General features: G+C 68.9%; 57 protein-coding genes (1 of these 57 only partly in view). 23 read left to right on the top strand and 34 right to left on the bottom strand.

Going from position 1 to position 55,224, the window contains the following annotated elements:
* Together hutU and hutI are read left to right on the top strand one after the other, a co-directional pair.
* Positions 1-1,173 carry the 3' portion of a urocanate hydratase gene (gene hutU / locus RWQ91_RS16235; protein WP_314508121.1) on the top strand. Its footprint begins 486 nt before the window's first position, so only the last 1,173 of its 1,659 coding nucleotides appear in the window; its start codon lies off the left edge, out of view; the stop codon is at positions 1,171-1,173.
* The gene (gene hutI / locus RWQ91_RS16230; RefSeq protein ID WP_314508120.1) at positions 1,170-2,468 is read left to right on the top strand and encodes an imidazolonepropionase; all 1,299 of its coding nucleotides are present in this window, start codon (positions 1,170-1,172) and stop codon (positions 2,466-2,468) included. Before hutU ends, hutI begins: the two co-directional genes overlap by 4 nt.
* Before the next feature lie 44 nt (positions 2,469-2,512).
* Here hutI and RWQ91_RS16225 read toward each other — a convergent pair whose 3' ends face one another.
* The 4 genes from RWQ91_RS16225 to RWQ91_RS16210 form a co-directional block, all read right to left on the bottom strand.
* Positions 2,513-2,986 carry a histidine phosphatase family protein gene (locus RWQ91_RS16225; protein ID WP_314508119.1) on the bottom strand — a complete coding sequence of 158 codons (474 nt, stop codon included), beginning with the start codon at positions 2,984-2,986 and terminating at the stop codon, positions 2,513-2,515.
* Positions 2,983-3,870: an arginase family protein gene (locus RWQ91_RS16220; RefSeq protein ID WP_314508118.1), complete on the bottom strand. Its 888-nt coding sequence runs from the start codon at positions 3,868-3,870 to the stop codon at positions 2,983-2,985. Before RWQ91_RS16220 ends, RWQ91_RS16225 begins: the two co-directional genes overlap by 4 nt.
* Positions 3,871-3,893: 23 nt before the next feature.
* Complete coding sequence (locus RWQ91_RS16215) at positions 3,894-4,238, bottom strand: gamma-glutamylcyclotransferase family protein (RefSeq protein WP_314508117.1); 345 nt, start codon at positions 4,236-4,238, stop codon at positions 3,894-3,896.
* 90 nt (positions 4,239-4,328) lie between these two features.
* Positions 4,329-5,600: a DUF445 domain-containing protein gene (locus tag RWQ91_RS16210; RefSeq protein ID WP_314508116.1), complete on the bottom strand. Its 1,272-nt coding sequence runs from the start codon at positions 5,598-5,600 to the stop codon at positions 4,329-4,331.
* A 218-nt stretch (positions 5,601-5,818) separates the two neighbouring features.
* Here RWQ91_RS16210 and RWQ91_RS16205 point away from each other — a divergent pair, with 218 nt between their 5' ends.
* A complete protein-coding gene (locus RWQ91_RS16205) occupies positions 5,819-6,691 on the top strand; it encodes a type IV toxin-antitoxin system AbiEi family antitoxin domain-containing protein (protein ID WP_314508115.1) in 873 nt (290 codons plus the stop codon).
* Between the two features lie 118 nt (positions 6,692-6,809).
* Here RWQ91_RS16205 and RWQ91_RS16200 read toward each other — a convergent pair whose 3' ends face one another.
* Positions 6,810-7,985 (bottom strand): acyl-CoA dehydrogenase family protein, encoded by a 1,176-nt coding sequence (locus RWQ91_RS16200; RefSeq protein ID WP_314508114.1) that lies wholly within the window; start codon positions 7,983-7,985, stop codon positions 6,810-6,812.
* Positions 7,986-8,036: 51 nt separating this feature from the next.
* On the opposite strand from RWQ91_RS16200, the gene RWQ91_RS16195 reads away from it, so the two are divergent.
* Positions 8,037-9,035 carry a TIGR00341 family protein gene (locus tag RWQ91_RS16195; RefSeq protein ID WP_314508113.1) on the top strand — a complete coding sequence of 333 codons (999 nt, stop codon included), beginning with the start codon at positions 8,037-8,039 and terminating at the stop codon, positions 9,033-9,035.
* Between the two features lie 18 nt (positions 9,036-9,053).
* On the opposite strand, the gene RWQ91_RS16190 is transcribed toward RWQ91_RS16195, so the two are convergent.
* Positions 9,054-9,812, bottom strand: coding sequence for an alpha/beta hydrolase (locus tag RWQ91_RS16190; RefSeq protein WP_314508112.1), 759 nt, complete (start codon positions 9,810-9,812; stop codon positions 9,054-9,056).
* A 55-nt stretch (positions 9,813-9,867) separates the two neighbouring features.
* On the opposite strand from RWQ91_RS16190, the gene RWQ91_RS16185 reads away from it, so the two are divergent.
* Positions 9,868-10,272, top strand: a complete 405-nt coding sequence (locus RWQ91_RS16185; protein WP_314508111.1) for a pilus assembly protein CpaE — start codon at positions 9,868-9,870, stop codon at positions 10,270-10,272.
* Between the two features lie 22 nt (positions 10,273-10,294).
* Here RWQ91_RS16185 and RWQ91_RS16180 read toward each other — a convergent pair whose 3' ends face one another.
* A complete protein-coding gene (locus RWQ91_RS16180) occupies positions 10,295-11,179 on the bottom strand; it encodes an intradiol ring-cleavage dioxygenase (protein ID WP_314508110.1) in 885 nt (294 codons plus the stop codon).
* 55 nt (positions 11,180-11,234) lie between these two features.
* Positions 11,235-12,440: an MFS transporter gene (locus RWQ91_RS16175; RefSeq protein ID WP_314508109.1), complete on the bottom strand. Its 1,206-nt coding sequence runs from the start codon at positions 12,438-12,440 to the stop codon at positions 11,235-11,237.
* Between the two features lie 385 nt (positions 12,441-12,825).
* Here RWQ91_RS16175 and nrdH point away from each other — a divergent pair, with 385 nt between their 5' ends.
* The 5 genes from nrdH to nrdF are packed head-to-tail and all read left to right on the top strand — an operon-like array spanning position 12,826 to position 17,451.
* Positions 12,826-13,059, top strand: a complete 234-nt coding sequence (gene nrdH / locus RWQ91_RS16170; RefSeq protein WP_091709149.1) for a glutaredoxin-like protein NrdH — start codon at positions 12,826-12,828, stop codon at positions 13,057-13,059.
* Positions 13,060-13,064: 5 nt separating this feature from the next.
* Positions 13,065-13,499 (top strand): class Ib ribonucleoside-diphosphate reductase assembly flavoprotein NrdI, encoded by a 435-nt coding sequence (gene nrdI / locus RWQ91_RS16165; RefSeq protein ID WP_314508106.1) that lies wholly within the window; start codon positions 13,065-13,067, stop codon positions 13,497-13,499.
* Complete coding sequence (nrdE, locus tag RWQ91_RS16160) at positions 13,481-15,637, top strand: class 1b ribonucleoside-diphosphate reductase subunit alpha (RefSeq protein WP_314508105.1); 2,157 nt, start codon at positions 13,481-13,483, stop codon at positions 15,635-15,637. Before nrdI ends, nrdE begins: the two co-directional genes overlap by 19 nt.
* A gap of 30 nt (positions 15,638-15,667) precedes the next feature.
* Complete coding sequence (locus tag RWQ91_RS16155) at positions 15,668-16,480, top strand: NUMOD3 domain-containing DNA-binding protein (RefSeq protein WP_314508104.1); 813 nt, start codon at positions 15,668-15,670, stop codon at positions 16,478-16,480.
* Complete coding sequence (gene nrdF, locus RWQ91_RS16150) at positions 16,477-17,451, top strand: class 1b ribonucleoside-diphosphate reductase subunit beta (RefSeq protein WP_314508103.1); 975 nt, start codon at positions 16,477-16,479, stop codon at positions 17,449-17,451. Before RWQ91_RS16155 ends, nrdF begins: the two co-directional genes overlap by 4 nt.
* A gap of 107 nt (positions 17,452-17,558) precedes the next feature.
* Here the strand turns inward: nrdF and RWQ91_RS16145 are convergent, their stop codons facing one another.
* The 3 genes from RWQ91_RS16145 to RWQ91_RS16135 are packed head-to-tail and all read right to left on the bottom strand — an operon-like array spanning position 17,559 to position 20,180.
* A complete protein-coding gene (locus RWQ91_RS16145; RefSeq protein ID WP_399546665.1) occupies positions 17,559-18,143 on the bottom strand; it encodes a flavin reductase family protein in 585 nt (194 codons plus the stop codon).
* On the bottom strand, positions 18,130-19,167 hold the full coding sequence (locus RWQ91_RS16140; protein WP_314508133.1) for a methionine synthase: 1,038 nt from the start codon (positions 19,165-19,167) through the stop codon (positions 18,130-18,132). The genes RWQ91_RS16145 and RWQ91_RS16140 overlap by 14 nt, the downstream gene beginning before the upstream one ends.
* Before the next feature lie 20 nt (positions 19,168-19,187).
* Complete coding sequence (locus RWQ91_RS16135; protein ID WP_314508102.1) at positions 19,188-20,180, bottom strand: DUF1852 domain-containing protein; 993 nt, start codon at positions 20,178-20,180, stop codon at positions 19,188-19,190.
* A gap of 124 nt (positions 20,181-20,304) precedes the next feature.
* Between RWQ91_RS16135 and RWQ91_RS16130 the strand changes: the two genes are divergently transcribed.
* Positions 20,305-21,246 carry a LysR family transcriptional regulator gene (locus tag RWQ91_RS16130; protein ID WP_314508101.1) on the top strand — a complete coding sequence of 314 codons (942 nt, stop codon included), beginning with the start codon at positions 20,305-20,307 and terminating at the stop codon, positions 21,244-21,246.
* Between the two features lie 67 nt (positions 21,247-21,313).
* Here the strand turns inward: RWQ91_RS16130 and RWQ91_RS16125 are convergent, their stop codons facing one another.
* A complete protein-coding gene (locus RWQ91_RS16125) occupies positions 21,314-22,495 on the bottom strand; it encodes an endonuclease/exonuclease/phosphatase family protein (protein WP_314508100.1) in 1,182 nt (393 codons plus the stop codon).
* 176 nt (positions 22,496-22,671) lie between these two features.
* Between RWQ91_RS16125 and RWQ91_RS16120 the strand changes: the two genes are divergently transcribed.
* Positions 22,672-24,222 (top strand): amino acid permease, encoded by a 1,551-nt coding sequence (locus RWQ91_RS16120; protein ID WP_314508099.1) that lies wholly within the window; start codon positions 22,672-22,674, stop codon positions 24,220-24,222.
* A 46-nt stretch (positions 24,223-24,268) separates the two neighbouring features.
* On the top strand, positions 24,269-24,841 hold the full coding sequence (locus tag RWQ91_RS16115) for a YdeI/OmpD-associated family protein (protein ID WP_314508098.1): 573 nt from the start codon (positions 24,269-24,271) through the stop codon (positions 24,839-24,841).
* Here the strand turns inward: RWQ91_RS16115 and RWQ91_RS16110 are convergent.
* Positions 24,835-25,155, bottom strand: coding sequence for a hypothetical protein (locus RWQ91_RS16110; RefSeq protein ID WP_314508097.1), 321 nt, complete (start codon positions 25,153-25,155; stop codon positions 24,835-24,837). The two genes, RWQ91_RS16115 and RWQ91_RS16110, sit on opposite strands and share 7 nt — an antisense overlap.
* A 246-nt stretch (positions 25,156-25,401) precedes the next feature.
* Between RWQ91_RS16110 and RWQ91_RS16105 the strand changes: the two genes are divergently transcribed.
* A complete protein-coding gene (locus RWQ91_RS16105) occupies positions 25,402-26,136 on the top strand; it encodes a hypothetical protein (protein WP_314508095.1) in 735 nt (244 codons plus the stop codon).
* 4 nt (positions 26,137-26,140) lie between these two features.
* Here the strand turns inward: RWQ91_RS16105 and RWQ91_RS16100 are convergent, their stop codons facing one another.
* Together RWQ91_RS16100 and RWQ91_RS16095 are read right to left on the bottom strand one after the other, a co-directional pair.
* Positions 26,141-26,509 carry a UBP-type zinc finger domain-containing protein gene (locus RWQ91_RS16100; RefSeq protein ID WP_399546661.1) on the bottom strand — a complete coding sequence of 123 codons (369 nt, stop codon included), beginning with the start codon at positions 26,507-26,509 and terminating at the stop codon, positions 26,141-26,143.
* A gap of 79 nt (positions 26,510-26,588) precedes the next feature.
* Positions 26,589-29,510: an aminotransferase gene (locus RWQ91_RS16095; RefSeq protein ID WP_314508094.1), complete on the bottom strand. Its 2,922-nt coding sequence runs from the start codon at positions 29,508-29,510 to the stop codon at positions 26,589-26,591.
* A gap of 143 nt (positions 29,511-29,653) precedes the next feature.
* Here RWQ91_RS16095 and RWQ91_RS16090 point away from each other — a divergent pair, with 143 nt between their 5' ends.
* Positions 29,654-32,200 carry an ATP-dependent Clp protease ATP-binding subunit gene (locus tag RWQ91_RS16090; protein WP_314508092.1) on the top strand — a complete coding sequence of 849 codons (2,547 nt, stop codon included), beginning with the start codon at positions 29,654-29,656 and terminating at the stop codon, positions 32,198-32,200.
* 45 nt (positions 32,201-32,245) lie between these two features.
* Here the strand turns inward: RWQ91_RS16090 and RWQ91_RS16085 are convergent, their stop codons facing one another.
* The 6 genes from RWQ91_RS16085 to RWQ91_RS16060 all read right to left on the bottom strand — a co-directional run bounded on the left by RWQ91_RS16085 (position 32,246) and on the right by RWQ91_RS16060 (position 35,641).
* Positions 32,246-33,013, bottom strand: coding sequence for an EI24 domain-containing protein (locus RWQ91_RS16085; protein ID WP_314508090.1), 768 nt, complete (start codon positions 33,011-33,013; stop codon positions 32,246-32,248).
* A gap of 30 nt (positions 33,014-33,043) precedes the next feature.
* A complete protein-coding gene (locus RWQ91_RS16080; RefSeq protein ID WP_314508089.1) occupies positions 33,044-33,412 on the bottom strand; it encodes a GNAT family N-acetyltransferase in 369 nt (122 codons plus the stop codon).
* 96 nt (positions 33,413-33,508) lie between these two features.
* Positions 33,509-33,976 (bottom strand): heme-binding protein, encoded by a 468-nt coding sequence (locus RWQ91_RS16075; RefSeq protein ID WP_314508088.1) that lies wholly within the window; start codon positions 33,974-33,976, stop codon positions 33,509-33,511.
* Positions 33,976-34,233, bottom strand: coding sequence for a DUF6510 family protein (locus RWQ91_RS16070; protein WP_314508087.1), 258 nt, complete (start codon positions 34,231-34,233; stop codon positions 33,976-33,978). Before RWQ91_RS16070 ends, RWQ91_RS16075 begins: the two co-directional genes overlap by 1 nt.
* Positions 34,233-35,054 carry an FAD-binding oxidoreductase gene (locus tag RWQ91_RS16065; protein WP_314508086.1) on the bottom strand — a complete coding sequence of 274 codons (822 nt, stop codon included), beginning with the start codon at positions 35,052-35,054 and terminating at the stop codon, positions 34,233-34,235. The genes RWQ91_RS16070 and RWQ91_RS16065 overlap by 1 nt, the downstream gene beginning before the upstream one ends.
* Positions 35,051-35,641, bottom strand: coding sequence for a molybdopterin-dependent oxidoreductase (locus RWQ91_RS16060; protein ID WP_314508084.1), 591 nt, complete (start codon positions 35,639-35,641; stop codon positions 35,051-35,053). Before RWQ91_RS16060 ends, RWQ91_RS16065 begins: the two co-directional genes overlap by 4 nt.
* 104 nt (positions 35,642-35,745) lie before the next feature.
* Here RWQ91_RS16060 and moaA point away from each other — a divergent pair, with 104 nt between their 5' ends.
* Together moaA and RWQ91_RS16050 are read left to right on the top strand one after the other, a co-directional pair.
* Positions 35,746-36,813: a GTP 3',8-cyclase MoaA gene (gene moaA, locus RWQ91_RS16055; protein WP_314508082.1), complete on the top strand. Its 1,068-nt coding sequence runs from the start codon at positions 35,746-35,748 to the stop codon at positions 36,811-36,813.
* Positions 36,806-37,051, top strand: coding sequence for a MoaD/ThiS family protein (locus tag RWQ91_RS16050; RefSeq protein ID WP_314508080.1), 246 nt, complete (start codon positions 36,806-36,808; stop codon positions 37,049-37,051). The genes moaA and RWQ91_RS16050 overlap by 8 nt, the downstream gene beginning before the upstream one ends.
* Before the next feature lie 98 nt (positions 37,052-37,149).
* Here RWQ91_RS16050 and RWQ91_RS16045 read toward each other — a convergent pair whose 3' ends face one another.
* The 4 genes from RWQ91_RS16045 to RWQ91_RS16030 are packed head-to-tail and all read right to left on the bottom strand — an operon-like array spanning position 37,150 to position 40,866.
* Complete coding sequence (locus RWQ91_RS16045; protein WP_314508078.1) at positions 37,150-37,566, bottom strand: molybdenum cofactor biosynthesis protein MoaE; 417 nt, start codon at positions 37,564-37,566, stop codon at positions 37,150-37,152.
* Positions 37,559-38,566: a bifunctional molybdenum cofactor biosynthesis protein MoaC/MoaB gene (gene moaCB, locus RWQ91_RS16040; protein ID WP_314508076.1), complete on the bottom strand. Its 1,008-nt coding sequence runs from the start codon at positions 38,564-38,566 to the stop codon at positions 37,559-37,561. Before moaCB ends, RWQ91_RS16045 begins: the two co-directional genes overlap by 8 nt.
* Positions 38,563-39,753, bottom strand: a complete 1,191-nt coding sequence (gene glp / locus RWQ91_RS16035; RefSeq protein WP_314508075.1) for a gephyrin-like molybdotransferase Glp — start codon at positions 39,751-39,753, stop codon at positions 38,563-38,565. Before glp ends, moaCB begins: the two co-directional genes overlap by 4 nt.
* Before the next feature lie 24 nt (positions 39,754-39,777).
* Positions 39,778-40,866 (bottom strand): ThiF family adenylyltransferase, encoded by a 1,089-nt coding sequence (locus RWQ91_RS16030; RefSeq protein ID WP_314508074.1) that lies wholly within the window; start codon positions 40,864-40,866, stop codon positions 39,778-39,780.
* An 87-nt stretch (positions 40,867-40,953) separates the two neighbouring features.
* Here RWQ91_RS16030 and RWQ91_RS16025 point away from each other — a divergent pair, with 87 nt between their 5' ends.
* Genes RWQ91_RS16025 through RWQ91_RS16000 form a run of 6 tightly spaced genes read left to right on the top strand, consistent with a single transcriptional unit; the run spans position 40,954 to position 45,515 of the window.
* The gene (locus RWQ91_RS16025; protein WP_314508072.1) at positions 40,954-41,364 is read left to right on the top strand and encodes a hypothetical protein; all 411 of its coding nucleotides are present in this window, start codon (positions 40,954-40,956) and stop codon (positions 41,362-41,364) included.
* Entirely contained in the window at positions 41,354-41,980 is a 627-nt protein-coding gene (locus tag RWQ91_RS16020; protein ID WP_314508070.1) for a hypothetical protein, read from the top strand. Before RWQ91_RS16025 ends, RWQ91_RS16020 begins: the two co-directional genes overlap by 11 nt.
* Positions 41,977-42,813, top strand: coding sequence for an alpha/beta fold hydrolase (locus RWQ91_RS16015; RefSeq protein WP_314508068.1), 837 nt, complete (start codon positions 41,977-41,979; stop codon positions 42,811-42,813). Before RWQ91_RS16020 ends, RWQ91_RS16015 begins: the two co-directional genes overlap by 4 nt.
* Positions 42,810-43,226, top strand: a complete 417-nt coding sequence (locus tag RWQ91_RS16010; protein ID WP_314508067.1) for a hypothetical protein — start codon at positions 42,810-42,812, stop codon at positions 43,224-43,226. The genes RWQ91_RS16015 and RWQ91_RS16010 overlap by 4 nt, the downstream gene beginning before the upstream one ends.
* A 40-nt stretch (positions 43,227-43,266) precedes the next feature.
* Positions 43,267-44,790, top strand: a complete 1,524-nt coding sequence (locus RWQ91_RS16005; RefSeq protein ID WP_314508065.1) for an ATP-dependent DNA ligase — start codon at positions 43,267-43,269, stop codon at positions 44,788-44,790.
* Positions 44,787-45,515: an NAD-dependent deacylase gene (locus RWQ91_RS16000; RefSeq protein ID WP_314508064.1), complete on the top strand. Its 729-nt coding sequence runs from the start codon at positions 44,787-44,789 to the stop codon at positions 45,513-45,515. Before RWQ91_RS16005 ends, RWQ91_RS16000 begins: the two co-directional genes overlap by 4 nt.
* On the opposite strand, the gene RWQ91_RS15995 is transcribed toward RWQ91_RS16000, so the two are convergent.
* The 9 genes from RWQ91_RS15995 to RWQ91_RS15955 form a co-directional block, all read right to left on the bottom strand.
* Positions 45,487-46,695, bottom strand: coding sequence for a methyltransferase (locus RWQ91_RS15995; protein ID WP_314508063.1), 1,209 nt, complete (start codon positions 46,693-46,695; stop codon positions 45,487-45,489). The genes RWQ91_RS16000 and RWQ91_RS15995 overlap by 29 nt on opposite strands.
* A gap of 107 nt (positions 46,696-46,802) precedes the next feature.
* Entirely contained in the window at positions 46,803-48,068 is a 1,266-nt protein-coding gene (locus RWQ91_RS15990) for an ABC transporter permease subunit (RefSeq protein ID WP_314508062.1), read from the bottom strand.
* Positions 48,065-48,868 carry an ATP-binding cassette domain-containing protein gene (locus tag RWQ91_RS15985; RefSeq protein WP_314508061.1) on the bottom strand — a complete coding sequence of 268 codons (804 nt, stop codon included), beginning with the start codon at positions 48,866-48,868 and terminating at the stop codon, positions 48,065-48,067. The genes RWQ91_RS15990 and RWQ91_RS15985 overlap by 4 nt, the downstream gene beginning before the upstream one ends.
* Before the next feature lie 82 nt (positions 48,869-48,950).
* Positions 48,951-50,033 carry a substrate-binding domain-containing protein gene (locus RWQ91_RS15980; RefSeq protein ID WP_314508060.1) on the bottom strand — a complete coding sequence of 361 codons (1,083 nt, stop codon included), beginning with the start codon at positions 50,031-50,033 and terminating at the stop codon, positions 48,951-48,953.
* A gap of 154 nt (positions 50,034-50,187) precedes the next feature.
* Complete coding sequence (locus RWQ91_RS15975) at positions 50,188-51,366, bottom strand: ABC transporter permease subunit (RefSeq protein WP_314508131.1); 1,179 nt, start codon at positions 51,364-51,366, stop codon at positions 50,188-50,190.
* 101 nt (positions 51,367-51,467) lie between these two features.
* Positions 51,468-52,349 (bottom strand): ATP-binding cassette domain-containing protein, encoded by an 882-nt coding sequence (locus RWQ91_RS15970; protein WP_314508059.1) that lies wholly within the window; start codon positions 52,347-52,349, stop codon positions 51,468-51,470.
* Between the two features lie 35 nt (positions 52,350-52,384).
* Positions 52,385-53,452: a substrate-binding domain-containing protein gene (locus RWQ91_RS15965; protein ID WP_314508058.1), complete on the bottom strand. Its 1,068-nt coding sequence runs from the start codon at positions 53,450-53,452 to the stop codon at positions 52,385-52,387.
* Positions 53,453-53,504: 52 nt separating this feature from the next.
* Positions 53,505-54,692 (bottom strand): ROK family transcriptional regulator, encoded by a 1,188-nt coding sequence (locus RWQ91_RS15960; RefSeq protein ID WP_314508057.1) that lies wholly within the window; start codon positions 54,690-54,692, stop codon positions 53,505-53,507.
* A gap of 60 nt (positions 54,693-54,752) precedes the next feature.
* Positions 54,753-55,224, bottom strand: a 472-nt coding sequence (locus RWQ91_RS15955; RefSeq protein ID WP_314508056.1) for an OST-HTH/LOTUS domain-containing protein, incomplete at its 5' end; no start/stop codon positions are given.

Genomic DNA, 55,224 nt, shown 5'->3' with positions numbered 1-55,224 from the left:
CTGGCCGGGACGTTGACCCTGACGGGAGGATGCGGCGGAATGGGCGGCGCGCAGCCCCTGGCCGTGACCCTGAACGGCGGAGCGGTGCTGATCGTCGACGTGGACGAATCGCGCCTCGCGCGGCGCGTGGAGCACGGGTATCTGGACGAGTACACGACCGACCTGGATGAGGCCGTCGCCCGGGTCGTCGCGGCGCGCGAAGCGGGCGCGGCCCTGTCGGTCGGCGTCGTCGGCAATGCGGCGCTCGTCTTCCCGGAGCTGCTGCTGCGCGGCACCCCGATCGACATCGTCACCGACCAGACGAGCGCGCACGACCCGCTCGCGTACCTGCCGGTCGGGGTGGACCTCGAGGACTGGCGCGCGGAGGCCGAGCGCGACCCCGAGGGCTTCACCCTCCGGTCGCGGGGGAGCATGGCCAAGCAGGTCGCCGCCATGGTGGGATTCCAGGATGCCGGCGCCGAGGTCTTCGACTACGGCAACTCGATCCGGGCGGAGGCGAAGCTGGGCGGCTTCGACCGGGCGTTCGAGTTCCCGGGATTCGTCCCGGCCTACATCCGACCGCAGTTCGCCGAGGGCCGCGGCCCCTTCCGCTGGGTGGCGCTCTCCGGCGACCCCGAAGACATCCGCAAGACCGATGAGGCCGTGAAGGCGCTCTTCCCCGACAACGCCCCGCTGGTCCGCTGGCTGGACAAGGCAGGGTCCACCGTGCACTTCGAGGGCCTTCCGGCGCGGATCTGCTGGCTCGGCTACCAGGAGCGGCACCTCGCGGGGCTGAAGTTCAACGAGATGGTCGCCTCCGGTGAACTGGCGGGGCCGATCGTCATCGGCCGTGATCACCTCGATGCCGGATCGGTCGCCTCGCCGTATCGCGAGACCGAGGCGATGGCCGACGGCTCGGATGCGATCGCGGACTGGCCCCTCCTCAATGCGCTGCTGAACACCGCGTCGGGCGCGTCCTGGGTGTCGATCCACCATGGCGGCGGCGTGGGCATCGGACGCAGCATCCACGCCGGGCAGGTGACCGTCGCCGACGGCACGCCGCTGGCCGCGGAGAAGCTCGCGCGCGTGCTCACGAACGATCCGGGCACAGGGGTCATGCGGCACGTCGACGCCGGCTACGACCGCGCGAAGGATGTCGCGCGCGAGCGCGGCCTGAAGGTGCCGATGCTGTGAGCGCGACGCTCATCACCAATATCGGCGAGCTGACGACCAACGTCGCTGCGGCCGGTGATCCGTGCGGCACGCTGCGCGACGCCGCCGTGCTGATCGAGGGCAGCCGCATCGCCTGGGTCGGATCGGCCGCCGATGCCCCTGCGGTCGACCGAGCGACGACGGTCGACCGTGAGACGACAGGCGACCGTGAGACGACGGGCGACCGTGAGACGACATCTGCACGTCGAGACGGTGGGCAATACCCACAGTCTGGACGTGCAGATGTCGTCTCACCGTCCGCGACGGCGGTGGTGGATGCCGGGGGCCGCGCTGTCATCCCCGGGTTCGTCGATTCGCACACCCACCTCGTCTTCGGAGGCGACCGCGCCGACGAGTTCGAGGCGCGCATGGCAGGGATGCCCTATGCCGCCGGTGGCATACGTCGCACCGTCGCCGCGACGCGTGCGGCGACCGACGACGAGCTGCGCCGCCGGCTGGCGGGGTTCGTCGCCGAACTGACCGCGCAGGGCACCACGACCTTCGAGGTGAAGACCGGATACGGCCTCACGGTCCACGACGAAGCGCGGCTCGCGCGGCTCGCCGCCGAGGTCACGCCCGAAGTCACCTTCCTGGGCGCCCACGTCGTGCCGCCCGAGTACGCCGACAGCCGCGAAGACTACGTCGAGCTGGTCTGCGGCGACATGCTGCAGCAGTGCGCCGTGCACAGCCGCTGGATCGACGTCTTCTGCGAGCGCGGGGCGTTCACGCCCGAGGAGAGCCGGCGGATCCTCGCGGCGGGCGTCCTGCGCGGACTTCTGCCCCGGGTGCACGGCAACCAGCTCGGCCTCGGCGACGGCGTGCAGATCGCGGTCGCGCTGGGCGCGGCATCCGTCGACCACTGCACCTATCTCGACGACGCGGACGTCGCCGCGCTCGCGGGCAGCGGCACCGTGGCGACGCTGCTCCCGGGCGTCGAGTTCTCCACCCGCCAGCCGTATCCCGACGCGCGCCGGCTCATCGACGCCGGGGTGACGGTGGCGCTCGCGAGCGACTGCAATCCCGGATCCAGCTTCACGAGCTCGATGCCGCTCATGATCGCGCTCGCCGTCCGCGAGATGGGCATGACCACCGCCGAGGCCGTCTGGGCCGCGACCGCCGGGGGTGCGCGGGCCCTGCGTCGTGACGACATCGGCGCGATCGCGCCGGGCCTTCGGGCCGACCTGGTACTGCTGGACGCGACGTCACGCACCCATCTGGCCTACCGACCCGGCGTGCCGCTGGTCCGCACGGTCTGGAAAGACGGCGCGCACGCCTGACACGTCATGGCCACCCGGATCCGTGGAGCTCTGCAGACCGCAGCTCAGCGGGAGGGCGAGTCGAAGGTCCAGTCCACCGGGTCGACCGCGTTGACGACCTGCCAGTCATCCTCGTCCCACGTGAAGGTGGCGACGGCGCACGTCGGCATGTGCGCGATCCCCCCTCCGGACAGCTGCTCGGCCAGGTCGGTCATGCCGGGATCGTGCGCGACCACCATCACCTTCATCGCTCCGCTCGCCGCCGCTGCGGCCAGCAGCGTGCGTGCGGGCGCGCCGTACAGGTCGGGCTCGAGGCTCACCGCAACGTCCGACTCCGCGCCGAAGGCCTCGGCCGTCGTGCGCGCGCGCAGCGCCGTGCTCGAAAGGATCACCTCCGGGCGGAATCCCGTTTCCGCCAGCGCTCGGGCCATCCGCGGCGCATCGCGCAGGCCGCGATCATTGAGCGGACGGTCGTGATCGGGCAACGCCGGGTCGCCCCAGTCAGATTTGGCGTGTCGCACCAGAACGAGTCGGATCATGTGCGCGTCCCCAATCCTGCGAGCAGTTCGAGCACGCACAGCGCGGCGAGCCGCACGGTGCGCTGATCGGCGGCATCGGCCGTCGCATCGACCTCGACGATATCGGCCGAAGCAAGCCGCCCGTCGTGCGCGGCCGCGCGCACGAGGGCGCGCAGCTCCGAGGCCGCGAGACCTCCCGGCACGCTCGCCGGGCATCCGGGGGCGACGGAGCGATCGCACACGTCCACATCGGTGTCGAGATGGATGCCGCCGCCTCCCGCGCCCGCAACCTCGAGCGCCTGCGCCATCACCTCGGCGACGCCGCGAGCGCGCACCTCGTCCAACCCGATGACGGTGATGCCGTAGTCGGAGGCGCGGCGGGCGTAGTCAGCGGAATTCGCGAAGTCGGCGATGCCGACCTGCACGATGCGCCGGGGGTCGAGGCCGTCCTCAATGAGTCGCCGCACCGGAGACCCGTTGGAGGTGCCGTCGCGCAGGTCGAAGTGCGCGTCGAGCGTGATGAGGCCCCGTGCGCCGACGCCCTGAGCTACCCCGTACGTCGCGCTGTTGTCGCCGCCGAGGGCGACCACCAGCCGCGCCCGCGCCGCCGCGGCACCGGCGAGAACGCGCACCGCCGCCTCGCCGTCCGGCCCATCCGGTTCGGCGACATCGCCGGCATCCGCGATTCGCAGCGCGCCCAGATCGACCGGACCGTTCATGAGCGCCGGGCTGTAGCGGCGCAGCGCCTCGCGCACCGCCGCCGGAGTCGCGTGCGCGCCGGTGGGCGAGAGCGACGTGCGCCACGCGGGCACGCCGATCAGCGCGAGGTCGACGTCGCCGGCGAAAGCGTCGAGGGCCGGCCAGTCCCCGGCGCGGGGCCAAAGAGCGTCATGCGAGAGGGCCACGTTCCGACGCTACTCCGGCCGGATCAGACTGCGACGTAGACCCACCCGGCGCGCCCGCTCTGCAGGTGCACCTCGATGCGGCGATACAGTTCGACCTCGTACTCGTCCGCCGCGTCCAATTCGTCCTGGGTCACCCAGAGCACCTTGCCGGTGACCTTGTCCAGCGCGCTGCCGGTGGGCCGCACGATGGGGTGCACCGACAGGCCCGAGAGGTCGACGACGCGCGGATCCTCGATCTCGGCGTAGTCCACGGTGTAGCCCGGCAGCGCGTCGTCCTCCACGCGCAGGAGACGCCCGAACGTGTCGAGCTGCACGGCGGGATCCTGCAGGGTGCCGTAGCTGAAGAGGAGCTGATCGGGGTCGGCCACGCGCTCAGGCTACTCCGCGCGATCGGGCCCGCCGAGGGCGTGTGACGTACGGTGACGCAGTGTTCACCCCCGGGAAACGCAGGTGCCCGCTCAGCCGAGCAGCGCGTGGGCGATCGTGAAGATCGCAAGGCCCGCGAGCGCGCCCACCACGGTGCCGTTCAGGCGGATGTACTGCAGGTCGCGGCCGACCATCAGCTCGATCTTCTCGGTGGTCTCGGCGGCATCCCACCGCTCGACGGTGTCGGTGATGATCGAGGCGATGTCGTGGCGATAGCGGCCGACGAGGAACACGGCGGCATCGGTGATCCAGCCGTCGACCCGCGCCTGCAGGACGGTATCCGTCGTCAACCGGACGCCGACTTCGCGCAGGGCCTGCGCGGCGCGGCGGCGAAGGCCGCTCTCGGGGTCGGCGAGCGAGTCCAGAAGGCCGGCCTTGGCGGTGTTCCAGGCTTCGGCGGCCAGCTCGCGCACACGAGGGCTGTCGAACAGGGTGGCCTTCGCCTCTTCGAGGCGGGCCATCGTCGCCGGGTCGTGCTGCAGGTTCTCCGAGAGTCGGTTCAGGTAGCCGTCGATCGCGATGCGGGCCGGATGCCGCGGGTCGTTGTGCATGGCGGCGACGAACTTCACGGCCTCGTTGTAGACCGTGTCATCCACCAGCCGTGAGGCGACGGAGGGCACCCAGGCCGGGAGCCGCCGGGAGACGAGTCCCGAGAACGACGCGCGGTTCGCTTCGAGCCACGCGCCGATGCTGTCCACCGCAAGGTCCACCGCGCCGTGGTGGGCGCCGGATTCGACGATGCGGCCGAGCCAGCCGCCGAGCGGCGGACCCCATTCCGGCGAGATCAGATGCTTGCGGGCGAGGTCTTCGATGACATCGTTCACGTCGTCATCGCTCAGGGCGCGGAGGATTCCGGCGGCCATGAGGGAGCCTTCCGCGCCGACGCGCTCGGCGTGCTCGGGAACGCTCAGCCACTCGCCCAGACGCACGGCGATCGCGGTCTCCTCGAGCTTCGTGCGCACGACGTCGCTGCGCAGGAACTCGGTCTCGACGAATTCGCCGAGGTTCTGGCCGATCTCGTCCTTCCGGTTCGGGATGATCGCCGTGTGCGGGATCGGGATGCCGAGCGGATGCCGGAACAGCGCCGTCACGGCGAACCAGTCGGCCAGCGCACCGACCATCCCGCCCTCCGCGAAGGCGCGGACGTAGGCGAGAGGCGGGTACTGCTCCTGGAAGGCGAAGGCGATCACGAACAGCAGCGCCATGAAGATCAGGGCGCCGAGCGCGACGCCCTTCATGACCCGGAGGCCTCGACGTCGCTCCTGGTCGGCGGGGCTCAGCAGCGCCGTGGGGGTGCGGGTCATCACGACAGCATCGCATGCCGTTCATCGAGCGTGCTCGCCGCGCTCTCAGGAAGAACCCACCGCGCCGGCGCCTCTGGGCGATCTGTCGCGTGATTTCTCCTGAGTCCGCCACGCGATCCGCGCCTCACCACTTCTCCCCACCCCGCGCGCGAGCGAACGTGTCCCCAGATCCTGGCGGATCGGCCAGAAAACACTGCCTCCCGGCGAACATCGCCTGCATGTTCGAGATCCCCTTGCCCCCCGCAGACACGCGCCTGTCGACCGCCGATCTGCGGGCGCTCGGGATTTCGGAGCGAGGCATCGCGCGGCTCGTCCGGGATGGTCTGCTCGTGCGGGCACGAGTCGGGACGTACATGCGGGCGGACAGCCATCCGCTCGCTCTCCAGGCGCTTGGCGTGGGAGGACGTCTTGCGTGCGTGTCCGAGCTCCTGCGCCGGGGCGTGTTCGTGCACGGCGGTGCGGGCGAGTTGGCGGGGGAGCGGGCGGGTGTGCATGTGCAGGTGGAGCTGAACGCGAGCAGGCTGGGCCTGCGACCGGACAAACGCGGGTTGCGGCTGCACTGGGTGGCGCTTCGGCGCCAGGTGCACCCACGGGCGGCATCCGTCGACCTCTTCGACGCGTTGGTGCAGAGCGCGGCATGCCAGTCGCCGCGCGCCTTCATCGCCTCCGTCGACTCCGCGCTGCATCTGGGCCTGCTGAACCCCGACGATGTCGATGCCCTGTTCGCGGCGCTGCCCCGCCGATTCCGGAGGCTGCGCGGCCTCGTGGATGGTCGCGCAGAGTCGGGTTCGGAAACCCTCGTGAGGCTCATGCTGCGCGCACTGGGCCGCCGGCCCGACCTGCAGGTCGTGATCCGCGGAGTCGGGCGCGTGGACCTGGTCGTCGATGGCTGGCTGGTCATCGAGTGCGACAGCAAGGCATTCCACAGCAGCTGGGATCAGCAACGCGAGGATCGGCGCCGCGACCAGGCCCTCGCCGCTCTCGGCTATGCCGTCTACCGGCCCATCGCTGAGGACATCCTGTACCACCCCGATGTCGTGGTCGCCGCACTCAAGGGCCTCCTCGCCCTGCCGATGCGGCGGCGCACGTAGCGCTCCGCCGATGAGGCAGCGGTAGGCGCAGCGCTCTCAGGAAGAATGCGCCCCGGCACCGGCAGACGGCCCCGACACGACAGATGATCCTGAGAGCGCCGCGCCGAACCCGGCCGACTCAAGACTCGATCGGCCCCAGCCACGCGCTCGCGACGGTCGCGTGCGCCGATTCCGGGTCCGAAGGATGGAACATCCCCGCCAGCACGTCGCGGTACAGGCGGCTCAGCTCGCTCGAGGAGAAGTACGACGATCCCCCGGACACGAGGATCGCCTCATCCACCACGCGCTTGGCCATGGTGACCGCGCGGTGCTTGACGCCCGAGAGCAGCGAGAACCACCGGGCCCCGTGGTCGGCGCCGGCGTCGACGTCGCGGCTCAGCGCGGCGATCTCGGCCGGCAGCGCGTCGTACGCGAGCGCCATCTCGGCGATGCGCCAGCGGATGTCGGGGTCCTGGCTGTAGGCGAGCCCGGTCTTCTTCGACCGCCGCGTGCCGGCGGTCTGCACCGCGAGCTCCAGAGCCCGGCGAGCGATGCCGGTGTAGACCGACGCGAGCAGGATCTCGAAGACGCTGAAGATGCCGAACACGATCGGATCGGGGTTCGGTCCCGGCGGGATGCGGCGGACCACCCGAGCGGCCGGCGCGATCGCACCGCGCAGGTTCGTGGTGCGCGACTGCGTGCCGCGCATGCCCAGCGTGTCCCAGTCGTCCTTCACGGCGATGCGGCCCTGCGCCTCCTCCGATCGCGGCACGAACGCGTAGACCATCCTCGGACCGTCAGCCGATGCGGTGTCCAGGCCGTGCAGCCCCAGCTGCGTCCACACCGGGGAGAGCGTCGTGAAGATCTTCGTGCCCGTGAACGCGTACGAGCCGTCCGCGCCGGGAGCGGCATCCGTGTCGCTGCCGAAGAGCACCAGATCGTTGCCGGCCTCGCTGATGCCGAAGGCGAACACCTCTCCTGCGACGGCCCCCTCCTGCACGAAGCGCAGGTCGTCGATGCCGCGATCGGACAGCACCTTCGCCACGCCGGTCCACACGAGGTGCATGTTGATCGCGAGAGCCGTGGCGGGGGCTGCGCCGGCGAGGCGCTGCTGCAGGACGGCGGCGTCGGCGAGGGAGAGCCCGCCACCGCCGAGCTCGCGCGGAACGAGGATCGGCAGGTAGCCGGCGGCGGTCAGGTCGGCCAGGTCCTGCTCGGGAAAGGTGTTCTCGCGATCGTGGACGGCGGCGCGGTCGCGGATCCGGCCGATCAGATCGTCGGGAAGGATGCCGGTCGGATCGAAGTCGCTCACCATGCCATTCTCCCTTCGCCGTGCCACGATAAGCGCAAGACGTGAGGAGTCGCCGTGTCCCGCCTGACCCAGACGCTCATCCCGCCGGCGCAGCGGCAGACCGTCGACGCGCTCAACGACGCTCTGGACCTCGGTCATGGCGACACCCTCAGCAAGCGCACGGGCTTTCTCATCATGCTGACGCTGGCGGGGATGATCGCGATCGCCGGCGTGCTCTCCGATTCGACGGCGACGGTGATCGGGGCGATGATCATCGCCCCGCTCGGCACGCCGATCCTCGGAATCGCCCTCGGCATCGTGACAGGGCATCTGAGCCTGGTGATCCGCTCCATCCTGTGGGTGCTCTCCGGCGTGGTCATCGTGGTGGTTCTCGGACTGCTGTTCACGGTGTTCGTGGCCACCCCGGAGAGCCTCGCCGCCAACTCGCAGGTCACCGGTCGCACGTCACCGAGCCTCATGGACCTGATCGCCGCCCTCGCGACAGGCTTCGCCGGCGGCTTCGCGATGTGCCGCAAGGATCTCAGCGCGGTCCTTCCCGGAGTCGCCATCGCCATCTCGCTCGTGCCGCCGCTCGGGGTCGTGGGCGTCACCGCCGGGCAGGGACTCTGGAACGACGCCCTCGGAGCTTTCGTCCTCTTCCTCTCGAACGTCGTGGCGCTCGTGATCGCCGGCAGCATCGTGTTCACCATGGCCGGCTACGCCCGCGACCCCGCGTCTTCGCAGGTCGCCAACCGGCGCCGGGCCTACATCGTCGTCACGGTGCTCGCGCTCATCGTGACGATCCCGCTGGGTGCGAATTCCGTCGTCACGATCGCGCTCGCGCGGTGGGGTCTGACGATCCAGGACGTGGCGGCGGACTGGCTCCAGGACGAGAGCGGTGCCCGGGTGTACGAGGTCGAGTGGAGCGGACTGAACGCGACCCTCGACATCACGACCGATGACGGCCAGGTGCCGCCCCTGGACGACCTGCAGCATTCCCTGTCCACCGCGGTGCCGAGCTTCGTCGGCGTCGTGATCGACGTGGGGCAGGGCGTCGAGTACGTGGTGCAGTAGACCGACTGGATGCGCGGCCTATCCGCCGATCGCCGTCAAGAACTGGGCGATGGTGGCATCGGCCTTGTCCCGGTGCGGAGAGTGCCCCGCTCCCGTGACGACCGACATCGTGACCGCCGGGTTGGTCAGCACCTGTGCGGCGAGATCGCCCGTGAAGATCGAGTAGACCTTCGGGTCGGAGCCGATCACGTGGGTCGGCACGGACAGCAGGGACGCGGCATCCCGCACGTCCCACGCCGCGTTCTGCACGCTGGTCTGCTCGACGGCCCAACGGCTCGCCTGCTGGGCCGACAGGGCCTTCAGCTCGATGTCGTGCGGGTGCCAGTGCGGGTGCTCAGCCCGCACGGCGTCGATCGTCGGGTCGGCGAAGGATCGCTCCTGGCTCGTGCGCACGATCTCGCGGTCACGGGGCGCGAGATGGATGGCGGGATCGACCAGCACGAGCCGTTCGGTCCATTCGGGGTCGGATGCCGCGACCACGGTCGCCGCGGCGCCGCCGAGCGAGTGCGCCACGACGAGGTCCCACCCGCCGTCGCCGTGCGGCCGCGTCGAGGCAAGGTCTGCGGCATACGCCTCGATCGAGTACTCCAGGGCGCGAGGAGCCGTGCCGTGCCCGCGGAGGTCGACGGCGTCGGCGCGCCAGCCGGCCTCAGCCAGTGCGACGCCGAAGCGCCACATCAGCGCGCCGTTGGAGCCGAGCCCGTGCACGAGCAGGGCGCGGCGATCCGAGGCCGGATCGCCCCAGGAGAGGCGGGGCAGCGTCACGGGTGCAGGCATGGAGCCAGCTTACGAGCGGCCCGAGCGGCCTTCGCGCCGGGCCATGATGGTGAGCATGATCTCGACGGAATCAGCGATCGCCCTGCGGGACGCGGGCTTGGTGTGGCATCCCCGGTCCGGGGACCGCTTCCAGCTGAACGAACCCGAGTTCGAGGCCGACGTCTTCACCGTCAGCGAGATGACGATCGAGCCCCGGGACTACCCGACCGGCCGCATCCTCGCCTTCAACGGCACCACCGAGTGGGCGCTGGATTCCGTGGCCCTGGAGGACGCGCTCTGGCTGCCGCACGAGAGCCAGCTGCGCGAGCTGCTGCGCGGAGCCTTCCGGTCGCTGCGGCGGCTCGCCGATACACATCAGGTCGAGATCGTGGTGGGCGAGGAGACTTTCGTGTTCGAGCACCCCGAGCCGGCCGACGCGTATGCGCTCGCCGTGCTCGAGCTGCTGCGCCGCATCGCCTGAGCCGGCGCTCACGAGCCGCGGCTCACACGCCGATCGTCAGCGCCGCCGTGTAGCCGGCCGTCACTGATCCCGACATGGTGGCGATCTGATGGATGCCTCCGTCGTCGCCGAACACGTTGTCGCTCTGCAGCGAGATCTGCGACGCGTTGCGGACACTCTGCTCGTAGCCGCTGGTGGCGTAGACCTGGGCGTTCGCCTCGTCGGGCAGGGCGATCTGGCTCGTCTTGACGATGGGCCCGGACGCGACCGCGGTCGCCACGTCGTCGTAGACCTCGAAGTGGATGTGCGGCCATCGGCCTGAGTAGCAGGCCGGGTAGATCGACGTGAAGGAGACGGTGCCGTTCGCATCGGTCTGCTGAACCCCGCGCAGGTAGTTCTCGTTCTGGGCGCCGTTCGAGTACAGCGAGTAGCGCCCCGACTGGTCGCAGTGCCAGAGGTAGACCCCCTTGCCCACCAGGGCGGCACCCGTCGCGGCATCCCGCACGGTCAGCGCGATCGTCAGCGGAACGCCGGCGGCGACGGTCGTGGACGACCCGAAGCTCGTGCGGATGTCGCTGCGGACGATGCCGGAATCGTCCAGCACGTTCACCCCGTTGGAGCCGTCGCCCGGGTACGGTCCGCCCGTCTCGTCCGGGACCTCGGAGAGGGGTTCGGATGCCGCCGCCGTCGCGCTCGGCGAGGAGGTGGGTGTCGGGGTCGCGGTCGCCGTTGCCGTCGCGGAGGTCGAGGCGTCGGCATCCGTCGGCGTTACGCCGCACGCCGCCAGCAGCGAGGTCAGCGTGAGGCCGCCGAAGATGCCGAGCGCGCGGCGCCGGTTGATGAGGGTCTGGACGTCGTAGACGAGGCCGCGGTGGTCCTCGTCGATCACGTCGCCGTTCTGGTCGATCCAGCGTGTGTCGTCGGTCATGGATCCATTGCAGCCCGGTGGCCTATGCGCCTGCTATGACGCGGCTATCCCTTGCTCAGGTGATCGTGCCGACCGGCTCGGTGTCGGGGATCGGACTGGGGTCGCGGTGACGCAGATCGGGGAACGAGCGCACGCACGCCACGGCGACGACCGCGCCGACGACCGCGAAGGCAGCAGCAGCCCAGTACGCACCCTGCGGGCCGACGCCGTCGATCAGGAACCCGGCGATCGCCGACCCCGACGCCGCGCCGATCAGCTGTCCGGTGCCGATCCATCCGTAGGCCTCGGCGGTCTCGCTGAATTTCACGCTCGCGCTGGTCATGGCGAACAGGACGGCGAGGGCGGGGGCGATGCCGATGCCGGCGAGGAACAGCGTGCCGCCGATCCAGAAGATGTTGAGCGAGAGCATCGTGAGGGTGAGGCCGACGGCCACGATCGCGAGGCGCCGCGCCATCGCCCACTGCCCGATCGGGATGTGGCCGAACGACAGGCCACCGGCGAGGCTGCCGACGGAGAAGATGGCGAGCACGATCCCGGCTTCGAGGCCCCCGTGATCGAAGGTCGCCACAACGCCCGCCTCCACCGCGGCGCACGCGCCGATCAGCAGGAATCCGATCACTGTCGCCAGGAGCACCTGCGGTTTGGCCAGCACCTTGCCGAGGCCGCGGCGACTGCGGGGGATGCGCACCCGCCCGACCTCGGGAGAAAGGATGAACCATGCGCCGCCGCTGATCAGGATCGCCACGATCAGCAGCAGCGCCTGAACTGTGCCGACCTGCGTCGCCACCACGGTGATCACCACGGGGGCGACGATCCAGATGACTTCCTGCAGCGACGCGTCGAACGAGAACAGCGGTGTGAGCTGGCGCGAGTTGACCATCTTCGGGTAGATCGTGCGGACGGCCGACTGCACCGGGGGAGTGGAGAGTCCCGCGATCAGTCCGAGCACCATGTACACCGGGACGACCGTCTCGAACAGCGCGATCGCGGTGATCGCGCACGCGCAGATCGCGAGCGTCGTGGTCAGCACGCGCCGCATGCCCCACACGCCCATCCACCGGCTCGTGACCGGGCCGGCGATCGCCTGACCCACCGAGGTCGCGCCGAGCACCAGACCCGCCGCCCCGTACGAGCCGGTGACGTACTGGATGTGCAGCAGGATCGCCAGGCTCGTCATGCCGTTCGGGAAGCGCGCCGTGAGCTGCGCCGCCATGATGCGCGCCACTCCCGGCGTGCGCAGAAGATCCCGGTAGCCCGCCACCCGTCAACGCTAGCGCCCGCTCGCGCGCGGGGTCGGCCCGCCGTCCGGGCAGCGCGGGCGACACGCCGCGACACGCCCAAGACTGCATTCCACAGGCCGATCCGATGTCGGAGGGCGCGCGTACGTTCGGGGCTGTGGACAGATGCGGCCGGGCATCGCGAAACCGGCGTGATTCAGGGTTTTTCCAGGTTCGCAATCGGTCGGCATCCTGTGGATGAAACGGTGGACAACCTGTGTTGTATCTGTGGAGAGCGGTGCAAAACTACACGGATGTAACTACTACCCCTTGTGGTGCTATCCAATGTCGGTACCCATATGTAGTATTGGACTCCCGGTGGGGGGCCTACCGGAACAAACCGAGATTTTGAGGGAGAACGGATCACACATGTCGATCACCGTCTACACCAAACCCTCCTGCGTTCAGTGCACGGCGACCTACCGCGCGCTTGATTCGAAGGGCATCGAGTACGAGGTTCTGGACCTCTCGCAGGACCCCGCGGCCCTCGAGCAGGTCAAGGCGCTGGGCTACCTCCAGGCGCCGGTCGTCATCACCGATGAGGACCACTGGTCGGGCTTCCGTCCCGACAAGATCGACGAACTCGCCTCTCGCCTGGCCTGACCACCATGAGCGCGGTGGCCACGAGTGCACCGCTTCTGGTGTACTTCTCGAGCGTGTCGGGCAACACGGCGCGTTTCATCGAGAAACTCGGGATGCCGGCCCGCAGGATCCCGCTCGGCCCCGGCGATGAGCCGCTCGTCATGAATGAGCCGTTCGTGCTCGTCACCCCCACATACGGGGGCGGTCAGGGCAGGGGCGAAGAGAAGGGCGCCGTACCGAGGCAGGTGATCCGGTTCCTCAACGACGAGCGAAACCGCAGCCTCATCCGCGGCGTCATCTCCGCGGGCAACACCAATTTCGGCGAGCACTTCTGCATCGCCGGAGAGATCATCAGCCGCAAGTGCTCCGTGCCGCACTTGTACCGGCTCGAACTGTTCGGCACACCCGAAGACGTGGAACGCGTGAGCGAAGGATTGGAACGATGGTGGAAGCTGCAGTGACCGAGAAGGACTTCAAGGCGGACGTGCGCTTCGAGGGGATGGACTACCACGCCCTCAACGCGATGCTCAACCTGTACGACGAGAACGGCAAGATCCAGTTCGACGCCGACAAGCGCGCCGCCCGCGAATACTTCCTTCAGCACGTCAACCAGAACACCGTCTTCTTCCACTCCCTCAAGGAGCGCCTGGACTACCTGGTCGAGAAGGAGTACTACGAGCCGACCGTGCTGGAGAAGTACCCGTTCGAGTTCATCCAGGAGCTGAACGACCTCGCGTACTCGAAGAAGTTCCGGTTCGAGACCTTCCTCGGCGCGTTCAAGTACTACACGAGCTACACGCTCAAGACCTTCGACGGCAAGCGCTACCTCGAGAGGTTCGAGGACCGCGTCGTCATGACGGCCCTCGGCCTCGCCGACGGCGACCAGAAGCTCGCGACCAACCTCGTCGAGGAGATCATCTCCGGCCGCTTCCAGCCGGCGACCCCGACGTTCCTCAACTCGGGCAAGGCACAGCGCGGCGAACTCGTCTCGTGCTTCCTGCTGCGCATCGAAGACAACATGGAGTCGATCTCGCGCGGCATCAACTCGTCGCTGCAGCTGTCCAAGCGCGGCGGCGGCGTCGCCCTCCTCCTGTCGAACATCCGCGAGTCGGGTGCACCGATCAAGCAGATCGAGAACCAGTCCTCGGGCATCATCCCCGTCATGAAGCTGCTCGAAGACAGCTTCAGCTACGCGAACCAGCTGGGTGCGCGCCAGGGCGCCGGCGCGGTCTACCTCAACGCGCATCACCCCGACATCATGCGGTTCCTCGACACCAAGCGCGAGAACGCCGACGAGAAGATCCGCATCAAGACGCTCTCGCTCGGTGTCGTCGTGCCGGACATCACGTTCGAGCTCGCGAAGAACGGCGAGGACATGTACCTCTTCTCCCCGTACGACGTGGAGAAGGTCTACGGCGTGCCGTTCGGCGACATCTCCGTCACCGAGAAGTACCGCGAGATGGTCGACGATGCCCGCATCAAGAAGACCAAGATCAACGCCCGCGAGTTCTTCCAGACGCTCGCCGAGATCCAGTTCGAGTCCGGTTACCCGTACATCATGTTCGAGGACACGGTCAATCGCGCGAACCCGATCAAGGGCCGCATCAACATGTCCAACCTCTGCAGCGAGATCCTGCAGGTCAACACGCCCACCACCTACAACGAAGACCTTTCGTACAAGGAGATCGGCAAGGACATCTCGTGCAACCTCGGCTCGATGAACATCGCGCTGTCGATGGATGCCGATGACCTGGGTCAGACGGTCGAGACCGCCATCCGCGCCCTCAGCGCCGTCAGCGAGCAGAGCCACATCGCCTCGGTCCGCTCGATCGAGGACGGCAACGACCGCTCGCACGCGATCGGCCTGGGGCAGATGAATCTGCACGGCTACCTCGCTCGCGAGCACGTCTTCTACGGCTCAGAAGAGGGCCTGGACTTCACGAACATCTACTTCTACACGGTGCTGTTCCACGCGCTGCGCGCGTCGAACAACCTCGCGATCGAGAAGGGCCGCGCGTTCGACGGGTTCGAGGACTCGACCTACGCGAGCGGCACGTTCTTCGACAAGTACATCGACCGTGCGTGGGCGCCCGAGACCGAAAAGGTCAAGGAGCTGTTCGTCGGCAAGCACATCCCGACGCAGGACGACTGGGTGCAGCTGCGCGCTTCGATCCAGCAGCACGGCATCTACAACCAGAATCTGCAGGCGGTTCCGCCGACGGGCTCGATCTCGTACATCAACAACTCGACGAGCTCGATCCACCCGATCGCCTCGAAGATCGAGATCCGCAAGGAAGGCAAGCTCGGCCGCGTCTATTACCCGGCGGCGTTCATGACCAACGACAACCTGGAGTACTACCAGGACGCGTACGAGATCGGCTACGAGAAGGTCATCGACACGTATGCCGCCGCAACGCAGCACGTGGACCAGGGCCTGTCCCTGACCCTGTTCTTCAAGGACACGGCTTCGACCCGCGACATCAACAAGGCGCAGATCTACGCGTGGCGCAAGGGCATCAAGACGATCTACTACATCCGCCTGCGGCAGATGGCCCTCGAGGGAACCGACATGTCTGAGTGCGTCTCGTGCATGTTGTGACTAACAACATATTCGAGTGAAGCTGAACGAATGGAAAAGTCATCCTCAACGTCGTGGTCACCGTTCATCGGCGTGATCTACGGTGTTCGGCAGTTGGGCTCCTCTGAGTATCGATATGTCGGCCTCACCACCCACACGATTTCCCGTCGGAGGTCGGAACACTTCAAGGCGGCTTCGGGAGGACGGAAGACACCGTTCGCAGACTGGCTCCGGCAGAACACTGATCGCGAGACGGTCTACTTCGCGTCGCTGGAACTCGTCATGAGTGCTGATTTGGATGACCTGGGCAGCGCCGAAGTGCGTTGGATTGAGAAGCTGCGACACGAGGGTCATCGCCTGCTGAATCTGAACGACGGCGGGTTGGGCAATCACGGTTATGTGTGGACCGAAGCGCAGCGAAAGGCGGCTGGGGACAGAGCGCGAGGGCGTCCCACCGGAGTTTCACGCAAGGGGCCGGACTCACCGAATTGGGGCCGCCACATCCACACCGATGACCAGAGGCAACGATGGTCCGAGATGCGTCGCGGGAAGGGCACGGGGCCGGGAAACCCTAACTTCGGCAAGTTCGGGGCTGAGCATCCGTCGTTCGGACATCGAATGTCGGCGGAATCCAAGGCGCGGCTGTCTGAAATGCGCAGTGGAGCGAACAACCCGAACTTCGGCAAATCGGAAAGCGCGGAGACGCGGGCGAAGAAGTCCGCGAAAACGAAGGGCAGGCCAATGCCGTCAAGCATTCGAAACGCTCACACGAGGCATCACACGAATAAGGGCGTGTTCAAAGACACGTGCCGTCACTGCATCGATGATCAGCAGTCTGCTGAATCAGGAGAGAAGAAGTCATGACAGAGAAACTGCAGCTGCTGAACCACGTCCAGGCGATCAACTGGAACCGCATCGAGGACGAGAAGGACCTCGAGGTGTGGAACCGCCTCGTGAACAATTTCTGGCTGCCCGAGAAGGTGCCGCTGTCCAACGACATCCAGTCGTGGAACACGCTGACGCCCGACGAGCAGCTGCTGACGATGCGGGTCTTCACGGGGCTGACGCTCCTGGACACGATCCAGGGCACGGTTGGCGCCGTCTCGCTCATTCCCGACGCGATCACTCCGCACGAGGAGTCCGTCTACACGAACATCGCGTTCATGGAGTCGGTGCACGCCAAGAGCTACTCCTCGATCTTCTCGACGCTGTGCTCGACGAAGGAGATCGACGAGGCGTTCCGCTGGTCGGTCGAGAATCCGAACCTTCAGAAGAAGGCTCAGATCGTCATGGACTACTACCGCGGCGACAACCCGCTCAAGCGCAAGGTGGCCTCCACCCTCCTCGAGAGCTTCCTGTTCTACTCGGGCTTCTACCTGCCGATGCACTGGTCGTCGCGGGCGAAGCTCACGAACACGGCCGATTTGATCCGCCTCATCATCCGGGACGAGGCCGTGCACGGGTACTACATCGGCTACAAGTTCCAGAAGGGTCTCGAGAAGGTCAGCCAGGCCGAGCGCGACGACCTCAAGGACTACACGTTCTCGCTGCTGTACGAGCTCTACGACAACGAGGTGCAATACACGCAGGACCTCTATGACGGCGTCGGCCTGACCGAAGACGTCAAGAAGTTCTTGCATTACAACGCCAACAAGGCGCTGATGAACCTCGGTTACGAGGCCATGTTCCCGGCGTCGGTGACGAACGTGAACCCCGCGATCCTCTCCGCGCTCTCGCCGAACGCCGACGAGAACCACGACTTCTTCAGCGGATCCGGATCGTCCTACGTCATCGGCAAGGCCGAGGCCACCGAAGACGAGGACTGGGACTTCTAGAGTCCCGGATCACGCCCGGCCCGTAAAAGGGCAGCTGAGAGGCCCGGACCCGCAGGATTCTGCGGATCCGGGCCTCTTTCGTGCCTTCTCTGGAGTTCTGCTTGCCGTCAGCCCTCGATGCGGGAGTGCTCGCCCAGACGGTGCCATGTTCGGTTGTGGTAGACCAGCGCGTCGCCGGGCCCACCCGGCTGGACATCGCGCTGGATGTGGGACTGCAGTGCGTGAGCGGCGATGACCGTCGAGGTTCCGGCATCCATACGATCGATGACGATGCAGCGTACCCAGGCACGGACATCTCTGTACACGGGCTCACCGGTGACCAGGCGCGACCAGCGGTGTGTCTGGGCGAAGCGGTCGATGCCGCTGGCCGCACCCAGCCTCGCCAGTTCGATGTCGTGCGCGTCGAGAAGGTGGACCACGACGGTCTGGGCGCGTGCAAGCACGTCGGATGCCGACGACAGCGCGGAGATCGAGAAGATCAGCAACGGGGGCTCGGCACTGACCGAGGAGACCGACGTCGCTGTCAGCGCGACGGGCCCGTCGCCCGCATCCGCCGTGATGACGGCGACACCCCCCGGGTGTCCGCGGAACAGGGCTTTGAACTCGTCGGCCGAAAGGGAGGACGAGAAAGCGTGTTTCGGCGTCTCGAGCCGGCCGCGCCCAGGAGATGCGCGAGAGTCAGCGCCGCTCACCGTGCACCTCCCCGCGAATGATCTTCGCGCCGGCACTCAGCGAGCTCAGCTTTCCCAGCGCAACGTCCCGAGGCAACGGGGCCATGCCGCAGTTCGTGCTCGGGATGAGCTTGTCCGCGTCGACGAACCTGAGCGCGTTCCGGAGAGTGTCGGCGACTTCGTCCGGGGTCTCGATCGTCTCGCTCGCCACGTCGATGGCTCCGAGCATGACCTTCTTGCCGCGGATGAGCTCGATGAGATCCATGGGGACATGGGAGTGCTGGCATTCCAGGGAGATGATGTCGATGGTGGACCGCTGGAGGAGCGGGAACGATTTCTCGTACTGCCGCCACTCAGGCCCGAGGGTCGCCTTCCAGTCGGTGTTCGCCTTGATCCCGTAGCCGTAGCAGATGTGGACGGCCGTCTGCGCACGCAGTCCTTCTGCCGCTCTCTCCAGAGTCGCCACTCCCCAGTCCTGCACCTCATCGTGGAACACGTTGAATGCGGGCTCGTCGAACTGGATGATGTCGACCCCCGCCGCTTCGAGTTCTCTCGCTTCCTGATTGAGGATCGTCGCGAACTCCCACGCTAGCTTCTCGCGGCTCTGGTAGTGGCGGTCATAGAGCGTGTCGATCATCGTCATCGGGCCGGGGAGTGCCCACTTGATCGGCTGGTCCGTCTGCTCGCGGAGGAACTTCGCGTCCTCGACGAACACGGGCTTGTCACGGCTTACGGCACCGACGACGGTCGGCACGCTCGCGTCGTAGCGATTGCGGATGCGAACCGTCTCTCGCTGCTCGAAGTCGACCCCGCTGAGGTGCTCGATGAACGTCGTGACGAAGTGCTGGCGGGTCTGCTCCCCGTCGCTGATGATGTCGATGCCGCGCCGGCGCTGCTCGTGAACTGCACTGCGCAGCGCATCCTGCTTCCCCTCGACCAACGCGTCGCCCTCCAGCTTCCACGGAGACCAGAGGGTCTCCGGTTCGGCGAGCCACGACGGCTTCGGCAGGCTGCCGACGATGGCGGTGGGCAGGAGTGTCTGCATGATCGACGAATCTCCGCTGGTCATCCGACGAGGGCAGGGTAGTCCGCGGCCCACTGCTCCAGCGCTTGGCCGTGCGGCTTCACGAAGTGCTCCTCCGTGTATCTGCCCTGCTTCGCCGCGAGTTGATTGCGCTCGACGCGGTCGTAGTCGATCTGCGTCCGTGAGAAGTCCTGCTGCTCCAGGCTCGGTCGGTAGATGCTCGCAGCGGTCGAGTTCGCGTTGTAGATCTCCGGTCGGTAGATTTTCTGAAATGTCTCCATCGTGCTGATCGTGCCGATCAGCTGCAGGTTGGAATAGTCGTTGAGCAGATCGCCGCGGAAGTAGAACGCGAGCGGAGCGATGCTGCCGGGCGGCATGAAGTAGCGGACCTGCAGGCCCATCTTCCCGAAGTACTCGTCGGTCAGGGAGTAATCGGCCTGCTGATACTCGACGCCGAGGACCGGATGGTGGTTCGCGGTGCGACGGTACTCCTTGGTCGTCGAGACGCTGATGCAGATCACGGGCGACGTCGGGAAGCGCTCCCGGTAGGCGGAGGAGTCCAGGAAGTGCTGGAACAGCTTGCCGTGCAGATCGCCGAAATCGTCGGGCACGGTGAACGTGCCGGCGGCCTCGGTGGCAGCCGGCAGCAGCACGCTGAAGTCGAAATCGCGGAGGTAAGAGGAGAAGTTGTTCCCCACGATCCCGTGGCGACGCGCGCCGGTCAGCCGGTCGACGATCTGCACGTCGAGGACCTCGAGCAGCGGGAATTCCTGATCCTCGCCTCCCGCGGCGAACTGCAACTCGACGGTGACGATGTCGAGTTCGACGTGATAGCGGTCCCGGTTCGGGTTGTCCCAGTGGGCGAGGTCGTTGAATCGGTGGTCGATCATCGCGACCGCGTTGCGGAGGTTCTGCCGGCGGTGCTCACCGCGAGCCAGATTCGCGAAATTCGTGGTGATCCGGGACGCGTCCGACGGCGAGTAATCCTCGTCGAACCGGGTGCTGGTGACGCTGAACGTGAACTCGTTCGCCATGAGTGGTCAATCCGTCGGCTGTTCGGCCGGGCTCGGCCTTGCGGTAATCGGTACAGCCATCGTGCAGGATAAGATCGGCCATCAACAAACTCGTTCAGGCTATATGTTCCTATAGCCTGAATCTATGGCCCGAGGATCAGGCAGCTTCACGCTGCAGCAGCTCCAGTACTTCATCGAGGTGGCGGCGGAGGGGTCGATCAGCGCCGCGGCTGACCTGCTGTACGTCTCCCAGCCGACGATGTCGGCAGCGATGAGAGACCTCGAGACCCGGGTCGGTCGCGCGCTGCTCCTCCGCTCCGCCCGCGGCGTGACGCTCACCGCCGATGGCGTGGAGTTCCTCGGGTATGCCAGGCAGGTGACCGAGCAGGCAGCGCTGCTCGAGCAGCGCTACCTGGGTCGACCGCCTTCGCGACGCCTGCTCGGAGTGTCGGCGCAGCACTACTCCTTCGCGGTCGACGCGTTCGTCCGGATGGTGAAGGGCAGCGACGCGGCCGAATACGAGTTCTCGTTGCGGGAGACTCGCACCTGGGACATCATCGAGGACGTCCGGACACTGCGCAGTGAGCTCGGCATCCTCTACCGGAACGATTTCAACCGGAACGTCATCGACAAACTTCTCCGGGACTCGGGGCTCGCGTTTCACCCGCTCTTCCTGGCCGAGCCGCACATCTTCATCTCCCGGAGCAACCCGCTCGCCTCTCAAGATCGGGCGACTCTCGCCGATCTCGCCGATCTGCCGCGGCTCACGTTCGACCAGGGGGCGAACAACTCGTTCTACTTCGCCGAGGAGATCCTCTCCACCTCCTCGAGCAAGCAGGAGATCCGGGTGTCCGACAGGGCGACCATCTTCAACCTCATGATCGGACTCGACGGCTACACCATCTCAACGGGCATCATCAGCGAGAAGCTCGACCCGGAGATCGTCGCCGTCCCCCTCGAGGTCGACGAGCGCATCGAGATCGGATGGATCGGCCACGCCACGATTCCGCTCACCGAACAGGCGCTGCGCTACCTCGCTGAAGTGCGGGCTGTCGTCGCCGGGTTCGGCGTAGCGCTGCTCGGGTAGTTTCACACGCCTCGGCTGCCACCAGAATCTGCGACTCCGGGCCTTTTTCTGCCGGCGCTGAGCTCTGCTAGTCGAGGTCGATGTCGACGTACAGGGCTGCGTGGTCGGACGCCGCCTGGTGCTCCGCTTCGATGGTGTCGAAGTGCGGGAACAGGGTGCCGTTGACGCCGCCCCACACGCCTTTGCGGAAGATGCCGGCGCCGTTCGCGCGGGCGCGCATGCTGGGGGAGAGCAGCAAGTAGTCGATCTTGCTGGATTTGGTGCCGTTGCCGAACGTGCCCGGCCGGTCTTCGTCCGGATCGCCGTCGTCGAAGGGCTGCACCGACGCGATGTCCGTCAGGTCGGTTTCCACCAGCAGGGGCCGCAGCGCTTCGCTGTCGGGGGTGTCGTTGAAGTCCCCGAGGACCACGATGTGCTCCACCCCGGCTGTGCGAAGGGCGTTGTAGATGTCCGCAGTCTGCTTCGACTGTCGCTTGCGCCGGGCGATGCTCGCCGGGTTGTTGCCCCCGAACTTGCTCTTGAAGTGGTTGACGAGAATGACCAGCTGTTCTCCGGCAAGCGCCGAGCCGGCAGGGAAAGTGAACCAGTACTCAGGGCAATCACGACTGAACACCCGATCGCCGAAAGGGCCGTCGTCGATGTGCGAACGCATGCGGGTAACCGGAAACCCGGCGGTCGAGAGGATGCCGACATCGATGCCACGGGGGTCGTTGCCGTCGATCACCATCACATGCGGATAGATCGGGTCGCCGGTGACCGGGGCCAGCAGCAAGGAGTCGGTGAACCGCGCGAGCGTGAGCCGATCCTCCGCCTCGACGATTCCCACGACGTCCGCCCCGACCTCGCGGATCACGCGCGCGGTGTTCGTGATCGCCTTCTCGTCGATGCGGTCTTTGATCAGGTCCACCCACCCTGTCCAGGCACTCCGCCCGCTCGCGACAACGGTCACCTGCGATCCGTCCGGATCGTTCTGTGGACGGCGCAAGAGCCGCCCACGGATGCGGCGAAGGACCGCGAACGTGGATGTTCGCGTAGCGTCGCCGTCGTCGCGGAGCAGTTTCAATTCCTTCAGCAGCTGGAGCATCTCGGCCTTCACTGCCGGGGTGTAGACCTCCTGCTCGAACAGTTCGTTCACTCTCGCGTGGGCGCGCAAGACCGCCGCAGCCACCGGCTCGGGCTGATTCAGGGCGCGCGGTCGGGAGAACAGGTTCTCCACGTTGTACGACGCGATGCGGATCTGCTGGACCATTGCGCCCTCCTCGAGCCCGACTCACGCCAAGTGTGGCAAGAGTTCGCGCCTCGCAGGAGAGGAACCCGAACGGGTCCAGCTGATACACCGGTTCGGGGCCCGTGTCGTCTCCGCCGAACGAGTGCCGTGGTTTACTGGCGAAGCCCGGCCCCTCGACGCCGAGCGGAAGGGGGCGCATGGTGCCCACCGACCGCGATCCCGCAGACGACGACGGGATGGCCGAGTTCGGATACGTCCCGTCGCTCGAGCGCAGGATCCGGCGGTTCTCCAGCTTCGCTGCGGGCGTCAGCTACATCTCGATCCTCACGGGAACGTTCCAGCTCTTCTACTTCGGCTTCCTCAACGGCGGTCCGGCGTACTGGTGGTCGTGGCCGCTGGTGTTCTTCGGCCAGCTGATGGTCGCCCTGTGCTTCGCCGAACTGGCAGGGCGGTATCCGGTCGCGGGTTCGGTATACAACTGGAGCAAGCGGCTGGCCGGCCCCACGGTGAGCTGGCTCGCGGGCTGGATCATGGTCACGGCGTCGATCGTGACGCTGGCGGCGGTCGTGCTGGCCTACCAGGTGACCCTGCCGCAGATCTGGAGCGGCTTCCAGCTGGTCGGCGACGGCACCGGACCCAGTTTCGGCATCAGCGCCGTGATCTGGGGGCTCATCCTCATCCTGTTCACCACCGTGGTCAACGCGTTCGGCGTGAAGCTGATGGCGCGGATCAACAGCACGGGCGTCGTCATCGAGCTGATCGCCGCGGTGCTGCTGATCGTGATCCTCGCCCTGAACATCGTCAACCCCCCGACCGTGCTCCTGGACACCGCCGGGTACGGGCAGGACATGCCCGGGGGCTATTTCGGGGCCTTCCTCATCGCCGCGATCGCCTCTGCCTATGTCATGTACGGCTTCGACACGGCGAGCTCTCTGGGGGAGGAGACCATCGAGCCACGCCGTACGGGCCCGACCGCGATCCTGCGCGCGGTCGTCGCGTCGTTCGTCATCGGCGGTCTGATCCTCCTGTTCGGCATCCTCGCCGCACCGGATCTGGCCGACCCCGCCCTCGGTGAGCCATCCGGAGGTCTGCAGCTGATCGTGCTGCAGGTGCTGGGCGCACCGCTGGGCAAGGTGTTCCTCGGTTGCATCGTCGTCGCGATCACGGTGTGTGCCCTCGCCGTGCACACCGCCGGCATCCGCCTCATGTTCGCGATGGCGCGGGACAACGCGCTGCCGGGTTCCGCGGCGTTGGCCACGATCGATCCCCGGCGAAAGACACCCGTGATTCCGGCGATCGTCATCGGCGCACTGGCGGTGCTCATCCTGACGGTCAACATCGGCAGTCCGGAGATCTTCACCGCCGTCACGAGCGTCGCGGTCATCATGATCTACTGCGCCTACCTGCTGGTCACGGTTCCGATGCTGATCAAGCGGATCCGAGGGGAGTGGCCGACCGCAGACGCGCCGGAGGGACACTTCTCGCTCGGCCGATGGGGCTTGCCGGTCAATATCGTCGCTGTGCTGTGGGGAGCGGCGATGGCGGTGAATCTGGCGTGGCCCCGGGTCGAGGTCTACGGAGACGATGGTCCTCTGCAATACATCGCTCTCCTCTGGATCGGAGCAGTCGTCCTCGTCGGCCTGACCTGGTACCTGATGCGTGGGCGCCATCGACTTCGCACGCTGCCCGGCCACGCTCGGGATGACCGGGACGAAGACACCGGCCTTCCGGTGATCCCTCCGAGATAGTCGTCCGTCGCGGGCCCGTGTCCCGACCGAACGCTATTCTCCCCTCATGGTCGACCGCCTGGACAAGCCGCAGCTGAACATCGACTCGGTCGCGGAGTGGGAAGCGTGGTTGGCCGCTGACCCGCATCCCGGCGGAGTGTTCCTCCGCCTGCGCAAGAAGGGGAGCACCCAACCGGGGATCACCTACGCCGAAGCCCTGGATGTCGCCCTCTGCTTCGGCTGGATCGACGGGCAGTCACGGGCGCTGGATGCCGACTACTTCCTCCAGACCTTCACCCCGCGACGAGCGCGCAGCCTCTGGTCGAAGGTCAACATCGGGCATGTGACCCGCCTCATCGAGGAGGGGCGGATGCGGCCACAAGGCCAGCAGGAGATCGACCGGGCGAAGGCGGACGGGAGGTGGGACAGCGCCTATCGCCAGAGCGACCGCGAGATCCCCCCGGAGCTGCAGGAGGCGCTGGATGCGGACCCCGAGATCGCGAGGGCATTCGCCGCGCAGACTGCGCAGAACCGGTTCGCGATGGCGTTCCGTGTCGCCAACCTCAAGCGGCCCGCTTCCCGGGCGGCCCGTGTCGCCGAGTACCTGGAGATGCTCAAACGAGGCGCGACACTTCACTGATCGCCGGCGACCAGGCGCTGCGGGCTGCCGGGCCCCGGTGACCGCCGAGTGACCGCACTGCGCCACACGACGGTGTTGCGCTCCCCGCGGTCGGTGTCCCACGCGACGATCACGACGCGGTCGTTCGCTCCGGTCGCCCAGGCCGGCAGTCGCTCCGCGGCCTTGTGCGGCCATGACACCCAGGCCCACACGGGCTCGCGCTTCGGCATCCACTCGATCGGTCGAGGTCCGTAGGCTTCGGCCGGCAGCGTGCACGGTGCCATGTTGTCGAGGACGAACTGCAGCTTCGCGTCGGTGACGAGCGTGGATCCCACCGGTGCCCTTTCCCCGGCCGACGCGATCAGGTTAGCCGGTGACCACCGACATCGCCGGGCGCCGACGGATACCGTGCTCGGGCGTCGGGACGGTGTTCCGCCCCGCGGCCTGAAGCGGGGTCAGTGGATGCCGTTCACCAATCATCCGAACCGGGTGAGGGAGCGGTGGGTCGCACCTGCAACACTGAGCGGGCCATTGCGCGCTGATCCGCGAGAGCGCGGGCATCGCAACGAAAGGTCCCACGCATGAGCGACGAGCAGAACTCGCCCACGACGCCGCCGATCACCAAGCCGCCGGCGGGGTCGCGTCCCGCGGCCGCGACCGCCCCGGCCACGGCACCAGCGGCACCCGCCCCGGCCGGAGTCAGCCGCGCCGCGCTGATCTGGATCGGCGTCGCGGTGGTCGTCCTCTCGTTCGTCGCCTCCTTCCTCGGCGCCACACTGGCTCGCTCGAATGACACGCCCGAGGCCGTCCCGGCGCCCACGACATCCACGGCCGAGCCGAGCACCGAAGACTACGAGGCTGCGCTGGAGGAGATCCTGCCGGCCGGTGCTGCGGTGCGCGCGGGTGTCGGCGCTCCCGAGGCGGGCCAGGGCTATGAGGGCGAGGTCTACATCGACCTCTCCACATCGGATGTCTACCTCTTCAAGGACGAGGCGTGGGTTCCCGTCGGGAACATCCGGGCTTCGGCAGCCGAGAACCTGACCGGCGAGACCGGTGCCGCAGGTGCGGCCGGCGACACGGGCGCGACGGGCGAGACGGGCGCGACGGGCGCTCCGGGCACTCCGGGGACGCAGATCCTGCTGGAGACGAAGGCTCCGGAGCCGGAGTCCTGCCAGGCAGACGGTGATATCTACATCAACATCGCCGCCGAACCCGTCGAGTTCTACGAGTGCTCCGACAGCGCCTGGACGCTGGTGTGGCCCACGCCGGCATCGAACGCACCGGCGCCCACTCCCACGACCGACTCGAACGGCTGAGCGTTCAGTCCTCGCCGCGGTTCGCGGCGAGGACGGACTGCCAGTCCGACGGAACCCGTTCGGCGGGGCCGGGCACCGTCTGGGTCTTCGGGTGCGCCTCCGGCGGCGCGAGCCTGGGCCCGTCCGCCCAGCTGTCGGTGCGGTAGTCCCAGAACCACTCCTCGCCGGGTTCGAAACTGCGCATGATGCGGTGCCCCGTCGCCTCGTAGTGCTTCGTGGCATGGGTGTTCAGGGAGTCGTCGCAGCAGCCGATGTGGCCGCACAGTGCACACCGGCGCAGGTGCACCCACCACGCACCGGTCGCGTCGCACTCCACGCAGCCGTTGCCGCTCGGCGGAACCGTCGGGTCGATGAACTCGGACAGATCGCTCACGGTTTCGCTCCTCGGAGTGGGTGACAGCAGACCCTGCCGACACTACCGAGCGGCCGGCGGTCTCGACCAGCGCGCCGCGCTACCAGCCGGTGCTCAACACGCGGTCGAGGGCGTCCACCAGCTGATCCGCGCTTTCTCTGGTGAAGCACATCGGCGGCTTGATCTTGAGGATGTTCTGGTGGTCACCGGTGGGTTGGGCGATCACGCCCAGCTCGCGCAGCCGCCTGCAGATCGCAGCCGTCTCGGCCGTCGCGGGCTCCCAGGTCTTGCGATCGCGGACGAATTCCGGCCCGAGGTAGAAGCCCGACCCGTGCACGGCGCCCAGCAGGGGATGCCTCTCCGCAAGCCCGGTGAGGCGCTGCTTGAGGTAGCCGCCGGTGTCCCGGGCATTCTGCTGAAGCCCCTCGTCGCGGATGATGTCCAGGACCGTCAGTCCGACGCTGCTCGAGACCGGACTTCCTCCTGCCGACGAGAAGAAGTAGCCGCCCGCGCGATAGCGCTCGGCGATCTCGCGAGTCGTGATGACCGCCCCGAGCGGGTGACCGTTGCCCATCGCCTTGGCGACCGCGATGACGTCGGGAACGACTCCCTGCTGCTCGAAGCCCCAGAACCACTCGCCGAGGCGACCGTAGCCGACCTGCACCTCGTCGGCGATCGCGAGACCTCCCTGTGCCCGCACCGCGTCATAGACGGCGGTCAGATATCCGTCGGGCAGGGTGACGCCGCCCGCGTTGCCGAAGACCGACTCGGCGATGAATGCACCCACCGGCGCGCCGGCTTGCGCCAGCTCGCCCAGGGCGGCGACGGCATCCCGCGCGTAGGCGCTCGCGTCGCTCCCCGCGTGTGCGCCGCGGAACGCGTTGGGTGCGGGGACCGTGTGCACCCAGTCCGGGCGCGAGGAGATCGCCGCCGGATTGTCGGCGATGGAGGTGGACACGGCATCCGTCAGGTAGGTCCAGCCGTGGTACGCCTCCTGCACCGCGAGCACATCGCGCCGCCCCGACCACGCCTGCCCGAGCCGGAGTGCGAGGTCGACGGCCTCGGATCCGCTGTTGACGAGGAAGACGGTGTCGAGCGGCTCGGGTGCGAGCGCCGCGAGCCGCTCGGAGAATTCGACCACCGATGGATACAGGAAGCGGGAATTGGTGTTCAGCAGCCGCCATTGCTCGGCGACGGCCTCGACGAGCCGTGGATGAGCGTGGCCCACCGAGGTCACATTGTTGAGGGTGTCGAGGTACACCCGGCCTGTGGCGTCGACCAGGTGTTCTTTCCAGCCCCGCACCATCACCGGCGGGTCGGCGTAGTAATGCTCCTGCACGTCGGCGAAGGACTCGTCACGACGGGCGAGCAGCCGTGCGGCATCCATCGTCGCAGTCACGCCGAGTCCGGTCGACTCGCCGGCAACCATTCCCGATGGGTCGGCGACGACCGTGCGCCAGGCCGCGAACATGTCGGCGGAGACGAATCGCGGCGCGACGATGCCCTCTCGTGCCACCTGCACCCACAGGGTGTCGGATGCCTCGGCGAACACCTCACCGGCGTCGATGAGAGTGCCCGCGGGCAGCGACGCCCGGCACCCGTGCACGTGCAGAGCGATTCCGTCCGCGGTCAGGGCGACGCCGTCGGCGGTGGGCAGGACGGTTGCTGCCCAGGGCGCCGTCACCCACCGCGGTGCGGCGAGGCGCACCTCGATCCCCAGTGAGACGTTGCGCGGCGACGCGGCGTCGTGCGCCTGTGAACGGGTGAGGCGTGTCTCGCCGAAGCGCGCGACGGCAGCCCCTCGCTCGGTCACAGTCGCGCGGAGGACGTCGGCTTCGATGGATGCCGCCAGCCAGCGCCCTTCGTGCAGCGCAGGGCTCGTGGGGGAGAAGTCGGCCACGGCGATATCGGCGGCCGCGAGTCCGGCGAGCAGTGGCTCGCCAGTGGGCAGTGCGAGCGGCTGAGCCGGGTGGCCGGTCGCCATCCGAGCGAGCGCGGTCGCGACCTCGAGCGGCACCGATGTGGCCTGAGCGAAGATCTGCCGCTCGTGCTGAAGGTTCTGCGCCGCGTAATCGTTCGTCGGGTCGGTCGCCAGAACGTGATGCGCACTCGCGACCAGGACCGCCCCGCGGATGACCACCAGAGCCCACAGGGCATCGGCTTCAATCTCCGAAAGCGGCCGGATCGCGTGGTAAGCCTCGACCGCACGAAGGGCAGCGGGCAGATCCATGCCGTCGTGGTGCAAAAGCGAGGAGACCGTGATCGCCAGTTCGCCGACGGTCCAGGTGCGGTTCAGGTCGCCGAGGTCAATCACGCCGTCCGGCACCCGTGTCACAGGGTCGTCGGTCACGACATTGTCGTCGGTGAGGTCCCCATGGATGAATTGGGTCGGCAGCGCTCCCTCCACCACGGCGATGACCGTCCACGCCGAAGAAGCGGCGTGGCTGAGCTCGGCACGGAGGGCGTCGTCAGTGACGTACGGCAGAAGCTCGGCCAGCACGCGCGGAGCTTCGCGCAGGTCCCACTGATGCACGCGTTGCGCGCCGGGTGCCTCCAAACCGGCCAGCGCGACGTCCACCGCGGCCGCAAGGGCGCCGATCGCCTGCACCACATCCGGGGAGAGGTAACCGGAAAGGGTGTCGCCCTCGAGGAACTCGAGCAGCCTCGCCTGCATGGAGACTCCGTCCACGACGACGGACCGTGTCGTGGACCCCTCGGGGAACGCGATCGCTCGCGGCGCGCGTACCCCCGCGTCCACGATCGCTGAGGCCGCTGCGGACTGCGCCTCCAGCTCGGCTGCCGTGACACTCGGGTTCGCGATCTTCAGCAGCAGGCGAGGTGCGCCGTCGGGGTGGATCAGGAAGTTGCGGTCCTGATGACTGCCCAACGCCGTCGCCCGGCCGGTGACGCCCCATCCCTCGAATGCGATGCGTGCTGCGGCGTCCTCGTCGATGTCGGGCGGTGCCGGCTGCACGAGGGCGGCCGAACTGCGGATTCCAGCGGAGTGATTCGGGTCGCTCATGCGGTCTTCCTGTCGCGGGTCTGCAACGAGGCTATCGTTCGGCCTCGCTGGGAATACGCTCGACCCCCCGTCGTTTAACTTGATACGAGTGTGCTCAAGTTCTTAAACTTGATACGCTTCGACTCAGGTTCTACAGGAGAGAAATGCCCGAAGACTTCACACCCCAGGACGGTTCCAGCGCGTTCGACGAGTTCCTCGCGCGCTACCTCGATGGTGAGCGCGCCCGCGCGTCGCGGTCGATCGACCTGACGCGCTTCCTCAGCCGGCGCACGCAGGAATTCCTGCAGCAGGCGGGCGCGTACGCCCTCGAGCGCGGCCAGCGTGAGCTCGACGCCCTGCACGTCCTGCGCGTCCTCGTCGGGGAATCGCCGGCGAAGGACGCCGTTGAGCGCGTCGGTGCGGATCCGAGCGCGATCGCCGTCGCCGCCGAGCAACGGCTGCCTCAGGCCTCCGAGCCGGCCGACGTCGAAGGCGCCGTGGTGACGCCTTCCGTGCAGCGAGCCCTGTTCCACGCGTTCCAGGTCGCCCGATCATCCGGGTCGACGTACGTCGATCCGGAGCACCTCTTCTTTGCGCTGGTGCTCGGTCAGGATGCCCCGGCGGGGCAGATCCTCGCGCAGGCCGGCGTCACCGCCGACGCGCTGCTGCAGGGTGCCCGTGAGACCGTCACGCCGACGGGCGCTGCTCCGACGGAGCCGCAGCCGGAGGCCGCGGCATCTGAGACGCCCATGCTCGACCGCTTCGGCACCGACCTCACGGCGCTCGCGCGCGCAGGTTCCCTCGATCCCGTGATCGGTCGCGAGGACGAGATCGAGCAGACCATCGAGATCCTCAGCCGCCGCACCAAGAACAACCCGGTGCTGGTGGGCGAAGCCGGTGTGGGCAAGACCGCGATCGTCGAGGGCCTCGCGCAGGCGATCGTGACCGGCGCCGTCCCGGAGCAGCTGCGCGACAAGCGCGTGGTCTCGCTCGACCTTCCGGCGATGCTCGCCGGCACCCGCTACCGCGGTGACTTCGAAGAACGCCTCACCAAGACGATGGATGAGGTCTCGGGGCTCTCCGCAGAGCTGATCCTGTTCATCGATGAGGTGCACACCGTCGTCGGTGCGGGCGGTGGCGGGGGAGACGGAGCGATGGATGCCGGCAACATCCTGAAGCCGCGCCTGGCCCGGGGCGACCTGCACCTGGTCGGCGCCACCACGCTGAAGGAGTACCGCGTCATCGAGAAGGACCCCGCACTCGAGCGGCGGTTCCAGCCCGTGCGCGTGGGTGAGCCGAGCCTCGAGGACGCCGTGTTGATCCTTCGCGGTCTGCGCCCGGCCTATGAGGAGCACCACGGCGTGAGTTTCACCGACGACGCGCTGCGCGCGGCCGTCGAGCTCAGCGACCGGTACCTCTCGGAGCGCGTGCTGCCCGACAAGGCGATCGACCTGATCGACCAGGCCGGCGCGCGGCTGCGGCTGCGGCTCGGCGTGCCGGTGGACGTCACCGGCCTCATCGAGCGACTCGCCGACCTCGAGGCAGACAAGAACGCGGCCGTCGGTGCGGAGAAGTACGAGGACGCGTCGCGCATCCGCGACCTCATCGCGGACGTGCAGTCGCGCCTCGACGAGGCGACCTCGCGGCCGGCACCGGACGCAGTGGTGGACGAGCCGGAGATCGCGGCGGTGATCAGCCGTGCCACCGGCATCCCCGTCAAGCGTCTGACCGAGTCCGAGCGCGAGCGATTGGCGCTCCTGGAGGACGAGCTGCACGGTCGCGTGATCGGGCAGGACGACGCCGTGACCGCGGTCGCCAAGGCCGTGCGGCGAAACCGAACGGGTATGGGCGACGCGAACCGGCCCGTGGGATCCTTCCTGTTCCTCGGACCGACCGGCGTCGGCAAGACCGAGCTCGCCAAGGCGCTCGCGGTCAGCCTGTTCGACGACCAGAGCGCCGTCATCCGCTTCGACATGAGCGAGTTCGGCGAGCGGCACACCGTTTCGCGGCTGGTCGGTGCCCCTCCGGGATACGTCGGATACGACGAGGCGGGGCAGCTCACCGAGCGCGTGCGGCGCAACCCGTATTCGATCGTGCTGTTCGACGAGATCGAGAAGGCTCACCCCGATGTGTTCAACCTGCTGCTGCAGGTGCTCGACGACGGCCGGCTGACCGACGGTCAGGGTCGCACGGTGGACTTCCGCAACACGGTGATCGTGATGACCTCGAACATCGGCAGCGAGTTCCTGGCGTCGCGCTCCGGGGCGATCGGCTTCATCGCCGACGGCGGCGGCGCGACGGGCTTCGGCAGCGAGGACGACCTGCGCGTGCGCGTGATGGGCAGGCTCCGCGAGGCCATGCGGCCGGAGTTCCTGAACCGCATCGACGAGATCGTGCTGTTCCGCAAGCTGGACAAGCCTCAGCTGCGTGAGATCGTTCGCCTGCTGCTGGTCGCGACCGACAAGCGCCTGCAGGCTCGTGAGGTGACCATCCAGGTGACGGATGCCGCGATCGACTGGCTGGTCGAGCACGGATACGAGCCCGAGTACGGCGCGCGGCCGCTGCGCAGGCTCATCCAGCGAGAGGTCGACGACCGGATCGCCGAGCTCTTCGTCAGCGGCGCGGTGGTCGATGGCGGCGCGGTGACGGTGGATGCGGCATCCGGAGCCCTCGTCGTGACGAGCGACCCGGTGCTGGCCGCCGCCGCCTGATGTTCTGAATCTGACAGAGGGTGCACCCAACGGGTGCACCCTCTTTCAGCGTCCCAGGGACTTCCGCCCGACCGGCGGGCGGTCCAGGAGCGACCGCGAGAGATGTGTCGCACCCGCCACTGCGGCGGGCATCGTGACGACCGCGCCGAGCGGGATCATGAAGCACAGCTGGGTCGCGACCCCGAAACCCAGGATGCGGGCGCGGTGTCCGCGCATGAGGGCTCGGCGGCCGGGCGCATCGATCCCGCGAGCGGTGAGCGCGCGCGAGGAGAGCTCGTCTGCGATCAGCGATCCGGTCATCACCACGGCGAAGACGGTCGCGAGCACGCCGCCGGCCGCGGGGATGAGCCCGATGAGGGCGGCGAGGATCGCGATGGCGATGCCCTTCGCGAACAGCGCCACCGCATCGCGCGCCGAACGCCAGAAGCCGTAGTCGGCGTCGATCGTCGCGCCGCCGGGGATCTGCCCGAGGTCGACTTCGACCGCCCGCCAGATGCGCTCGTAGAACGGGTCGCCGACGATGAGCGTGAGCGCGGTGAAGGACACGGCGACGAGCACGAGCGCCGCGCCCACAACTGCCGTGCCGATCGTGGCGCGCAGCACGGTCGCCCACAGTCCGGGCCAGCCGTCGGCGAAGGGCGTGATCGCGACCGTGATGCCGGGCAGGAAATAGGCGAGCGCGACGATGCCCGTCAGGAACAGGATGCCGACGATTGCGGCCGGGATGAGGCCGAGCGCCATGAGCCCCGGCCGACGGCGCCACGTTGCGAACCCACGCCCCAGCAGCGCCACACCCCCGAGGAAATCCCGCATCGGATCAGCCTACGACGGCCGCGGGTGAGCTCAGCGGGCGGGCAGCTCCTGCAGCGTCCAGCGGTTGCCGTCAGGATCGGCGAAGGTGACGAAGCGTCCCCACGCCTGCGGATCGACGTCGGTCGCTTCGGCGCCGGCCGCCCGCAGATGGGCGAGCGCCTCATCGGCGTCGGGCACGACGACCTGGATCGTGTTCTGCTGTCCGGGTTCGAGCGCGACGCCCAGGCCCTCACCGAAGGCGATCGAGCAGGCCGAGCCCGGGGGAGTCATCTGGACGAAGCGCAGACCGTCGAAGGGCACCTGATCGTGGTCGGCATGGAAGCCGATCCGCTCGTAGAACTCCTTCGCCCGATCGACGTCGGTCACCGGCACGAAGATGAGCTCGATCTTCCAGTCCATGGGTATCGCCTTTCGTCGCCCTCTGCGTCAGCACGCCGCTGCGAGCCGCTCATCTCAGGCTACGAGGCACCTCCGACACGTCAGGCGTGCACGCGGTCAGGCGGCGAGATACCGGCGGATCGCCTCGGCGACCACGGCGTGGTCGACGACGTCGGGTTCCCCGGACATCGTGATCGTCCCGACGACCTCGCCGCCGACGAAGATCGGGATCGCGCCGCCATGAGCGCGGAAGAGGTCATGGTCCACATCCGTGCGGTCGGTGAAGGGCGCGCCGGCCGCCTCGTGCCGGCGCCGCACGAGCAGGGACGGTGCGGCGAACCGCTCGGCGACGGCGGCTTTGCCGGCCAGCCACGGATCGTTGCCCGGGCCGGTCGTGCCGAGCTTCGCCACGAACACCGGGTCGCCGCGAAGAACGATCCGCACCGCGAGGTTCGCGCCGTGATGGCGGATCACCGCGACGGCGATCAGCCCCAGGTCGACGGCATCCTCGTTGTCGAAGGATTCGCGCTCGAACGGCGCGACGGCCTCGAGGTCTGCCACCGTGAAGACAGGCAGGTCCGACATCACGGGGTGACCTCCAGGGCGCTGATGCCCGGCATCCCGAACCAGGAGCGCCCGGTGTCGCTTTCGACGAACGTGGCCAGCACGCTGTCGCAGTGAGGGCACCGCGCAACGGTGCCCATCGCGGTCATGTACACGACAGCGACCGCGATCGCACCGTGTGCGCCGCACGCCGCGCAGCGCACATCGGCCGCCGTCGCGTCCCAGCCCAGGACGTCCGCGAGGCGTCCGGCGAGCACGTTTCCATCCAGCTTGGTCATCAGGAACCTCCGAATCGTTCCGTGCGCACATCTCCCGGGCGATGTCCGGCCTCGATGAGCCAGCCCGCCACCGCCTCGACGAACGGGGTCGGTCCGCAGACGTAGACACGAGGACGGGATGCCGCGGGCAACACCGCCGCATCCAGGACCGGCTTCGTGACCCGCCCGGCCGCCGAGGGCCATCCGTCGGGCGTCTCACGGGTGTACACGAGATCCAGCTTCAGCGCAGGTGCCGCCGAAGCGAGGGCGGTGAGCTCGTCACGGAAGAACACGTCGTCCGGTGTGCGCACCGAGTAGAGCAGCCGGAACTCGGTCGCATCTGCGGCGGCGGCGTGCGCGGCGGCCATCGCATACAGCGGCACCACGCCGGAGCCGCCCGCGATCAGCTGGACAGGGCGCGGATCGGCGTCGGTCTCGGGAGGAGTCCACACGAAGAAGGCGCCGAGCGGACCGTGCAGCTCTAGTCTGTCGCCGGGCTGCAGGTCGTGCACGAGGAACGGCGAGACCTCTCCGTCGGGCAACTCGTCCACGGCCAGCACCACGCGGGTGCTGCCTCCCGAGGAGGCGATCGAGTACGACCGCGTGGCCTGGTAGCCGTCGGGTGCGGTGAGGCGCACATCCAGATGCGAGCCCGCATCGTTGCCCGGCCACGTGGGCACATCCAGTTCGATCCGGCGGGCGGTGGGTGTCTCGGGTCGCGTGTCGGCGACCGTCGCCGTGTGCCACGCGGCGCGCCCACCGGCAACCGGGGTCCGGGGCGGAGCCTCGGATGAATCCGGCGGCGTCCCGGGCGGAGCGGCAGCAGGCGCGGGGATGCTCACCAGTACCGCTCCTCCTGCCACGGGTCGCCGTGCAGGTGGTAGCCGTTCTGCTCCCAGAACCCCGGGTCATCGGTCGGCATCGTCACCAGTCCCCGGACCCACTTCGCGCTCTTCCAGAAGTACAGGTGCGGCACGAGCAGACGGGCAGGGCCGCCGTGCTCGGGGTCGAGCGCTTCGCCGTCGGCCTCGAACGCGATCCAGCTCTTGCCGTCCAACAGGTCCTCGAGGGGCACGTTGGTCGTGTACCCGCCGTAGGAGTGCGCCATCACGAACTCGTGCTCGGTTTCGACGCTCTCCCAGATCTTGTCGAGGGACACGCCCCGCCAGGGCATCTCGAGTTTCGTCCAGTGCGTGACGCAGTGGATGTCGGTCGTGATGTCCTCGACGCCGAGGGCACGCAGCCCGTCCCAGTTCCACGTGTGCGATCCGTTCTCGGTCTGCACGACGAACTCCCAGTCGGCCGTGTCGACCTCCGGTGTCGGTCCCGCCGAGAGCACCGGCCAATCCGAGACGAGCGTCTGGCCCGGGGGGAGCCGCGGGTCGCGGTCGCCGTGCCTGCCGGAGAAGCCTCGGGTGATGAACGACATGGAGTCCCCCTTCGCGTTTGGCTTCACACTAGTGACGCGACGATGGTCCTGTCACGGTGCCGCTGCGCGGCCGCCGGCCCAGCCCGGGAGCATAGGCTGAAGACATGTCGACGCTTTCGCTCGGGATGCCGCGGATACACCGCGACCCCGCGAGCGCGCCCGACACCCGCGGACGCCCGGACACCGGCGCACTCATCGACGCGTTCGGCCGGGTCGCGCACGACCTGCGCATCTCGGTGACCGAGAAGTGCTCGCTGCGCTGCACCTATTGCATGCCGGCCGAGGGACTGCCCAGCATCCCGAAGGCCGATCTGCTGTCGGCCGTCGAGATCGCGCGACTGGTCGGGATCGCGGGCCGGGATCTCGGCATCCATGAGGTGCGCTTCACCGGGGGCGAGCCGCTCACGCGTGCCGATCTCGTCGAGATCATCGCGCTGTCCTCGGCTGCCGCGCCCGGGATGCCGATGTCGATGACGACGAACGGCATCGGACTCGACAAGGTCGCCGATCGTCTGGTGGCAGCCGGGCTCGGCCGGGTCAACGTCTCCGTCGACACGATCGATCGCGATCACTTCGCCCGTCTGACCCGCCGCGACCGCCTTCCGGCGGTGCTCCGCGGGATCGACGGGGCGGTCCGCGCCGGGATGGGGCCGATCAAGCTCAATGCGGTGCTGATGCGCGAGACGCTGCAGGACGCACCGGACCTGCTGGCGTGGGCGATCGATCGCGGGCTGCGGCTGCGCTTCATCGAGCAGATGCCGTTGGATGCCGACGCCGCATGGCGCCGCGCCAACATGGTTCCGGCAGCCGAGCTGGTCGAGGTGCTCTCGCAGCGGTTCACGCTCGTCGAGGCGGGCCGCGAGGACCCGTCCGCCCCGGCGGAGGAATGGCTCGTCGACGGCGGACCGGCGACGGTCGGCATCATCGCCTCGGTCACCCGCTCGTTCTGCTCCGCGTGCGATCGCACCCGCATCACAGCGGAGGGGACCGTGCGCTCCTGCCTGTTCGGCGATGACGAGACCGACCTGCGGGCGCTCCTGCGCAGCGGCGCGACCGATCTGGAGATCGCCGACCGCTGGCGCGCCGCGATGTGGGGCAAGCAGGCCGGGCACGGCATCGCCGACCCGGGCTTCGTGCCGCCCGAGCGGTCGATGGGCGCGATCGGTGGCTGAGGTGCGCGTGCGGTACTTCGCGGCCGCCGCGGATGCCGCGGGCCGGGGTGAGGAGACCGTCCAGCTGACGGGCACCACGGTGGCTGCCCTGCGCGAGGCGCTCGAGTCCCGGTACGGCGAGTCGATGGCGCGGGTGCTGCGTACCGGATCGATCCTCGTGGACGGGGTCGTCAGCCGCGACCCGGAGCGTCCGCTGGGTGCCGCCGCCGACGTGCTGCCCCGGTTCTCGGGCGGCTGAGCCGCGAGGGTTCACTCGCGAGACTGCATACGGCGCTCGAGACTGCAGGGTTTACCCGCAGTCTCGCCGACCCGATGCAGTCTCGCGGGAACCAGTTCCTAGAGGCCGACCCACTCGGTCGTGCCTTCGGCCAGGTGCTGGCGCTTCCAGATCGGCGTGCGCTCCTTCACCAGATCGACCAGCTGCCCGCACACCGCGAACGCCTCGGCGCGGTGCGGGGCTGCCACCGCGGCGACCAGCGCGACATCGCCGATCTTCAGCGCGCCGACCCGGTGGATCGCCGCGACCCGAAGCCCCGTCGCCTCGGAGACCTCCGCGCAGACCGCCGCGAGGAAGTCCTGCGCGTCGGGGTGGGACTCGTAATCCAGCGCGTGCACCGAGGCCCCGTGATCGTGATCGCGGACGACGCCCTCGAACACGACCAGCGCCCCGTCGGCCGGGGTCATCACGAAGGCTTCGGCACCGGCCCGGTCGATCGGCTCATCGGTGATGAGCGCGAAGAAGCGATCAGCCATGTCCGCCCCCCGCGACCTGGTCGAGGACGTGCGCGAGCAGCGGCTCGAGCACGGCGAGCCCGTCGCGCACACCGCCCGAGGACCCGGGCAGGTTCACGATGAGCGTTCCGCCCGCCATGCCCGCGATCGCGCGGCTCAGCGACGCGGTCGGGACGGCGTCGCGGCCCGCCGCGCGGATCGCCTCCGCCACTCCCGGCAGCTCCCGATCCAGCAGGGCGCGGGTCGCCTCCGGCGTGCGATCCTGCGGATGGATGCCGGTGCCCCCGGTGGTCAGCACGACGTCGGGAGCGCCCTCCAGGCTCCGAGCCAGCGCGGATGCGACCTCGGCATCCGGCGTCACGACGGCATCTCCCACGGTGAAACCGCGCGCGCGAAGCCACTCCACGATCAGCGGCCCGGTGGTGTCGGTGCGGGTGCCCGCCGCGGCGCCCGTCGACGACACGAGCACGGCGGCCGTGCGACCGGCGCCCATCGCCGCGGGCTCGGAGCCGTGCCGTTCCGGATGCCGCCGCCCGGCATCCGGAACGGGCGCCTCCCGCGTCCACACGCCGTGCTTGCCTCCGGATTTCTCCAGCAGCCGGATCTCGCCCAGCTCGGCGCGCGGGTCGACCGCCTTGATCATGTCGTGCAGCGTGAGCCCGGCGATCGCGACGGCGGTCAGGGCCTCCATCTCGACACCGGTGCGGGCGGTCACCGACACCGTCGCTTCGATGAGGATGCTCTCGCCCTCGTATCCGAAGTCGATCGTGACGGCATCCAGCGGCAGGATGTGCGCCAGCGGGATGAGTTCGCTGGTGCGCTTGGCGCCGGAGATGCCGGCGATCCGCGCGGTGGCCAGCACGTCGGCCTTGGGCAGTCCGTCAGCGCGGACGAGGGAGATCACCTCCGCAGTCGTGCGCAGGCGTCCGGCCGCGCGCGCGACCCGCCGGGTCACCGGCTTGGCGCCCACATCGATCATGCGTGCGCGGCCGTCGTCGTCCAGATGGGTGAGCGAGCTCATAGCTCAACGGTATCGACCGTGGCGCCGACCGGCAGCGCGGTGACATCGGCGGGAACGTCGATCAGCACATCGGCGGCGGCGAGCGCCGCGACCAGGTGGGAGCCCGGACCGGCGACCGTTTCGACCCCGCCGTCCGCGGTGCGACGCCCGCGCAGGAACTGCCGGCGACCCGGGGACGAGGTGAGCGGCGCGGAAAGGGGAAGTGCCGTCCGCGTCACGGCGGTCAGGCCCGCGGTCTCGCGCAGCAGGGGTGCCAGGAACAGCGCGAAGCTCAGCTGACTGCTGACGGGGTTGCCCGGAAAGCACACGATCGGCACGTTGCGGTAGGTGCCGTGAGCCTGCGGACCGCCCGGCTGCATGTCCACGGTGCCCACCGCCGCGCCGAGAGGCTCGAGCAGCTGACGCACCGGTTCGTGGGCGCCCATCGAGATGCCGCCGCTGGTCACGACCAGTTCCGCGCCGCCGGAGATCGTGCGCTCGAGAACTGCGGCCAGGCGTGCCGGATCGTCGCCGGTGAGCTCCACCGCGACGACCTCGGCGCCGGCGGCGGTCGCGGCCGACGCCAGGGCGATGCCGTTCGCGTCGGGAAGCCGGCCGTGACCGAGCGGACCTCCGGGCTCGACGAGCTCGTTGCCGGTGCTGATCACCGCGACCCGCACGCGGGCGCGCACCGCCACCTCGCTCAGGTTGGCGGCGGCCAGCGCCGCGAGGTGCCGCGACGCAAGGCGCAGTCCCGGCGGCAGGAGCAGCGATCCGGCGGAGAGGTCCGATCCGGCGGCACGCACGTATTCGCCGGACGCCCGGGTGCGCAGGATCTCCACCCCACCGCCGGCGGCCCGCGTGTCCTCGATCGGCACCACGGCATCCGCGCCCGCGGGCACGGGCGCACCTGTCATGATGGCGACCGCCGTCCCGAGCTGCAGGGCGTGCGGATCGACGGCGCCGGCCGCCACTTCTCCCCGCACCGGCAGAACCACCGGCACGACCGCGACATCGGCCGCGTGCACGGCGAACCCGTCCATCTGCGAGTTGCGGAAGATCGGCAGGTCGAGGGGACTGCGCACCTCGGCGGCGGTCACCCGATCGGCCGCCAGAGCGATCGGCACGAACTCCTGCGGCCGATTCCGCACCGATGCGAACAGTTCCCGGATCCTGGCGGCGTAGTCCTCGACCGGTATGCGTTGCATCAGATCAGTATCCGCGGTCGCGCTTCAATACCGGGGGAGCGCCGGGTCGACGGTGCGCGACCAGGAGTCCACGCCCCCCGCCAGATGCCGGGCGTCGCTGAATCCTGCGGCGCGCAGGCGCGCCAGCGCGCTCGCCGAGCGCACGCCCAGGTGGCAGTACACGACCGTGGGCGCGCCGGGATCCAGCTCGCCGATCCGGGCATCGAGGTCGCCGAGCGGAATCAGCACCGCGCCGGGAAGAGCCGTGATGGCGAATTCGTGCGGTTCGCGCACGTCCAGCAGCGCGGGCGGCCGGGCCTCGCCGAGCAGATCCGCCAGCTCGCGAGCCGTGATCGAATCCCGGGATACGGCGACCGGCGGCGACGGCGACACGGCGGGCCCGGCATCCCGAGCCGGATCCCGCGCGTACCGCAGCTCGCGGGTGCTGTTGCTCAGCGCGTCGAAGAGCACCACGCGACCGATGAGCGGCTCGCCGACGCCGGCGAGCAGCTTGAGCGCTTCGGTCGCCATCAGGCCGCCGATCACCGTGCACACCGTCGGCAGGATGCCGGCGATCTCGCACGTGTCGGCGTCGGCATCCGGTCCGTCGGGGAACAGGTCGCGGTAGTCGGTGCCGCCCCAGGCGAGCCCGACCTGACCCGACCAGCGCAGCGCCGATCCCCAGACCAAGGGGATGCCGGCGGCGACGGCTGCGTCATTCGCGGCGAAGCGGGTCTCGTTGTTGTCCGAGCCGTCGATGACGATGTCGGCACCGGCGAGGATCCCGGGGCCGGTCTCTGTCGTGAACTGTCCGAGGTGGGCGATCACCGTGGTCTCCGCCGACTGGCGATGAACCGCCTCCGCCGCGGAGTCGACCTTCGCCCGGCCGATATCGGCGCCGCCGTGCAGGATCTGACGGTGCAGGTTGGTCTCGTCGACGAGGTCGTCATCGACCACGGTGATCGTTCCGACGCCGGCGGCGGCGAGGATCGGGAGCACCGCGCTGCCGAGCCCGCCGGCGCCGATGACGACCGCGTGCGCCGCGGAAAGACGCTTCTGCGCCTCATCCCCGAAGCCCGGCAGGATCCGCTGACGGGCGTATCGCGGCGACCGCGGGTCGGGAGTGGAGGCCATGGGGCGATTCTTCCATCGATACGACGGGCCGGCGCGGGACGCTGTCAAGCCGGCGGCACGATGACTGCTGTCCGGTAGCGTCGAGCCATGACATCCCCCGATCGCGCCGGTATCGCTCCGGGGATCGCGCGCTGGGCGCTTGCGGGGCTGCTCGCCGTTGCGGGCGCATCGCACCTGACGTGGGGCCGCCGGGGCTATCGCATCGTGGTGCCCGAGTGGGCGACACGGCTGACGACCCTCGACAAGGACGCGATCGTCGTGGCGTCGGGCGCCGTGGAGCTCGTCCTCGCCGGTGCCCTCGTCGCGCTGCCCGACGAGCGCGCGACGATCGGTCGCCTCGTCGCGGCGTTCTTCGTCGCCGTCTTTCCGGGCAATCTCCACCAGTGGCAGACGGGACGCTCGGCGCCCCTCATGCGCACCGACCGCGCGCGATTCGTCCGACTGCTGCTGCAGCCGGTGCTGATCGGCTGGGCGCTCTGGAGTACCCGTGGCCGCTGATTCCCGGCTCAGCCACCACATCTTCGGCACACCCGGATCCGGCCGCCTGGTCGTTCTCGTCGGTGCGGGCATCGGCGTCGCTCTCGACCCCCTGCCCGTCGAGACGGCCGCGCGGGACATCTGCGTGCTCGCCGTGGCGCTCGGGGACGCGACGATGGAGGATCCCGGCGGTTACGGCAGCGAGACCCCCGCCGAACAGACAGCCTCGTGGCTGGCGCAGCTGATCCGTCAGACCCTGGAGCAGACCGCCGCGGAGTCCGAACAGAGAGCGACGACCGCGGGCCTCGTGATCTACGGTCGCGCCGTGGACGTGGCGCTGCGCGCGGTCGTCGAGCTCGGCGACGCGATCGACCGGCTGGCGCTCATCGGCGTCGCGGCGCCCCAGGAGCCGCTGGACCGGGACGATCTCGCGGCTCTGATCGCAGGCGTGAACGCCAAGGCGCTCGTCATGAACGGTCAGCGCGTCGAGGGCGCCGCGGCGGCAGCGGCAGCCTGGTACCGGGACCACCTGCCTTCCGCCCGCGTCGAGATGGTGCCCGAAGCATCGGAGCTGTCGCTCTCGGCGGTCTGGGGCCGGGTGCTCTCGCACGTGGCCCCCGGGACGATCCGCCGATGATCGAGCTCGACGTCCGCCTGCCCGACGGGCGGATGCTGCACGCGTTCGACGCGCTCCCCGAGAAGGACACGCGCCTCACGCTCGCCTGGCACCACGGCTCGCCGCAGACCGGCGCCCCCTTGCGCCCGGTGCTCGAAGCCGCCGCAGTCCGCGGCATCCGGGTGTTCTCATACGCGCGCCCGGCGTACGGCGGTTCGAGTGCGCAGCACGGTCGCGACGTCGCTTCGGCGGCGGCAGACGTCATCGCGGTCGCGGACGCGCTGGGCATCGGGCGCTTCGCGGGGATGGGCGCGTCCGGGGGCGGACCGCACGCCCTCGCGGGAAGCGCACGGGCCGGCGATCGGGCGATCGGCGTCGTCACACTCGCCGGGATCGCGCCGTTCACGACGCAGTTCGACTGGTTCGAGGGCATGGCCGCGCCGGAGGGCATCGGATCCGCGTTCGAGGGCCGCGCCGCACGCGCCCGGTTCGAGCAGACCGCGCAGTTCGACCCCGCCCAGTTCGTCGCCGCCGACTACGCCGCTCTGGACGGAGCATGGTCCTCCCTCGGAGAGGACGTCGGCCGTTCCGCGGCGTGGGGGACGGACGGTCTCGTGGACGACGATGTCGCCTTCGCCTCCCCGTGGGGCTTCGGCCTCGACGAGGTGCGCGCGCCGGTTCTGGTCGTGCAGGGCGGTCTGGACCGGGTCGTGCCGCCGGCGCACGCAACATGGATGGCGCGCTCCCTGCCCGATGCCACCCTGTGGCTGCGACCGGACGACGGGCACGTCTCGGTGCTCGATGCCGTGCCGGACGCGATGGACTGGCTGCTGACGGGCAGACTGGTGCGATGACGGCATCCGGCATTCCCCGCTCCACTCCCGCCCGAACGATCGCCCGCTGGGCGCTGGGAGGCGCGATGGTCTTCGCCGGCGTCTCGCACCTGTTCTGGGCGCGGCGCGAATTCCAGGCGCAGGTGCCCGATTGGACCGGCAAGGTGATGGACAAGGACGGTGTCGTCGTGGCCTCGGGCGTCGTGGAGATCATGCTCGGGGGCGCCCTCATCGCCCTGCCGCGCGAGCGCAGCCGTGTCGGGGCCATCCTGGCGGCGTTCTACGTCGCGATCTTCCCCGGCAACATCGAGCAGTACACGAAGGGCAAGAAGGGATTCGGCCTGAGCGATGACCGCAGTCGCCTCGTCCGGCTGTTCTTCCAGCCGGTGCTGGTGGCCGTCGCGCTGTGGAGCACTCGCGAGCCGAAGGCCTGATCCGGCCCGCACTGTCGGGATCGGGTGGGAGGATTCTCGGATGCTGCTGCACGAGCTCGTCGGGACGACCGAGACGGTCGGCTCCACATCGTCCCGGCTGACGAAGATCGAGGCGCTCGCGACGCTGCTCACGGGTCTCGACACGGACGAGATCGCCCCGGCGATCGGGCTGCTGACGGCGAAGCCGCGGCAGGGGCGACTCGGCGTCGGATGGCGGGGCGTCGCCGCGCTGGAGGTCGTGCACGCCACCGACCCCACGCTGTCGGTCCAGGATGTGGATGCCTCGCTGGAGCAGCTGGCCGCGGCATCCGGGTCCGGCTCGGCCGGAGTGAGACGCGCCACGCTGGACTCCCTCGCCGCGCGCGCCACTGCGAGGGAATGGGACTTCCTCTCGCGCGTGATCCTCGGTGAGCTGCGCACCGGGGCGCTGGAGGGCGTGCTCCTCGACGCGATCGCGCGGGCGTCGGATCAGCCGGCGGCCGTCGTGCGCCGCGCCGCGATGCTGTCGGGCGACCTCGGAGAAACGGCCCGCATCGCCCTCACCGGGTCGGAGGGCGAGCTCGCTGAGATCGGCCTGCGGGTGCTGCGGCCGGTGCTGCCGATGCTCGCCTCCACCGCCGGATCGGTGGCGGAGGCGATGTCGACGATCGCGGGCGCCGCCTCGGTCGAGTACAAGCTGGACGGCGCCCGCATCCAGGTTCATCGACGCGGCGATGAGGTGCGCGTGTACACCCGCAGTCTCGCCGACATCACTGCGCGGGTGCCGGAGATCGTGGATGCCGTCCTCACCCTGCCCGTGCAGGACGTGATCCTCGATGGCGAGACCCTGTCGCTCGATGCCGACGGCGGCCCGCGGCCCTTCCAGGACACGATGTCGCGCTTCGGGTCCGAGGCGGTCAGCGCGACGGTGCTGCGCCCCTGGTTCTTCGATGTGCTGCACATCGACGGCCGCGACCTCATCGACGAGCCGCTCGCCGTCCGCCTCGCCGAGCTCGAGCGGATCGCCGCGGACTGGCGCATCCCCGGCATCGTCACCGCCGACGCGCAGGCCGCCGAACAGCTCTCCCGTGAGGCCCTGGCCGCCGCCCACGAGGGAATCGTCGTGAAGGCGATCGACTCCCTGTACGCGGCGGGCCGCCGGGGCAAGAGCTGGATCAAGATCAAGCCGGTGCTCACGTACGACCTGGTGGTCCTGGCCGTCGAGTGGGGTTCCGGCCGCCGCACGGGGCAGCTGTCGAACCTGCATCTGGGCGCCCTCGACCCAGTGGGCGAGTTCGGCGAACCGGGCGGGTACGTCATGGTCGGCAAGACGTTCAAGGGGCTCACGGACGAGCTGCTGCGCTGGCAGACCGCGCACTTCCCGACCATCGAGACCCATCGCAGTGCCTACGCGGTGCATGTGCAGCCGACGACGGTCGTCGAGATCGCCATCGACGGCGTGCAGCGTTCGACGCGCTACCCCGGCGGCGTCGCGCTGCGGTTCGCGCGAGTGAAGGGGTACCGACCCGACAAGCGCCCGGACGAGGCGGACACGATCCAGACTCTGCGCGGGCTTTTGCGGTGAGCCTTCCCGCTGTGCCACCGCGGATCGTGGTGCTCACCGGGGCCGGGATCTCCGCCGAGAGCGGCATCCCGACCTTCCGCGATGCGGGCGGCCTGTGGGTGGGGCACGACGTCGAAGACGTCGCGACGCCCGAGGGGTTCGAGCGAGACCCCGACACGGTGTTGCGCTTCTACGATGCGCGGCGCCGGGCTGCGGCATCCGCACAGCCGAACCCCGCCCACCGGGCGCTCGCACGGCTCGAGGAGGTGCTGGGCGATCGCCTGCTCGTCGTGACGCAGAACGTGGACGACCTGCACGAGCGAGCCGGGAGTCGCAACGTCGTGCACATGCACGGCGAGCTGCGCCGCGCTCTGTGCGGCGTCTGCGGGGCGCGACCGGTCTGGGATGCCGATCTGCGGCCGCGGCCGGCGTGCCCGCAGTGCGGGCAGCGGAAGCTGAGACCCGACGTCGTGTGGTTCGGTGAGATGCCCTACGACCTCGGCCGCATCGAGGACGCCGTCGTGGCCTGCGACTCGTTCGTCTCGATCGGCACCTCGGGCGCGGTGTATCCGGCCGCCGGGTACGTCGCGCTCGCTGCGGCGTTCGGCGCCCGCACCGTCGAGCTGAACCTCGAGCCGAGCGATGCCGCCGTGCCGTTCGACGAGTGTCGCATCGGTCCCGCCACAGAGATCGTCCCGGCGTGGGTGGAGGAGATCCTCAGCGACGGGTCGAGACCGTCACGGTGAACTTCGCCCCGCGCGCGACCTGCCGCGTGGAGCCGACCAGGCGCTCCAGAGTGGGACGGTACTGAAGCGCCGAGTTCCATACGCTCCACAGCTCGCCGCCGGGGGCCAGCACCCGGCCGGCATCGGCGAACAGCGGATCGGCGACACCGCTCATCGGGACGGCGCTGCCGGCGTGGAATGGAGGGTTGAGGGCGATGAACGAGCCGCTGGCATCGGGCCGCTGCGCCAGAGCGAGGTCGCGCGTCACCTCCACGCGGTCCGTCACGCCGTTCGCGGCGACCGTGGCGTGTGCGGAGGCGACGGCTGCCGCCGACTGGTCGCTGGCGACGACGGAGATCTCCGGATGCCGCAGCGCCAACCAGGTCGCGATCACCCCGGTACCGCACGCCAGGTCGATCACGTCGCCGCTGCCGCCGAGTGCGAGGTCCGCCGTCGCCAGCTGCTCGAGGAGGAAGCGCGTGCCGATGTCGATGCCCGGCCCGGCGAATGCGCCTCCGAAAGCGCAGACGGTGAGCGGCGCAGACAGTCCCGGCGCGTCGCGCAGGTCCGAGCGCGGCTGTGGGTCGCGACCGTCGTGCGGCTCGCGGGCGATGAGGACCCGCGACTTCTGCCGCGCACGCGAGACGTCGAGGGTGCGGAACGAGCGGCCCAGCACGTCGTTCATGGTCAGTGTCATGTGCTTGATGCGGCCGCCCGCGAACACCACCACGTCGGGATGGGCGTGTGCGGCGATCAGCCCCGAGATGTCCTCGAGCGCGTCCAGCGCGCGCGGCAGTCGCATCAGCACGACGTGTGCTCCCGCCACGAGGGACGCATCGAGGGGAAGGGACTGGTAGCGGTCTCCGACGCCCACCGCGAGCGCGTTCTCGGCAAGCGCCCTCTCGCCGGCGAGCGAATCCTGGTGCACCCGGATGCCGGTGGCACCCGCATCCGCCGCCCCCAGCGTGAGCGCGCCGTAATCGTCGCCGATTACGACGATCTCGCCTGCAGCCGCCGCTCGGCGGGCCTCCGAGGATTCGTCGAGGATCAGGCGATCCGCCGCATCGGAGGCGAGGAGGTCGGGCGCTTCGATGTCGGGGCGGCGGCGCAGCGCCGCGGGGGAGTAGGCGGAAGGCGGCACGAGGACAGTCTTGCCGAACGGTGCTCTGAAGCGCGCATCGGGAGGCGTATTGAACTTCATGCTCACACTCAGATTCAGCGGCGTGTGAGCAGGAAGTTCAACGCACTCCGTGGCGAATGCAGAACGCCGGGACCGATCCGGTCCCGGCGTTCTGTGGACTGCAGCCGCTAGACGCGCGCGCCGCCGGAGCGGAGCCGCGAGAGCGCGTCCACGGTCGCGGCGAGGATCAGGACGGCGCCGGTGACCATCAGGTTGAAGCCCGCGGGCAGGTTCAGCAGGCCCAGCCCGTTGGTGATGACCGCGATCACGAGCGCGCCGATCGCGGCGTGCATGAGCCGGCCGCGCCCGCCGAAGAGGCTGACGCCACCGACCACCGCTGCCGCCACACCGCTCAGGACGATGTCACGGCCGACCGTGGCGTCGACCGAGCCGACGCGCGAGACGCTGAACAGCATCGCCGCCACAGCCAGGGAGGAGCAGATCACGAATGCCCACCATTTGATCCAGCGCACCTTGACACCCGACCGGCGTGCGGCTTCGGCGTTGCCGCCGATCGCGTAGACGTACCGGCCGAACTTGGTGCGGTCCAGGACGAACGTGCCGATCCACAGGATCAGCAGCACGACGGGGACGATGATCGGAACTCCGGCGACCTCGTTCACCGACTGACCGCGGTTCTGGTTGAGGACGAACACGAACGCGCCGCCGAGCACGAGGATGACGGCGAGCTTGATCCACACGAGCGAGATGGCCCGGTTGGGCACCCCCGCCTTGGTGCGGCGGGCGCGGTCGTAGAACGCCGTGCCGCCGGAGATGGCCAGGATGACCACGAGCATGACCCATCCGGCCCAGACGGGCAGGTTGCCGTTCTGTAGGGCGATGAGCTCGGGAACCTCGATGCGGAACAGGCCGCCGGGGCCGATCACGACCAGAGCGAGTCCCTGATAGCCCAGGAACAGACCCAACGTGACGACGAACGACGGGATGCCGACCCTCGCGACGAAGAAACCTATCAGGGCACCGGTGAGGAAGCCGAAGCCGAACCCGACCAGCAGGGCGATGGGCCACGGGATGCCGAACTGCGCGTTCAGCACGACGAACAGCGCCATGCCGACACCGCCGGTGACACCGGCGGACAGGTCGATCTCACCCAGCAGCAGCACGAACACGAGTGCCATGCCGAGCACGACAAGCGGGGCTGCCTGGTTGAGCAGGTTCGCGAAGTTGCGCTCGGTGAGGAAGAACGGGCTGAGAACCGTGAACAGCAGGCTCAGCACGACGAGACCGCCGACCGCGGGAAGGGCTCCCATGTCGCCGCCGCGGACGCGCTGCCACCACGCCTGGATCTGGTCGCCGAGGCCTCCCTCGACACCGCTGCCGATGAGGTCGCTGGCGACGGGACTCGGGGCCGCCTCGGTCGTCGTGCCGCTCACTCTGCGCCTCCTGTGGCGATGTTGGTCGTGCCGATGAGCTCCACGCCCATGGTCTTCGTGCCGGTGATGTAGCCCACCACGTCATCGCGCGTAGTGTCCGCCACGTTGATCTGGGCGACCATCTGTCCGAGGTACAGCACGGCGATGTCATCGGCGACCTCGAACACGTCGGCGAGGTTGTGGCTGATGATCACGACCGCCACGCCCTGGTCGGACAGCCGTTTGACGAGGTTGAGCACCTGCTCGGTCTGGGCGACGCCCAAGGCGGCCGTGGGCTCGTCGAGGATGACCACACGCGCCTTCTTCAGCACCGCGCGGGCGATCGCCACCGTCTGACGCTGACCACCGGAGAGGGAGGAGACCTTCTGGCGCACGGATTTGACCGTGCGCACCGACAGGCCGCGCAGCGTGTCGGAAGCGTCCTTCTCCATCCGACCCTCGTCGAACGTGCCGAACGTGAGCTCCTCGCGACCGAGGAACATGTTCTGCACGATGTCGAGGTTGTCGCACAGGGCGAGGTCCTGGTACACGACCTCGATGCCCAGGGCCGCGGCATCCCTCGGCGCGTGCAGGTCGCGATGGGTGCCGTCGATGAGGACTTCACCCTCGTCGTAGGGCTGGACGCCGGCGAGACCCTTGATCAGGGTCGACTTTCCGGCGCCGTTGTCGCCGACCAGAGCAGTGACCTTGCCGGGGTAGACCTTCAGGTCCACCCCTTTGAGGACGCTCACGGGGCCGAAGGACTTCTTCACGCCGACCAGCTGGATGATCGGCTCTTGCGCAGTGTTCGTGTCTGACATGCTCGCTTCCTTGCGATTCGGTGTGGGTACACGTCGAGGACGCCGCGCCGTTTCCGACGCGGCGCCCTCGATGAGGTGACTGCTACGGAGCGACGACGCCGAACTCCTCGCACGCGGCCATGACGTCCGGCGTGCAGACGTCATCGTACGCGGCGTCGCCTGCGGCGACCACGTCGTTGACCTCGTTCGGCCCCACGAGCTGCGGCGTGACCTGGATGTACGGCGTGCCGTCATCCAGTTCAGCGTCTGCCTTGGGCGTGTCGCCCTTCAGCAGCGCGACTGCGGTGTCGACGGCGGCGGTGGCCTCGTCGGCGACAGGCTTGTAGACCGTCGCGGTCTGCCATCCGAGCAGGATGTTCTGCAGGCCTGCGACGTTGGCGTCCTGACCCGACACGGCAACACCCTTGAGGTTGTTGTCCTGAAGGACCTTGATGACGCCGGCGGCGTTGGTGTCGTTCGCGGCCCAGACGCCGTCGACCTGTCCGCCGAGCGAGGTCAGCGCCTGCTCGAAGTTGGTCTGCGACTTGGCCTGGTCCCATGCTCCCGGGGGCTCGGCCGCCGGCTTGATGCCCGCGGCTTCCATGACCTCGACGGCTCCATCGTGGAACATCGCGGCGTTGCCGTCGGTCGGGTCTCCGCCGATGTAGACGACCTTGGCGGCTGCGGGGTCCACGCCCTTGGTCTTGAGGCCGTCCAGGACCGTCTGGCCCTCCAGGCGGCCGACCTCGACGTTGTCGAAGGACACGTAGTAGTCCGCACCGGAGAACGGACGGTCGTACGCGATGACCGGGATGCCCTCGCCCTTGGCCTTGGTGGCGACGGCCTCAGCCGCGCCCTGGTAGTCGACGAGAAGCATGACGCCGCAGCCCTGCGTGAGCTGCTGGTCGGCGATCGTCGAGTACTTGTTCACGTCACCCTGAGCGTTCTGGATGTCGACCTCGAACCCGGCGCCTTCCAGACCCTCCTGGAGGTACTTGCGGTCGAAGTTCTCCCAGCGCGGCGAGGACGCCGCGTCGGGGAGGATGACGCACGCGCGGCCCGCGGCGTCGCCTCCGCCATCGCTGCTCTCACTGGCCGTGCCGCCGCTGGAGCCGGAACACCCGGCCAGCAGCAGCGCGGCAGCACCCGTGAGGGCGGCCACGGAGAGGATTGAAGACTTCTTCATCTTTCGCCTTTCGTCTTTGAATGTGCGCACGCCCGGAAACCGATGCGTGTGTGTCGCTAGAGCGATCCTGACCGCATCGATCCTTGGCGTCAAGACATGAACGTAACGCTTTGGCAACGGCGCGTTCGCATTCGCGCCGTGAACACATGGGGCCTCAGGCGCGCCCCGCCGCCGCACGCTTCCGACGGGAGAGGGAGTCGACGGTGACGGCGAGCACGAGGACGATTCCCGTGATCATGAAGATCACCGAGGAGTCCAGATTCAGCAGCGTGAGACCGGAGGAGATGGACTGGATCACGAAGATTCCGAGCAGTGCGGCGAAGGCCGTCCCGCGCCCGCCGAACAGGCTCGCTCCGCCGATCACGGCGGCGGCGATCGCGTTGAGGTTCACGTCGCCCGTGCCGGAGCTTTGATTGGCCGAGGCGAGCCGGGCTGCGGCCAGGACCCCGCCCACGGCGGCGAGCGTGGAGCACATCATGAAGACCGAGATGTAGATCCGGTCGACCCGGATCCCGGCGCGGCGGGAGGCATCGACCGAGCCGCCGACCGCGTAGACGGCCCGGCCCCAGCGCGTCCGCGTCAGTGCGAAGTTCACGGCGACCACGAGCGCGAGGAAAAACAGGAACATCACCCCGACGCCGCGGTCGAGATTGAGATACCAGGCGGCGACCAACAGGAAAGCGAGCAGGGCGCCACTGCGCGCGCCGATCTCGAGATAGCTCTGGCTGACCAGATTCGCCGCCGACCGGGCGCGGGCGCGGCGAAGCAGGATCCCTGCGTAGGCGGCGGCCGTCAGCCCCGCCACCGCGTACGAGGCCCACGCCGGCAGGTACCACTGCTGCGCGAACTGGACGATCCACGAGTCGAAGGGCAGGCTGATGGATCCCGTGTCGCCGAGCACCCACAGCTGCAGTCCGAGGAACCCCAGCAGGCCGGCAAGCGTGATGACGAAGCTCGGCAGGCCCAGCCTCGTGTAGAGCCAGCCGTAGAGCAGGCCGACCAGCGCGCCGGTCGCGATCGCCGCGATGAGCGCGAGCACCAGATTCCACTGCAGCTGGACGAACGTCACCGCGAGGATCGCTGCGGCCAGACCCGACACGGAGCCCACCGACAGGTCGATCTCGCCCAGCAGCAGCACGAGCACGATGCCCAGCGCGATCGTGCCGATCGCCGCACACTGCATCGTCAGGTTCACGATGTTGGTGCTCGAGAGGAACACCGGATTGAGAGCTTGGAAGATGGCCCAGATCACCACGAGCCCGACGATCACCGGGAGCGAGCCGAGGTCGCCGCCGCGGATGCGGGCCAGGAGCGAGGCGCCTGCGGAGCGCATCCCGTCCGCGCTGAAGAGTCGGTCATCGGCGTCGGGGACGAGCGGCGGCGACGAGGGATCCTTGACCGGGCTGTCCCTTCCCGACGTCTCCTTGCGCACGGTCATGAGGCCCCGCCCGCACCGCGTCCGCGGGGCCGCCGCCCATCCGGTCCGCGCATCTTGATGATCTTCGGGTCCGAAGGCTCCGGCGCGTCGCGGTCGGATGCCCGGCGCGCCACCGCGTTGTCGACGGCTCCGGTGATCGCCGCGATGAGCGTCTCGCTCGTCACGTCGGCGATGTTGTAGACGCCGTTGTTGCGGCCCAGGCGCAGAACGACCACCCGATCGGCCACCGCCATGACATCGGCCATGCTGTGGCTGACCAGGACCACCCCGTGCCCGCGCTCGCGGAGTCGCTCGATGAGGTTCAGCACCTCGGCGGTCTGCGCGACGCCCAGCGCGGCGGTGGGTTCGTCGAGGATCACGATGCGCGGGTCGCCGATGAGCGAGCGGGCGATCGCGACGGTCTGGCGCTGCCCGCCCGAGAGAGAGGCGACCGGGATCCGCACCGAGGGGATCTTGGCCGACAGCTCGCGCAGAAGCGTCCAGGTCTGCTGCTCCATGTCGACCTCGTCGAGCGTGCGTCCCGTCCGCAGTTCGCGGCCGAGCCACAGATTCGCAACGACGTCCAGGTTGTCGCACAGGGCGAGATCCTGGAAGACGGTCGCGATGCCCAATTCCTGCGCGTCGGCCGGGCTGCCGATCTCGACCGGCTCGCCGTCGTACTCGATCACGCCGGAATCGGGGGAGTAGACGCCGGACAGCAGCTTGACGAGCGTCGACTTGCCCGCTCCGTTGTCGCCGATCAGGGCGACCACCTCACCCTCGTTGACCCAGAAGTCCACGTCGGTGAGCGCCTTGACCGCCCCGAAGCGCTTGCCGATCGCGTGCACCGTGAGTACGCGCTCGCGCGACCGGCCCGGTCGCGGCTGTGTCATCGACATAGCGTCATGCTCTCATCGTTGGCGACGGACGGCCGTCATCGGATGCCGGCGGCTTCGCACGCGGCGGCCACGGCGGGCGTGCAGATGTCCTCGACGGTCCAGAATCCGTCGGCCACCACCGTGTCCATGATGTTCTCGATCGTGACGGCGACCGGTTGGAGCAGGGTCGCGGGCGTGCCCTGGATCTCGAGGGGGGCGATGATCTCCTCGCCCTCGATCAGCGCGACGGCCACCTCGGCGGCGCGCTCGGCCTGGGGCCGGATCGCCTTGTACACGGTCATCTCCTGGTCACCGGTCAGGATCCGCTGGATCGCGGTGAGCTCAGCGTCCTGTCCCGTGACGATCGGGAACGGAGAGACGTTGGCGGCCTTCAGCGCCGAGACCGCGCCACCGGCGACCCCGTCATTGGCGGCGTAGACCCCTTCGATCTGATCGGCGTACTGCGCGATCTGCCCGGCCACCCATTCTTGGGCCTTCTCGGGACTCCAGCCGGGCGTGTCGTATTCGGCGAGCACCCGAAGACCGCTCGCGTCGATGACACGGCGCGCACCGTCTTTGAACTGGGAGGCATTGCTGTCGGTCGGAGACCCGTTCACCATGAGCACTCCGGCCGATCCTTTCCCGTCCTCCTCGAGGGCGCGGACGAATTCGGTCGCCTGCAGGTCGCCGACCAGCTCGTTGTCGAAGGAGATGTAGTACGCCAGCTCCCCGCCCGCGATCAGGCGGTCGTAGGAGATGACCGGCACTCCCGCCGCGTTGGCAGAGCGCACGATGCTCACCGCGGCCTGTGTGTCGAACGCGTCCAACACCAGCACATCGGCGCCGGCGGCAAGCGCGGACTCGGCCTGCTGCTGCTGCTTCGTGGCGTCGCCGTCCGCGTTGGAGTAGAGCACCTGATATGGGCCCAGCTCGGCGACCCTCTCCTCGAAGATCGGGCGATCGAACGTCTCGTAGCGGGCGGTCTTGGCATCCGGCAGCAGCAGCGCGATCGTGCCGTCGTCCCCGGAACCGTCGACCTGGCCGCTTTCGGGCGTGCAGCCGGCCAGCGCGAGACCCACGACCGCCGTGGCGGCGATCAGCGCGGTCGAGCGGGCGCGGCGCATTCGCGATCCCCTTCGTTCGGGCGGGACGGATTCGGACCAGGAGGAATAGAGCCTACGCCGAGAAGGGAATCGCCTCGGCGTCGACGGTGACGTGGTCCAGGGCGATCGTGATCGCCCCCCGGGTCTCGGCCCAGCCGCCGAAGGAGGCACCGACGATCTCCGGCAGACCGCTCGCCGATGCCAGCGCCGTCCGCTCCAGGGAATGGCGCATCGGAGCCATGAGGATCTCACCGGCCTCGCCCAGCTCCCCACCCACGATGATCAGCTCGGGGTCGAACAGGTTGCACAGGCTCGCGGCGGCGATGCCGATGTGCCGCCCGGCGTCGGCGATCACGCGGCGGGAACTGCCGTCGCCGGCATCCGAGGCCTGAATGAGATCTCGGAGCCGCTGCATCCCCTCGCTCGGCGGGAACAGCGACAGCAGTGCCGGTCCGCCGGCGTAGGTCTCGAGGCAACCCCGGTTGCTGCAGCGGCACATCGGGCCGTTCTCGTCGATCGTGACGTGCCCGATCTGGCCGGCCTTGCCGTTGACGCCCCGGAAGAGGTCGCCGTTCACGATCAGGCCGGCGCTGATCGTGTGCCCCACGCGGATGAAGACCGATGAGGAGGCGTAGCGACCCGCGCCCTCCCGCGCTTCGGCGAGCCCGGCGAGATTGGCCTCGCTGTCGACGAAGACCGGGACGCCGATGCGGGCGGTGAGACTCTCGGCGACGTCGACGCCCTCCCAGCCGCGCAGCAGACCCGGCGTGGAGATCATGCCGGTGCGGGGGTCGATGGGCGCCGGAAGAGCAAGGCCCACCGACAGCAGATCGCTGACCGAGCCGCCGAGCGTCTCCATCATGTCGCCGAGAAGGATGCTGAGGCGGTCCAGTTCGGCATCGTGCCGGTGATCGAGTGCCAGGGGAAGAGAGGTCTGCGTCACGACGGTGCGAGTCGCATCGGCGATCGCGATGTGCAGCTGCCGGGAGCTGAAATGCACGCCGGCGACGAGACCCAGTTGCCGGGCGAGCGAGACGAGCGTCGCGCGCCTGCCACTGCGCGAAGTGAAGGACGTGTGCAGGAGCCCGGAGGCGGTGAGCTCCTTGACGATGTTGGACACCGTCGCGGGCGACAGGCCCGTGCTTCCGGCAAGCTCGACCTGCGTCAGTCGCCCATGCCGTTTGAGCGACTCGATGAGCCGGGCCCGGTTGGCTTCACGGAGTGAAGACTGCGAGCCGGGTGGGGCGATGCGTCCTACCACGATCGACACTGTACCTGACGGCCTTCCCCGGACGCGAGGAGCGCCGCGGGCAGGGGGCCGCTACTCGCGCAGCCGGACCAGCCGCTCGTGTCCGGTCTCCTCGAGCTCGGCGATGGATTCACGGGCCTTGACGAAGTCCGAGAACGAGCGGTAGCCCAGGGCCTTCTCGCTGAAGGACGGGTCCATCCGGCGCATGTGGGCCTTGACCACCGAGCTGTGCAGCCACTCCGCGTCGTCGTCCTTGTCGCGACCGAGGCGCAGGGCGCGCTCGAGCAGCCGCGTCGCCACCTCTTGCGGATCCTCCGCCGGCTCTTCGGGTGCGACAGGTTCTGGAGTCGCGGCAAGAGCGGCGACCGTGCTGGAGGATGCCCGGCGATTGGTGCGCTTGGGCGGGGCGGCCGGCCCGAGCGCCTCGATCAGCGATGCCTCGACCTCGGCGGCCGCCGGCGCGGCGTCGGGGGTCGCCGGTGGCTCGGAGGTGGCGGCGCCCTCGGTGCCGGCTGCGGGGGATGCCGTCGCCTCGGACTCGGCG

It is taken from the genome of uncultured Microbacterium sp. (genome assembly GCF_963524805.1).
Lineage (GTDB): Bacteria > Actinomycetota > Actinomycetes > Actinomycetales > Microbacteriaceae > Microbacterium.
The sequence above is the reverse complement of the archived record's forward strand: the minus strand, read 5'-3'. Positions and strand labels throughout refer to the sequence as shown.

Coding starts and splice junctions, on each gene's coding strand:
- RWQ91_RS16180 (WP_314508110.1), bottom strand. CDS start 11,179: ATGACCGACGACACACGCTGGATCGACCAGAACGGCGACGTGATCGAC.
- RWQ91_RS16080 (WP_314508089.1), bottom strand. CDS start 33,412: ATGGACTGGAAGATCGAGCTCATCTTCGTGCCGGTGACCGACGTCGAT.
- RWQ91_RS16190 (WP_314508112.1), bottom strand. CDS start 9,812: ATGCCTGCACCCGTGACGCTGCCCCGCCTCTCCTGGGGCGATCCGGCC.
- RWQ91_RS16200 (WP_314508114.1), bottom strand. CDS start 7,985: ATGGTGAGCGACTTCGATCCGACCGGCATCCTTCCCGACGATCTGATC.
- RWQ91_RS15965 (WP_314508058.1), bottom strand. CDS start 53,452: ATGCGCCGCGCCCGCTCGACCGCGCTGATCGCCGCCACGGCGGTCGTG.
- RWQ91_RS15980 (WP_314508060.1), bottom strand. CDS start 50,033: ATGAAGAAGTCTTCAATCCTCTCCGTGGCCGCCCTCACGGGTGCTGCC.
- RWQ91_RS16090 (WP_314508092.1), top strand. CDS start 29,654: ATGCCCGAAGACTTCACACCCCAGGACGGTTCCAGCGCGTTCGACGAG.
- RWQ91_RS16075 (WP_314508088.1), bottom strand. CDS start 33,976: ATGTCGGACCTGCCTGTCTTCACGGTGGCAGACCTCGAGGCCGTCGCG.
- RWQ91_RS16185 (WP_314508111.1), top strand. CDS start 9,868: ATGATCTCGACGGAATCAGCGATCGCCCTGCGGGACGCGGGCTTGGTG.
- RWQ91_RS16025 (WP_314508072.1), top strand. CDS start 40,954: ATGACATCCCCCGATCGCGCCGGTATCGCTCCGGGGATCGCGCGCTGG.
- RWQ91_RS16225 (WP_314508119.1), bottom strand. CDS start 2,986: ATGATCCGACTCGTTCTGGTGCGACACGCCAAATCTGACTGGGGCGAC.
- RWQ91_RS16005 (WP_314508065.1), top strand. CDS start 43,267: ATGCTGCTGCACGAGCTCGTCGGGACGACCGAGACGGTCGGCTCCACA.
- nrdH (WP_091709149.1), top strand. CDS start 12,826: ATGTCGATCACCGTCTACACCAAACCCTCCTGCGTTCAGTGCACGGCG.
- RWQ91_RS16115 (WP_314508098.1), top strand. CDS start 24,269: ATGGTCGACCGCCTGGACAAGCCGCAGCTGAACATCGACTCGGTCGCG.
- RWQ91_RS16130 (WP_314508101.1), top strand. CDS start 20,305: ATGGCCCGAGGATCAGGCAGCTTCACGCTGCAGCAGCTCCAGTACTTC.
- RWQ91_RS16155 (WP_314508104.1), top strand. CDS start 15,668: ATGGAAAAGTCATCCTCAACGTCGTGGTCACCGTTCATCGGCGTGATC.
- RWQ91_RS16210 (WP_314508116.1), bottom strand. CDS start 5,600: ATGACCCGCACCCCCACGGCGCTGCTGAGCCCCGCCGACCAGGAGCGA.
- nrdE (WP_314508105.1), top strand. CDS start 13,481: ATGGTGGAAGCTGCAGTGACCGAGAAGGACTTCAAGGCGGACGTGCGC.
- RWQ91_RS16045 (WP_314508078.1), bottom strand. CDS start 37,566: ATGGCTGATCGCTTCTTCGCGCTCATCACCGATGAGCCGATCGACCGG.
- RWQ91_RS16105 (WP_314508095.1), top strand. CDS start 25,402: ATGAGCGACGAGCAGAACTCGCCCACGACGCCGCCGATCACCAAGCCG.
- RWQ91_RS16030 (WP_314508074.1), bottom strand. CDS start 40,866: ATGGCCTCCACTCCCGACCCGCGGTCGCCGCGATACGCCCGTCAGCGG.
- RWQ91_RS16095 (WP_314508094.1), bottom strand. CDS start 29,510: ATGAGCGACCCGAATCACTCCGCTGGAATCCGCAGTTCGGCCGCCCTC.
- RWQ91_RS16070 (WP_314508087.1), bottom strand. CDS start 34,233: ATGACCAAGCTGGATGGAAACGTGCTCGCCGGACGCCTCGCGGACGTC.
- RWQ91_RS16205 (WP_314508115.1), top strand. CDS start 5,819: ATGTTCGAGATCCCCTTGCCCCCCGCAGACACGCGCCTGTCGACCGCC.
- nrdF (WP_314508103.1), top strand. CDS start 16,477: ATGACAGAGAAACTGCAGCTGCTGAACCACGTCCAGGCGATCAACTGG.
- nrdI (WP_314508106.1), top strand. CDS start 13,065: ATGAGCGCGGTGGCCACGAGTGCACCGCTTCTGGTGTACTTCTCGAGC.
- moaA (WP_314508082.1), top strand. CDS start 35,746: ATGTCGACGCTTTCGCTCGGGATGCCGCGGATACACCGCGACCCCGCG.
- RWQ91_RS16140 (WP_314508133.1), bottom strand. CDS start 19,167: ATGCAGACACTCCTGCCCACCGCCATCGTCGGCAGCCTGCCGAAGCCG.
- RWQ91_RS16120 (WP_314508099.1), top strand. CDS start 22,672: ATGGTGCCCACCGACCGCGATCCCGCAGACGACGACGGGATGGCCGAG.
- RWQ91_RS15985 (WP_314508061.1), bottom strand. CDS start 48,868: ATGTCAGACACGAACACTGCGCAAGAGCCGATCATCCAGCTGGTCGGC.
- RWQ91_RS16125 (WP_314508100.1), bottom strand. CDS start 22,495: ATGGTCCAGCAGATCCGCATCGCGTCGTACAACGTGGAGAACCTGTTC.
- RWQ91_RS15970 (WP_314508059.1), bottom strand. CDS start 52,349: ATGTCGATGACACAGCCGCGACCGGGCCGGTCGCGCGAGCGCGTACTC.
- RWQ91_RS16060 (WP_314508084.1), bottom strand. CDS start 35,641: ATGTCGTTCATCACCCGAGGCTTCTCCGGCAGGCACGGCGACCGCGAC.
- RWQ91_RS16085 (WP_314508090.1), bottom strand. CDS start 33,013: ATGCGGGATTTCCTCGGGGGTGTGGCGCTGCTGGGGCGTGGGTTCGCA.
- RWQ91_RS16015 (WP_314508068.1), top strand. CDS start 41,977: ATGATCGAGCTCGACGTCCGCCTGCCCGACGGGCGGATGCTGCACGCG.
- moaCB (WP_314508076.1), bottom strand. CDS start 38,566: ATGAGCTCGCTCACCCATCTGGACGACGACGGCCGCGCACGCATGATC.
- RWQ91_RS15995 (WP_314508063.1), bottom strand. CDS start 46,695: ATGAAGTTCAATACGCCTCCCGATGCGCGCTTCAGAGCACCGTTCGGC.
- RWQ91_RS16010 (WP_314508067.1), top strand. CDS start 42,810: ATGACGGCATCCGGCATTCCCCGCTCCACTCCCGCCCGAACGATCGCC.
- RWQ91_RS15975 (WP_314508131.1), bottom strand. CDS start 51,366: ATGCGCTCCGCAGGCGCCTCGCTCCTGGCCCGCATCCGCGGCGGCGAC.
- RWQ91_RS16135 (WP_314508102.1), bottom strand. CDS start 20,180: ATGGCGAACGAGTTCACGTTCAGCGTCACCAGCACCCGGTTCGACGAG.
- glp (WP_314508075.1), bottom strand. CDS start 39,753: ATGCAACGCATACCGGTCGAGGACTACGCCGCCAGGATCCGGGAACTG.